Origin of the sequence: Dokdonia genika (assembly GCF_042652845.1) — a bacterium.
GTDB classification, from domain to species: domain Bacteria; phylum Bacteroidota; class Bacteroidia; order Flavobacteriales; family Flavobacteriaceae; genus Dokdonia; species Dokdonia donghaensis.
The window spans coordinates 1-57,671 of sequence record NZ_JBHSHB010000007.1 but is presented as its reverse complement, the minus strand read 5'-3'; the positions used below and the strand labels follow the sequence as shown (position 1 = coordinate 57,671).

54 protein-coding genes and 2 tRNA genes (1 of these 56 running past the window's edge) are annotated in these 57,671 nt (G+C 38.7%); 26 read left to right on the top strand and 30 right to left on the bottom strand.

The window, feature by feature from the left end:
- The 5 genes from ACFO5T_RS01125 to msrA form a co-directional block, all read left to right on the top strand.
- Positions 1–1,511: the 3' portion of a cryptochrome/photolyase family protein gene (locus tag ACFO5T_RS01125; protein WP_380031332.1), read on the top strand. It extends 25 nt beyond the left edge of the window; 1,511 of the gene's 1,536 nt are visible here — the last part of the coding sequence; the start codon falls outside the window, past its left edge; it ends in the stop codon at positions 1,509–1,511.
- Positions 1,508–2,992 carry a cryptochrome/deoxyribodipyrimidine photo-lyase family protein gene (locus tag ACFO5T_RS01120; protein WP_380031330.1) on the top strand — a complete coding sequence of 495 codons (1,485 nt, stop codon included), beginning with the start codon at positions 1,508–1,510 and terminating at the stop codon, positions 2,990–2,992. Before ACFO5T_RS01125 ends, ACFO5T_RS01120 begins: the two co-directional genes overlap by 4 nt.
- A gap of 24 nt (positions 2,993–3,016) precedes the next feature.
- Entirely contained in the window at positions 3,017–3,301 is a 285-nt protein-coding gene (locus ACFO5T_RS01115; RefSeq protein ID WP_038601158.1) for a TIGR03643 family protein, read from the top strand.
- Positions 3,302–3,458: 157 nt separating this feature from the next.
- Positions 3,459–3,881: a DUF2452 domain-containing protein gene (locus ACFO5T_RS01110; protein ID WP_375252187.1), complete on the top strand. Its 423-nt coding sequence runs from the start codon at positions 3,459–3,461 to the stop codon at positions 3,879–3,881.
- On the top strand, positions 3,868–4,410 hold the full coding sequence (msrA, locus tag ACFO5T_RS01105) for a peptide-methionine (S)-S-oxide reductase MsrA (RefSeq protein ID WP_380031327.1): 543 nt from the start codon (positions 3,868–3,870) through the stop codon (positions 4,408–4,410). Before ACFO5T_RS01110 ends, msrA begins: the two co-directional genes overlap by 14 nt.
- A gap of 106 nt (positions 4,411–4,516) precedes the next feature.
- Here msrA and ACFO5T_RS01100 read toward each other — a convergent pair whose 3' ends face one another.
- Complete coding sequence (locus ACFO5T_RS01100; RefSeq protein ID WP_380031325.1) at positions 4,517–5,845, bottom strand: M20/M25/M40 family metallo-hydrolase; 1,329 nt, start codon at positions 5,843–5,845, stop codon at positions 4,517–4,519.
- A 31-nt stretch (positions 5,846–5,876) separates the two neighbouring features.
- A complete protein-coding gene (locus tag ACFO5T_RS01095) occupies positions 5,877–7,751 on the bottom strand; it encodes a T9SS type B sorting domain-containing protein (protein ID WP_380031323.1) in 1,875 nt (624 codons plus the stop codon).
- A 506-nt stretch (positions 7,752–8,257) separates the two neighbouring features.
- Here ACFO5T_RS01095 and ACFO5T_RS01090 point away from each other — a divergent pair.
- From ACFO5T_RS01090 to ACFO5T_RS01080, 3 genes are all read left to right on the top strand, one after another.
- Positions 8,258–8,331: transfer RNA gene (locus ACFO5T_RS01090), tRNA-Asn, on the top strand.
- Between the two features lie 287 nt (positions 8,332–8,618).
- Entirely contained in the window at positions 8,619–10,283 is a 1,665-nt protein-coding gene (locus ACFO5T_RS01085; RefSeq protein WP_380031321.1) for a tetratricopeptide repeat-containing sensor histidine kinase, read from the top strand.
- Positions 10,283–10,948 (top strand): response regulator, encoded by a 666-nt coding sequence (locus ACFO5T_RS01080; RefSeq protein WP_380031319.1) that lies wholly within the window; start codon positions 10,283–10,285, stop codon positions 10,946–10,948. Before ACFO5T_RS01085 ends, ACFO5T_RS01080 begins: the two co-directional genes overlap by 1 nt.
- A gap of 285 nt (positions 10,949–11,233) precedes the next feature.
- On the opposite strand, the gene ACFO5T_RS01075 is transcribed toward ACFO5T_RS01080, so the two are convergent.
- The 9 genes from ACFO5T_RS01075 to ACFO5T_RS01035 all read right to left on the bottom strand — a co-directional run bounded on the left by ACFO5T_RS01075 (position 11,234) and on the right by ACFO5T_RS01035 (position 19,961).
- Positions 11,234–11,307 (bottom strand) — tRNA-Asp (locus ACFO5T_RS01075).
- 154 nt (positions 11,308–11,461) lie between these two features.
- Positions 11,462–12,403, bottom strand: a complete 942-nt coding sequence (locus tag ACFO5T_RS01070) for a DUF58 domain-containing protein (RefSeq protein ID WP_380031317.1) — start codon at positions 12,401–12,403, stop codon at positions 11,462–11,464.
- 95 nt (positions 12,404–12,498) lie between these two features.
- Complete coding sequence (locus tag ACFO5T_RS01065; protein WP_038598549.1) at positions 12,499–13,047, bottom strand: ClpP family protease; 549 nt, start codon at positions 13,045–13,047, stop codon at positions 12,499–12,501.
- Positions 13,048–13,249: 202 nt separating this feature from the next.
- Positions 13,250–13,567 carry a thioredoxin gene (gene trxA, locus ACFO5T_RS01060; protein ID WP_035326672.1) on the bottom strand — a complete coding sequence of 106 codons (318 nt, stop codon included), beginning with the start codon at positions 13,565–13,567 and terminating at the stop codon, positions 13,250–13,252.
- 143 nt (positions 13,568–13,710) lie between these two features.
- Complete coding sequence (locus ACFO5T_RS01055) at positions 13,711–14,412, bottom strand: zinc metallopeptidase (protein WP_236626648.1); 702 nt, start codon at positions 14,410–14,412, stop codon at positions 13,711–13,713.
- A 188-nt stretch (positions 14,413–14,600) separates the two neighbouring features.
- Complete coding sequence (gene ald / locus ACFO5T_RS01050) at positions 14,601–15,707, bottom strand: alanine dehydrogenase (protein ID WP_380031313.1); 1,107 nt, start codon at positions 15,705–15,707, stop codon at positions 14,601–14,603.
- A gap of 125 nt (positions 15,708–15,832) precedes the next feature.
- Positions 15,833–16,102, bottom strand: coding sequence for a SemiSWEET family sugar transporter (locus tag ACFO5T_RS01045; RefSeq protein WP_380031311.1), 270 nt, complete (start codon positions 16,100–16,102; stop codon positions 15,833–15,835).
- Between the two features lie 56 nt (positions 16,103–16,158).
- A complete protein-coding gene (locus ACFO5T_RS01040; protein WP_380032184.1) occupies positions 16,159–19,173 on the bottom strand; it encodes a leucine--tRNA ligase in 3,015 nt (1,004 codons plus the stop codon).
- A gap of 140 nt (positions 19,174–19,313) precedes the next feature.
- Positions 19,314–19,961: a 4'-phosphopantetheinyl transferase family protein gene (locus tag ACFO5T_RS01035; RefSeq protein WP_380031309.1), complete on the bottom strand. Its 648-nt coding sequence runs from the start codon at positions 19,959–19,961 to the stop codon at positions 19,314–19,316.
- Between the two features lie 72 nt (positions 19,962–20,033).
- On the opposite strand from ACFO5T_RS01035, the gene ahcY reads away from it, so the two are divergent.
- Both ahcY and ACFO5T_RS01025 read left to right on the top strand, forming a co-directional pair.
- A complete protein-coding gene (gene ahcY / locus ACFO5T_RS01030; RefSeq protein WP_038598563.1) occupies positions 20,034–21,350 on the top strand; it encodes an adenosylhomocysteinase in 1,317 nt (438 codons plus the stop codon).
- 141 nt (positions 21,351–21,491) lie between these two features.
- Positions 21,492–21,995: a DUF6252 domain-containing protein gene (locus ACFO5T_RS01025; protein WP_380031306.1), complete on the top strand. Its 504-nt coding sequence runs from the start codon at positions 21,492–21,494 to the stop codon at positions 21,993–21,995.
- Positions 21,996–22,070: 75 nt separating this feature from the next.
- Here the strand turns inward: ACFO5T_RS01025 and ACFO5T_RS01020 are convergent, their stop codons facing one another.
- Entirely contained in the window at positions 22,071–22,949 is an 879-nt protein-coding gene (locus ACFO5T_RS01020; protein WP_380031304.1) for a hypothetical protein, read from the bottom strand.
- Between the two features lie 186 nt (positions 22,950–23,135).
- On the opposite strand from ACFO5T_RS01020, the gene ACFO5T_RS01015 reads away from it, so the two are divergent.
- The gene (locus ACFO5T_RS01015) at positions 23,136–23,345 is read left to right on the top strand and encodes a TM2 domain-containing protein (RefSeq protein ID WP_380031302.1); all 210 of its coding nucleotides are present in this window, start codon (positions 23,136–23,138) and stop codon (positions 23,343–23,345) included.
- Positions 23,346–23,427: 82 nt separating this feature from the next.
- On the opposite strand, the gene ACFO5T_RS01010 is transcribed toward ACFO5T_RS01015, so the two are convergent.
- Both ACFO5T_RS01010 and ACFO5T_RS01005 read right to left on the bottom strand, forming a co-directional pair.
- Entirely contained in the window at positions 23,428–23,898 is a 471-nt protein-coding gene (locus ACFO5T_RS01010; protein WP_035326699.1) for an Lrp/AsnC ligand binding domain-containing protein, read from the bottom strand.
- Between the two features lie 97 nt (positions 23,899–23,995).
- Positions 23,996–25,366 carry a saccharopine dehydrogenase family protein gene (locus tag ACFO5T_RS01005; RefSeq protein WP_380031299.1) on the bottom strand — a complete coding sequence of 457 codons (1,371 nt, stop codon included), beginning with the start codon at positions 25,364–25,366 and terminating at the stop codon, positions 23,996–23,998.
- 80 nt (positions 25,367–25,446) lie between these two features.
- Here ACFO5T_RS01005 and ACFO5T_RS01000 point away from each other — a divergent pair, with 80 nt between their 5' ends.
- Both ACFO5T_RS01000 and pckA read left to right on the top strand, forming a co-directional pair.
- The gene (locus ACFO5T_RS01000; protein WP_380031296.1) at positions 25,447–25,827 is read left to right on the top strand and encodes a DUF423 domain-containing protein; all 381 of its coding nucleotides are present in this window, start codon (positions 25,447–25,449) and stop codon (positions 25,825–25,827) included.
- Between the two features lie 74 nt (positions 25,828–25,901).
- A complete protein-coding gene (pckA, locus tag ACFO5T_RS00995) occupies positions 25,902–27,515 on the top strand; it encodes a phosphoenolpyruvate carboxykinase (ATP) (protein ID WP_375252174.1) in 1,614 nt (537 codons plus the stop codon).
- 110 nt (positions 27,516–27,625) lie between these two features.
- Here the strand turns inward: pckA and ACFO5T_RS00990 are convergent, their stop codons facing one another.
- From ACFO5T_RS00990 to ACFO5T_RS00955, 8 genes are all read right to left on the bottom strand, one after another.
- Entirely contained in the window at positions 27,626–28,177 is a 552-nt protein-coding gene (locus ACFO5T_RS00990; protein WP_380031293.1) for a Riean_0653 family protein, read from the bottom strand.
- 22 nt (positions 28,178–28,199) lie between these two features.
- Positions 28,200–28,745: a Riean_0653 family protein gene (locus ACFO5T_RS00985; protein WP_380031291.1), complete on the bottom strand. Its 546-nt coding sequence runs from the start codon at positions 28,743–28,745 to the stop codon at positions 28,200–28,202.
- Between the two features lie 22 nt (positions 28,746–28,767).
- Entirely contained in the window at positions 28,768–29,313 is a 546-nt protein-coding gene (locus ACFO5T_RS00980; protein ID WP_380031289.1) for a Riean_0653 family protein, read from the bottom strand.
- 327 nt (positions 29,314–29,640) lie between these two features.
- Positions 29,641–30,525, bottom strand: a complete 885-nt coding sequence (locus ACFO5T_RS00975; protein ID WP_380031287.1) for a DMT family transporter — start codon at positions 30,523–30,525, stop codon at positions 29,641–29,643.
- 78 nt (positions 30,526–30,603) lie between these two features.
- Positions 30,604–31,167, bottom strand: coding sequence for a gliding motility lipoprotein GldD (gldD, locus tag ACFO5T_RS00970; RefSeq protein WP_380031285.1), 564 nt, complete (start codon positions 31,165–31,167; stop codon positions 30,604–30,606).
- Positions 31,164–32,486 (bottom strand): gliding motility-associated protein GldE, encoded by a 1,323-nt coding sequence (locus ACFO5T_RS00965; RefSeq protein ID WP_380031283.1) that lies wholly within the window; start codon positions 32,484–32,486, stop codon positions 31,164–31,166. Before ACFO5T_RS00965 ends, gldD begins: the two co-directional genes overlap by 4 nt.
- A gap of 22 nt (positions 32,487–32,508) precedes the next feature.
- Entirely contained in the window at positions 32,509–32,997 is a 489-nt protein-coding gene (locus tag ACFO5T_RS00960; RefSeq protein WP_038598589.1) for a single-stranded DNA-binding protein, read from the bottom strand.
- A gap of 213 nt (positions 32,998–33,210) precedes the next feature.
- Positions 33,211–33,549: a T9SS type A sorting domain-containing protein gene (locus tag ACFO5T_RS00955; protein WP_052084217.1), complete on the bottom strand. Its 339-nt coding sequence runs from the start codon at positions 33,547–33,549 to the stop codon at positions 33,211–33,213.
- Positions 33,550–33,769: 220 nt separating this feature from the next.
- Between ACFO5T_RS00955 and ACFO5T_RS00950 the strand changes: the two genes are divergently transcribed.
- A complete protein-coding gene (locus tag ACFO5T_RS00950; RefSeq protein ID WP_380031279.1) occupies positions 33,770–34,642 on the top strand; it encodes an AraC family transcriptional regulator in 873 nt (290 codons plus the stop codon).
- On the opposite strand, the gene mutY is transcribed toward ACFO5T_RS00950, so the two are convergent.
- Entirely contained in the window at positions 34,634–35,683 is a 1,050-nt protein-coding gene (gene mutY, locus ACFO5T_RS00945) for an A/G-specific adenine glycosylase (protein ID WP_380031277.1), read from the bottom strand. The two genes, ACFO5T_RS00950 and mutY, sit on opposite strands and share 9 nt — an antisense overlap.
- Positions 35,684–35,812: 129 nt before the next feature.
- Here mutY and ACFO5T_RS00940 point away from each other — a divergent pair, with 129 nt between their 5' ends.
- From ACFO5T_RS00940 to ACFO5T_RS00930, 3 genes are all read left to right on the top strand, one after another.
- Positions 35,813–36,103 carry an HU family DNA-binding protein gene (locus ACFO5T_RS00940; protein ID WP_013750876.1) on the top strand — a complete coding sequence of 97 codons (291 nt, stop codon included), beginning with the start codon at positions 35,813–35,815 and terminating at the stop codon, positions 36,101–36,103.
- 329 nt (positions 36,104–36,432) lie between these two features.
- A complete protein-coding gene (locus ACFO5T_RS00935; protein ID WP_380031274.1) occupies positions 36,433–37,983 on the top strand; it encodes an Rne/Rng family ribonuclease in 1,551 nt (516 codons plus the stop codon).
- An 86-nt stretch (positions 37,984–38,069) separates the two neighbouring features.
- The gene (locus tag ACFO5T_RS00930) at positions 38,070–38,549 is read left to right on the top strand and encodes a regulatory protein RecX (protein ID WP_380031272.1); all 480 of its coding nucleotides are present in this window, start codon (positions 38,070–38,072) and stop codon (positions 38,547–38,549) included.
- Here the strand turns inward: ACFO5T_RS00930 and ACFO5T_RS00925 are convergent, their stop codons facing one another.
- The 3 genes from ACFO5T_RS00925 to ACFO5T_RS00915 form a co-directional block, all read right to left on the bottom strand.
- The gene (locus ACFO5T_RS00925) at positions 38,550–39,359 is read right to left on the bottom strand and encodes a carboxypeptidase-like regulatory domain-containing protein (protein ID WP_038598603.1); all 810 of its coding nucleotides are present in this window, start codon (positions 39,357–39,359) and stop codon (positions 38,550–38,552) included.
- Positions 39,360–39,581: 222 nt separating this feature from the next.
- Positions 39,582–40,073: a PAS domain-containing protein gene (locus ACFO5T_RS00920; RefSeq protein ID WP_380031269.1), complete on the bottom strand. Its 492-nt coding sequence runs from the start codon at positions 40,071–40,073 to the stop codon at positions 39,582–39,584.
- A gap of 68 nt (positions 40,074–40,141) precedes the next feature.
- The gene (locus ACFO5T_RS00915) at positions 40,142–42,400 is read right to left on the bottom strand and encodes a TonB-dependent receptor (protein WP_380031268.1); all 2,259 of its coding nucleotides are present in this window, start codon (positions 42,398–42,400) and stop codon (positions 40,142–40,144) included.
- A 102-nt stretch (positions 42,401–42,502) separates the two neighbouring features.
- On the opposite strand from ACFO5T_RS00915, the gene ACFO5T_RS00910 reads away from it, so the two are divergent.
- From ACFO5T_RS00910 to ACFO5T_RS00880, 7 genes are all read left to right on the top strand, one after another.
- Positions 42,503–43,156 carry a metal-dependent transcriptional regulator gene (locus tag ACFO5T_RS00910; protein ID WP_038598613.1) on the top strand — a complete coding sequence of 218 codons (654 nt, stop codon included), beginning with the start codon at positions 42,503–42,505 and terminating at the stop codon, positions 43,154–43,156.
- A 15-nt stretch (positions 43,157–43,171) separates the two neighbouring features.
- Complete coding sequence (locus ACFO5T_RS00905) at positions 43,172–44,089, top strand: metal ABC transporter solute-binding protein, Zn/Mn family (RefSeq protein ID WP_380031266.1); 918 nt, start codon at positions 43,172–43,174, stop codon at positions 44,087–44,089.
- Positions 44,090–44,093: 4 nt separating this feature from the next.
- Positions 44,094–44,834: a metal ABC transporter ATP-binding protein gene (locus ACFO5T_RS00900; protein ID WP_038598619.1), complete on the top strand. Its 741-nt coding sequence runs from the start codon at positions 44,094–44,096 to the stop codon at positions 44,832–44,834.
- 40 nt (positions 44,835–44,874) lie between these two features.
- Positions 44,875–45,132: a four helix bundle protein gene (locus ACFO5T_RS00895; RefSeq protein WP_038598621.1), complete on the top strand. Its 258-nt coding sequence runs from the start codon at positions 44,875–44,877 to the stop codon at positions 45,130–45,132.
- Positions 45,133–45,152: 20 nt separating this feature from the next.
- Positions 45,153–46,265 carry a metal ABC transporter permease gene (locus ACFO5T_RS00890; RefSeq protein WP_038598624.1) on the top strand — a complete coding sequence of 371 codons (1,113 nt, stop codon included), beginning with the start codon at positions 45,153–45,155 and terminating at the stop codon, positions 46,263–46,265.
- Positions 46,265–47,422, top strand: a complete 1,158-nt coding sequence (locus tag ACFO5T_RS00885; RefSeq protein WP_380031261.1) for a metal ABC transporter permease — start codon at positions 46,265–46,267, stop codon at positions 47,420–47,422. Before ACFO5T_RS00890 ends, ACFO5T_RS00885 begins: the two co-directional genes overlap by 1 nt.
- Positions 47,423–47,501: 79 nt before the next feature.
- Positions 47,502–47,906 carry a hypothetical protein gene (locus tag ACFO5T_RS00880; RefSeq protein ID WP_380031259.1) on the top strand — a complete coding sequence of 135 codons (405 nt, stop codon included), beginning with the start codon at positions 47,502–47,504 and terminating at the stop codon, positions 47,904–47,906.
- On the opposite strand, the gene ACFO5T_RS15150 is transcribed toward ACFO5T_RS00880, so the two are convergent.
- From ACFO5T_RS15150 to ACFO5T_RS00865, 4 genes are all read right to left on the bottom strand, one after another.
- Entirely contained in the window at positions 47,903–48,022 is a 120-nt protein-coding gene (locus tag ACFO5T_RS15150; protein WP_465251690.1) for a hypothetical protein, read from the bottom strand. The two genes, ACFO5T_RS00880 and ACFO5T_RS15150, sit on opposite strands and share 4 nt — an antisense overlap.
- Before the next feature lie 57 nt (positions 48,023–48,079).
- Positions 48,080–50,206, bottom strand: a complete 2,127-nt coding sequence (gene feoB, locus ACFO5T_RS00875) for a ferrous iron transport protein B (RefSeq protein WP_380031257.1) — start codon at positions 50,204–50,206, stop codon at positions 48,080–48,082.
- Positions 50,207–50,210: 4 nt separating this feature from the next.
- Positions 50,211–50,441: a FeoA family protein gene (locus ACFO5T_RS00870; RefSeq protein WP_035326774.1), complete on the bottom strand. Its 231-nt coding sequence runs from the start codon at positions 50,439–50,441 to the stop codon at positions 50,211–50,213.
- A gap of 73 nt (positions 50,442–50,514) precedes the next feature.
- Positions 50,515–51,219, bottom strand: coding sequence for an SCO family protein (locus tag ACFO5T_RS00865; RefSeq protein ID WP_380031255.1), 705 nt, complete (start codon positions 51,217–51,219; stop codon positions 50,515–50,517).
- A 144-nt stretch (positions 51,220–51,363) separates the two neighbouring features.
- Between ACFO5T_RS00865 and rseP the strand changes: the two genes are divergently transcribed.
- Both rseP and ACFO5T_RS00855 read left to right on the top strand, forming a co-directional pair.
- Entirely contained in the window at positions 51,364–52,671 is a 1,308-nt protein-coding gene (gene rseP / locus ACFO5T_RS00860; RefSeq protein WP_380031253.1) for an RIP metalloprotease RseP, read from the top strand.
- Positions 52,672–53,383: 712 nt separating this feature from the next.
- Positions 53,384–57,671: beta strand repeat-containing protein (locus ACFO5T_RS00855; protein ID WP_380031251.1), on the top strand; the 4,288-nt coding region annotated here is incomplete at its 3' end.

Genomic DNA, 57,671 nt, shown 5'->3' with positions numbered 1-57,671 from the left:
GCGACCAGCTCAATCATAAACACTCTTGGTTTCAAGAGCAGGACGATGAGGTGGTGTACTTTATGGCAGAAATGCGCCAAGAAACAGACTATGTAAAACACCATATTCAAAAGGTAGTTGCCTTTTTTATGTCTATGCGCGAGTTTGCAAGCTGGCTACAAGAGCGAGGTCATACGGTCGTTTATTACCAGCTAGATGATGCTCCTAACACACAAAGTCTTACAGAAAATCTTGAACAGCTTATAGCCCAGTATGACATTGAGCAGTTTGAATATCAATTACCAGACGAGTATAGACTAGATGAGTTATTAGTACGCTTTCGCGAAAGCGTAAACATTCCCGTACAATCGTGCGATACAGAGCATTTTATGAGTTCGCGCACAGATTTGCAAGAGTTCTTCAAAGGGAAAAAGCAATTTACAATGGAATACTTCTACCGTATGATGCGCAAGAGGTACGACATTATGATGATAAATGACAAAGATCCAGAAGGTGGAAAGTGGAATTTTGACCACAGTAACCGCAATAAATGGAAGGGTGAGACCCTCATCCCACACGAGCGTGGTTTTAGAAAAGATGCACGAGAGATTGTTGAGCTACTAGAAAAAGAAGGAGTAAAAACCATAGGCCGCATTACCGAAAAACACTTTAACTGGCCCACTAGTAGAGCAGATGGACTTTCTGTGTTGAGATATTTTTGTGAGAACCTGTTGGTGCATTTTGGCGATTATCAAGACGCTATGGATCCAGATCAAGCATATCTGTATCATAGTAGATTGAGCTTTGCGATGAATAGTAAACTCCTAGATCCTCAAGAAGTAATTGAAACAGTTATAGACTACTGGAGAGATCATAGCGATGATATTTCTATAAGTCAAGTAGAGGGATTTGTAAGACAGATATTAGGCTGGCGAGAGTATATGAGAGGAATGTACTGGATGCAAATGCCAGAATTTGCAACCGTAAACAAGCTAGAAAATATTAATGATTTACCAGATTTTTACTGGACGGGTAAAACTAAGATGAACTGCTTGAGCTGCAGTATAAATAATAGTCTTGATAATGCCTACGCACACCATATACAGCGACTTATGGTGACTGGTAATTATGCACTGCTTACAATGTGTGATCCATCACAGGTAGATGAGTGGTATTTGGGTATTTATATAGACGCAATAGAGTGGGTAGAAATTACAAACACGAGAGGAATGTCACAATGGGCAGATGGCGGAAAGATTGCTACAAAACCCTATGTGTCAAGCGGTAGTTACATAAATAAAATGTCTAATTATTGTAAGGGTTGTCATTACAAAGTGAGTAAGAAAACAGGAGAAGATGCCTGCCCTTTCAACGCTTTGTATTGGAATTTCTTAAGTGAGAAGCGTGCACATTTTGAAAACAATAATAGAATGAATATGATGCTTAGCCTTCTTGATAAAATGGATAAGAAGACCTTGCAAGCACACCAAGAACGGGCGCAAGATATTATAGAACATCCAGAGAATTATTGAGTAATAGTAAACCACATATCACCGTACACTGGTTTAAAAGGGACCTAAGGCTACAAGATAATGAAAACTTGTGGCAGGCACTTCAACATAGTGAACCTGTAATATTGCTATATATCTTTGAACCTTCTTTACTAGACGATGAGCATTATAGTGAGCGACATTTTAATTTTATAAAAGAGTCACTTCGGGATTTACAAAGCAGATTAGAAAATTATGACACCAAGATACTTGTTGTTCAAGGAGAAGTGATACCTGTTTTTAAAAAATTACAGCAGCATTACACCATAAAACGGGTCTATTCTCACGTAGAAACTGGAATTCGAAAAACCTATGATAGAGATATTGCATTTAAGGTCTACCAGCAGTCTCAAGACATACGATGGATACAATTTATAAATAATGGAGTAAGGCGTAGCTTAAGTAACAGAGTAGGCTGGGTACAAGGCTGGGAATGGTGGATGACTGAGCCACAACGCATTTTTGTGCCGCAAAGCGGAGACCTTGTTACAAAGAAAGAAGTAGAGGTCTTTGAGCAGTATTTTGATTGTGTCTCTTTACAAACACCAGAAAATACAGCATTTCAAAAAGGAGGCACTACAATGGGACTGCGTTATTATGATAGCTTTTTGAGGGACAGAATCAAAAATTATAATGCTCATATCTCAAAACCTTTACTAGCCAGAAAGAGTTGTAGTCGCTTGTCTCCATATATAGCTTGGGGTAACCTGTCGGTGCGCGAAGTATGGCAGCGGGCAAAAAAGCTGCGACAAGCCTCACCTTACAAAAGACAGATAGATGGTTTTACCTCACGCCTTAGGTGGTCTGCTCATTTTATACAGAAGTTTGAGATGGAAGATACAATGGAGTTTGTAAGTGTAAATAGAGGCTTCCATAGCTTAAAGAAAGTGTCTAACCCAGTCTATGCAAAGGCTTGGCAAGAGGGTAAAACAGGTTACCCGCTAGTAGATGCTTGTATGCGATGCCTTGTAGAGACGGGTTATCTCAATTTTAGAATGAGAGCGCTTACGTTGTCATTTTTTACACACAACTTGTGGCAACCCTGGCAAGATGCATCAGCATTTCTTGCGAGGCAATTTTTAGATTTTGAGCCAGGTATACACTACCCGCAAATACAAATGCAAGCTGGAGAAACCGGTATTAATATGTTGCGTATTTATAACCCTGTAAAAAACAGTTATGAACACGACCCAGAAGGAGAGTTTATAAAAACGTGGATTCCAGAACTACGTGAAGTACCGCTGTCATACATACATGAACCGTGGACGATGAGCCTCCTCGAGCAGCAGTTTTGTAATACAACTATAGGTAAGGACTACCCAGCGCCTATTGTAAATATAAAAGAGACCCAAAAATATGCTACAGACACAATGTGGAAGTACAAAGAGCGTCCGGCCGTAAAGCAAGACGCCGTGCGCATTTTAAAACGACATACCTTAGTAGATAGACAGGTATGGGATTAATAATAGATTACAAAAAGAAGAAATATGAAAGAGTTTACAGATAGACAGTTAGATCGTATTATCGAGATGGCGTGGGAAGATCGCACTACTTTTGATGCGATTCAATTTCAGTTTGGGATAAGTGAGCGTGAGGTTATAGATATTATGCGCCGTGAGATGAAGCCTTCTAGTTTTAGAATGTGGCGAGCACGTGTGCAGGGTAGAAGTACAAAGCACGCCGCAAAGCGTAACTATGGAATAGATGATGCCCGTTTTAAGTGTAGTAGACAGAAACAGATTACACATAATAAAATATCTAAGAGAAGATAAGTGCAAACCGCAGTAGGTTAAACTGTGAAGACGCTGTTAAGCTTTTCGTTTTAAGATATTGTTTAATGATTGAGCATTATCTTTGTACAAAAAATGAGTTGTCACGCTTTCGCGAAAGCGTACTTATAACTCCGCTCACCAAGCACGATAATTTAAGATGACAAAGAAAAAACCAGATCAGGTTGTATATAATGAAGAAAAAGGGAAGTATGATGCTGCCTTAACTCCATATGCTACAAACCTAGGTGCTCCAGCCATTGTAACAGATGATGTTACTACCTGGAAAAACTCAAATATAAGTAAGGTTAACCATCAATTTAAGACAGAGTATCAAGAGCTTAAAGCGCAGTATGATAAAATGATGGAGCAGTTTGAGTATAATAACCTTATATACTCTGCAAAGTTTTCTTTTGAGCCTATAGTAGGCGCCGTTTATCATTTATACAAGAGAGGAGGAGGTGAGCCTTTTTTATCACTCATCTCGCCAGAGGAATGTAACTGGGACTTTGTAGGCACTTTTGAGCTCAAAGCAGATAAAATTTGGAACCGCATAGACACACCCCTAGATGAAGAAGAATAACTTACAACAAGCAACCGTAGGAGGTGGCTGTTTCTGGTGTACAGAGGCAGTAGTGCAACGTCTCAAAGGAGTTACAAATGTAGTTTCTGGTTATGCTGGAGGTACCGTGCCCGGTCACCCCACATATAGAGAGATTTGCTCTGGTCTCACAGGTCACGCAGAGGTAATACAATTTGATTATGATCCTACTGTGATTACTTATGCAGAGATTCTTACAGTATTTATGACTACGCACGACCCAACTACGTTAAACAGGCAAGGTGCAGACCGAGGTACACAATATAGATCTGTAATTTTTTATCACAATGAAGAGCAAAAAGAACAAGCCGAGCAAGTGATAAAAGTTGTACAAGAGTATTATGAAGACCCTATAGTTACAGAGGTGTCTGAGTTACCTACGTTTTATGAGGCTACGCAAGAGCATCAAGATTACTACAACGAAAACAGATTACAAGGCTATTGTAGAGTTGTGATTGATCCCAAAATTGCTAAACTCAAAAAGTACTACGAGCATTTAATAGCCTCATAGAATACTAGTTTTTACAATATTAAAAAGCCACATAACTTCTAGTAATATAGAGTGATGTGGCTTTTTTGAGTATGAAGTATTTATTTACGCTTTCGCGAAAGCGGACTTATCTTTTCTCATTTATGAGTCTGTAAATTAATAGTGCGGTACGTTTAGTAAGCATCTCTATGGTGTTTATGTATACCGTTTCATTTGGCGTGTGTGCTCCTGTTCCCATTGTGCCTAAACCGTCAAGACAAGCCACATATTCTGCGACAAAAGAGGTGTCTGCAGCGCCACGTTTTCCAGGGTCGTATGCTGCCACAGCTGGCCCTCCCATATCGAGGCTTACTTGACTTAATTTTTCTAAAAGCGCATAATTTTGAGGAGTAGGCTGCATTGCTGGGTAACTATCTTCAAACTCGACCACAGCGCTTGTTTGCGGTAAATTATTTGCAACAATGGCTCTCATTTTATCACGAGCTTCTTCTTTTTGCTCTTCAGATATAAAGCGTAGGCCACCTTGTACGTATGCAGTTTGTGCTACTACATTTCCTTTGCCAAAGATGCTTCCCTTACTTTGTTTTGCTTCAAGATCCATTTTTGTGCCTCCCAGCATCATACCAGGATTAAAGGATAGTAATTCTGGACCTCTTACTTCGTTATAAAAACCGTTGAGAATACGTGCAAGTTCAAAATTTGCTCCCGCACCTACACTTTCGCGAAAAATACCACTCGAGTGTGCTCTCTTTCCAGTAACGGTTACATTCCAGTTTGAAGAACCTCTTCGGGCTACGGTTGCATTATCAAAACCCGTTGAGGTTTCAAAACCAAGGGCAATATCTGAGCTCTTTGCTGCGTCTATAAGATCCTTACGGCTTATAGTGAGCGGTTTTCCTGTGCTTTCTTCATCACCAGTAAAGGCTACTGTGATTTGTGCATTGTCTAGCATCCCTGCTTGTCTTAGAGCTTTGAGCGCATAAAGTACGACGACGTTACCCCCTTTCATATCATTTGCTCCGGGACCTTTTGCTACGGTGTCGTTTACCATTTCAAATTTTTGAAACTCGCTGTCTTCTTCAAAAACCGTATCAAGATGACCTATAAGTAGTAATCTTTTACCTTTTGTACCCTCTGTAGTCGCAAAGAGATGTCCTGCACGGTCCATTTCGGTGGGCATATCAATCCACTTTGTGTTAAAGCCTATGTCTGTAAATGCGCTAGAGAAGCGATTACCTACTTCTTTTACTCCTTTTGTATTGAGCGTTCCGCTATTAATGTTTACTACATCTTCTAGAAATGCGATACCCTCTGCCGAGTTTTTTTCTACTAGGGTAAGTATACGCTGTTCTTGAGGTGAGAGTTTATTGCTGGTTTGAGCGGTTACTGTTTTTGCTTTCGCGAAAGCGATAATAATAAATAGGGCTAGAGTAGTCTTGAGAAGGTGATTTTTCATTGCTTAAACGATGTTATTTTAAGAGATAGTATTATAAAAGTAGTGATATGTGACCAGTTATACGTTTATTATCTATCTCGATTACGTACCAGTAGTCATCTGGCGGGAGTAACTTACCGTTAAATCGCCCATCCCAAGTAAAAGTGGTACCGTTACCACTAGCGATTAATTTACCATAACGATTAAAGACTTGTATAAAACTAGTGTTAAAGTATGTGGCGTCTGGTAATAAAAAGTAGTCATTGATTCCGTCATCATTTGGGGTGAAGTACGTGGGAATATTATAATGATAGTACGGTATAATAACAGGAAGGCAGCCCGATGTATTACGAACGAAAATAGTTTTAATGCCTCCAGGTTGATTTCTAAATATGGGCTGGGTGTAATAAATTGAGCCATTGAGTGAGTATTCCCAGTTGCCTTCATTTTCAACATCTATAATAATGTTTTCGCCTTGAGTTGTAATATTTGCTACGACGGGAGACGCTATGCCAGTTACTTGAAATGTTTTTGTGACACTACAGCCAGCAGTGTTTGTCATTGTCACGCTATATGTTCCGGCATTACTGATTGTTATATCTGGTGTGGTAGCTCCTGTACTCCATAAGTAGCTCACATTTGTAATACCTGCATTAAGATCGATACTCTCTTGGTTGATACAAATATTGCGTTGCTCTACTTGATTTGTCACAACTGGTGCTGGTAGTTGTGATAATGTAACTGGTGTGCGTGATAGACTCGCGCATTCTGTTCCCTGTACATAAGACTGCGCATAGTAGATCCCTGGTGATGTAGGTGTAAAAGAATTTCCAGTAGCTATTATTTCTGTACTTGTAGCTGAGGTGTACCATTGTACATCCTCACCTGTAGCTACAGTGACTGAGATAGGTAGTAAAGGTTGGTTTTCACACACATTTACATTACCATTGCTCAAAGGAGCTTGAGGGGCGTCTATGAAGTCTATTAAATATGCTTCAGATAAAAAGGAGCAAAGTGGGTTTCCTATACTTGCTATATCTGTTGCTGTGTTTACTCTGTAATAAGTAGTAGTGTTTAAAACAGGTGTAGTATACGAGCCGTTTGTAGCCCCAGCAATAGGGGTCCAGTTTATGGCATCATTACTCACTTCCCATTGCAAAAAAACGGCACTGCTTAGAGCTACAGAGAGTGTGGTGGTAAATGAATTCTGATTATTACATATTAGTATGTCTTCTTCTCCAGATATATCTGAGCTTATAGTGCTTACATCTCCACAGGCTCTAAAGACTATATCGTCTATAGCAAGATCATTACCACAGCCACCGTTGCCATTATTAATCATCCTTAAGATGATTTCGTTTTGTCCTGCTTGTGTTTCAAAGATGAGACCGTATTGGGTCCATATAGGATTTGCCGTTCCAGCAATATCGCCCGTATCTCCTGAGGCTAAAAGTACGGTATCAGAACTATCCCATATTTGAAACCTTACATCTACTGGTATGCCGTTTCCGCCGCATACTGCAGAGTTGATATTATAGAGGTTTTGTAAAAATGCAGAAAACTCATACGAAGTATTTTCACAAAGACCACTTATTGTTTTTTGATAAAATTGATCTGCAGTAAAGCTCGCATTTACTATAAACGCCTTTCCATTAGTATCACCAGGAGTATGATCTGGCCCTATATGAAATGCGCCTAGTTGTTGCATTTGTGAAGAGATTGTATAAAAGCCATCTTCTGGACCGCTATCTACATATGTATAAGAAGTTATATCTGTACTTAAAGCAGGCCCATTACTAGTGCCCGTGCCAAAATCTTCTACAAAGATGGGAGCACCAAGATCTCCAGAACAAAACCCTAATTGCCCAAAACTAATACTAGTAGTAAGTGATAATAGGGTAAAAAAGATATAAAATGATTTGTTCATAGGGATTATAACAAAGATATAGGAAACAAATTATATCTATAATATTGATTTCTAGCTCCATATGTTATTTTGATATAAGAGGTAGGAGTTTTACAGAGTAGACTGTTTCATAAGCAAAGCATTTAATCCTACTAAATGATAGTTGATACCAGGTGTTGGTATATTGTTTTTATTTAAAACTACTCATTTATGACTTCCCCGAATTCATAAATGAAAACAGTACTTCTCCTACTTGAAGCATTGTAAATAGAAACATTTTTGAAGAATCCCAAGAAATTTTTGTACTTGGGATTTTTTCATTTTAAAAGTTACGCTTTCGCGAAATTTATAATGTAAACACGTAAAAAGCTGTATAAAAAGTAGTTGTAAGTTACTTTTGCTAGGTTCAGTTTTGGCTTGAGTTATAGGGTTAAAATAAATCACTAAAAAAAGTCGAAAAAACGTCAATTTTTTTTTGATGATTGTAAAAAAGCTTTATATTTGCATCCGCTTACAAAAAGTAACACTCCTCAATAGCTCAGTTGGTTAGAGCATCTGACTGTTAATCAGAGGGTCCTAAGTTCGAGTCTTAGTTGAGGAGCTAGTAAGTAAAAGCCACACAGTCCGTGTGGCTTTTTTTATGCTCAATAGTTTGTGCAAGTTTGGGTTATAACAAGTTCTTTTTCGCTTATCTTTTTTAGAATGTGCTCTAAACAAAAAAAGCCTCTCCTACAGGAAAAGCTCTTCACCGGATTCAACTACAAATCCTACCACGTGTGACGTGGCCAACACAACGATGTTAAAAGTACTAAAAAAATAGAAACTTCTATTTTATCTCTCTCAGTGTAAGGTGTAAATCAGATACATAAATTATAATATATTTGAGAGATGAAGAAATATGATCTAAGCTTCCCTATTTTTTTTCTTACCCTGTTTTATCTTTTAATTTTTGCTTCTCACGCCCATAGCCAGACTAAGAAGGTTGATAGCACAACCTTCTACTATAATTCTATTATGGGCACAACTAGTAAAGAAGCTATACAAAAGGGTGTGGTTTTCTTTGAAAACGAATTAAAAACTAATATTAAAAAAGAGGATCCACATTATAGAGCACAGATTCTTGATCTTATCTCGCTAGGATACTTTAATATGGGTGAGTTTTTTAAAAGCGAAATCTCTGCTATAGAAAGTTATAAGGCTCTTGATCTAGCATCACAAACTACAGATAGAGAGGATATCAAAATAAGATTAGGAAACCGCCTAGGTAGACTTTATAGAAGGCTAGGAGATGATGATAATGCACTAAAGTATTATAAAAATACACTCCCTTTACTTTCAAAAAACAGAGATAGTTTAATCCTTTCAAATAATATAGCTTCAATCCATATGGATCGTGAAGACTATCAAAAAGCAGTAGACTTGCTTGCTCCTTTTGTAATTGATTCAACTTCTATATTAGAAAAAAAATATCTGGCTACTATTTTTGATAATTACGGTTATAGTTTGTCTCATTTGCATCCTCTTGAAGGGCTCTCTTTTATGAAGCGCGCAGAAGATATAAATAAGACAACAGGTTATGTGCGCGGACTCTTTTCTGTTAAAAGACATCTTTCTCAATATTATCGAAATAATGAAAACCTTCTTAAAGCATCTGAGTACGCATTGGGAGCAAATGAAATTGCAAACTCATTAGGAAGTCTCACTTATAAAAAAGAATCTTTAGGACTTCTCATTGAGGCGGGTATAACAACAGACGCCTTAGCCTATAAGCAATTGTCAGATAGTTTGCAGAGTGTGCAAGAACAGATGGCAAATAAATATGTTGCTCAAAAATATGACTACAGTGTCTTTCAAAATCAAGCTCAGGAGAGTGAGCTAGTTGCTCAAAAGGAAAAAACTAAGAATAGATTTTACCAGTTTTTAGTCATTTTCTTAATACTTCTTGCTGTTGCTGTATTTATTATTTCTAGGCTGTTAAACAAGAAAAAAAGGATGGAGGAGATGTTCAAAACGGAGGCTCGTTTTTCTAAAAAAATACACGACGAGGTATCAAATGATATTTATAAAGTAATGGCACATATGCAGAGCAGTAAGGAGCTGGATCCTAGTCTTATGGATAACCTAGAAAGTATTTATAATAGAACACGAGATATCTCTAGAGAAACAAGTCCAATAGATGCTGGTAAAAATTTTCAGACTACATTAAGTGATCTTTTACTGGGGTATCAAAGTGACTCACTAAATATTGTTACTAGAAATAGTGATGGCGTGAGATGGGCACAAATATCTAACGAAAAGAAGAATGCTATTTATAGAGTTTTGCAAGAGCTTATTACAAATACAGTAAAACACGGCAGGGCAAGTTTGGTACTCATTGAGTTTAATCAAGATTATAAAAAAATTGCAATCAGATATAAGGATAATGGCATAGGATCAGAATTATCTAATAAAAATGGCTTGCAGAATGTGGAAAACCGTATAAAAGCCTTTAAGGGAACTGTTACATTTGAAAGTGAAAAGAATAAAGGTTTTCAGGCAAATATCCAGATGTAATGTTTAAAAAAGTTCTAATTGCAGATGACTTAGTCAGTATTAATGAAGGTGTGTCGCATACACTTAGTGGTTTAAATATAAATGGAGCAAAACAGGTCACATATTGTGATGAGGCTTATTTACAAATTAAGAAGGCAGACAGAGATAATTTACCTTATGACTTATTAATAACCGACTTGTCTTTTACAGCAGATCATAGAAGGCAGCGATTTTCTTCTGGAGACGCGCTTGCAGAGGTTGTCAAAAAAGAACACCCCGAGATTAAAGTTATAGTCTACTCTGTAGAAGACCGCTTTCAAAGAGTGTGTCAACTCTATAATGATGTCCATATAGATGCCTTTGTGTGTAAAGGTAGGGATGGTATTTCAGAGCTTAAGGACGCAATTAAAACCGTGTCTGAGGGTAATCGCTATATCTCCCCTAAAGTCGCAATGGCGTTATCTAATAATGCAAATCTAGAAATAAATGAGTACGACATTACACTTATGAGATTACTCTCATATGGCTACTCTCAAGAAGAAATAAGTAAAGATCTTAAAGAAAAGAATGTATCACCTTCTAGCGTAAGTGCTATTGAAAAGAAGCTAAATAAGTTGAAAATTCAATTTAGAGCAAATAATGCAATACATCTCGTGGCTTTAGTGAAGGATATGGGCCTCATTTAAAAGAAAAAATGTTCTAATTGTGGATTCCCGTAAAGTATAGAAAGTACAATCTTATATACTTGTAATGCTTTAAGTTTTTGGGGGGCTTAAAGCATTTGTTTGTTAAAGAGCATCTTCGGGTGCTCTTTTTTTATGCTTTATTATATCCAGAACTTACCGAAAACAAAAAAAGCCTCTCCAATCAGGAAAAGCTCTTCATCGGATTCAACTACAAACCCTTACCACGTGTGACGTGGCCAACACAACACTGTAAAAAAAAAGCCCACAAATGTGGGCTTAATTATGCGGTCTGGACGAGACTCGAACTCGCGACCCCCTGCGTGACAGGCAGATATTCTAACCAACTGAACTACCAGACCGTTCCCTTATGTTATAGACTTGGAGGTTGTCTTAATTCTTCAATATTTTACTTGCTACATTTCCTTTTTCAAGAACTAACAACTCATCGTTGCTCTGTTGCGGGTGCAAATATAGAATACCTTTTTAATTGCACCAAATAATTTTTTAAAATTTTTATAAAAATTTCTGACGCTCTACTAAAAACGTCGTCAGTATGGGGCTAAAGCCGTTTTCTATAATCGCAGGAATGTACTTAATCCTATATTGTGCACACTTGATTTGCAGTGTTTTAAAATAAGTTTCTATAGAGCTTTTGTAAATATCACGTATACTATCTGCATATAAATTAATAGATGCTCCACTTTCTACATCAACAAACTTTTTTGGGCTATTGTCAAAATCAAAGTTATATTCCTTCTCTTTGCTGTAGGTGTGAAACAAAATTACTTCGTGCTTGTTGTATTTAAGATGCTGTAAGGCTTCAAAAAGTTGCTCTTGCTCCACATCGTCTTGTAGCATATCAGAAAAAAGAAAAACCAGAGACCTACGTTTTAACTTCTCTGCAATAAGATGAAGGTGTTTATAAGTGTCTGTGCCTTTAGGTTGTTCCTTATGTGAGCGAGTAGTGTTTATAATACCATTAAGTTGGTCTAGTAGCATATGGTGGTGCCTGTCGCTACCTTTTTCTCCTGTATAAAAATCATAAGTATTACTATAGATACTCATTCCTACAGCATCACGCTGCTTCTTCATAAGATTCATAATAGCTGCGCTCGCCAGCGCAGAGAAGCTTATCTTGTTAAGCTCTGTTATGCTAGGCTCTTTTACAGTAGGATAGTGCATAGAGCTACTATTATCTACAATAAGGTGACAGCGCAGGTTAGTTTCTTCTTCATATCGTTTTGTATAAAGCCTGTCTGTCTTTGCATAGAGTTTCCAGTCTATGTGTTTTGTACTCTCGCCGGGGTTGTAAATCTTATGCTCTGCAAACTCTGCCGAGAAGCCGTGAAAAGGACTCTTATGCATACCAGATATAAATCCCTCTACCACCTGGCGAGCTAGTAGCTCTAAATTGCCAAAACCTGAGGTTTTATGAAGTTCTGATTTTATATCCATCGTTATGCGAGTGTAGCGGTTAGAAATGCTCTTAAATGAATCGGAACTTGCCCTAAAAGAAGAACAAGTTCCGATGTGTGATTAGAGTAGCGGGTTTATCCTTCGTAAACGCCGTCTACGATACCGTAGTCTACAGACTCATCTGCACCCATCCAGTGATCACGCTGGAAGTCTTTCATTATTTTATCAAAAGTTTGCCCACAGTTATCTGCAAGAATCTGTGCGCTAAGCTCTTTTGTTTTTACAATTTCTTGTGCGGTAATTTCTATATCAGATGCTTGACCTCTAGCTCCTCCAGAAGGCTGGTGTATCATAACACGAGCGTGTGGCTGTATAAAGCGGCGTCCTTTTTCTCCTACAGAGAGTAATAGTGACCCCATACTCGCAGCTAGACCTGTACAGATGGTTGAGACTGGGCTCTTAATCATCTTTATAGTGTCATACATCGCAAACCCAGAAGTTACATAACCACCAGGGCTATTTATAAATAACTGAATCTCATCGTGCCCTTGTGCGTCAAGATATAGTAATCTATCTATAACGTGCTTTGCGCTCTTATCATCTACCATTCCCCAAAGGAATATCTTTCTATCATTGAGCAACTGGTTGTCAATAGCGTCTTGTACTTTTATTTTCTTTTCCATAAATATCGCTGCTCTGGCAGCTATTAGTCATTTTCGCTTGCGCAAAAATCTATTGGTGTTAGACAATATAAATCTCATAAATAGTAAAGTGTGCATTTTACGCTTTCGCGAAAGCGTACACCTTCTATCTAATGCTTTAAAAATACAAAAAGGCTCGGCACTGTGCCAAACCTTTCTGATAATCTTATTAAAATAGGGGAGACTATAAAAGTCCGTCTATTGCTTCTGTATAAGTAGCCTTTGGAGCAACACCTACTTGACGTCCTACTACTTCACCGTCTTTAAACATAAGTACTGTAGGGATGTTACGTACACCATATTTTGCAGCAAATTCTTGGTTTGCATCTACGTCTACTTTACCTACGATAGCTTTACCTTCGTACTCTCCAGCAATCTCTTCGATAACTGGTCCTACCATACGACAAGGTCCACACCAAGCAGCCCAAAAGTCTACTAATACTGGCTTATCGCTTTTTAATACTTGTTCTTCAAATGTTGCATCTGTGATTTCTAATGCCATAACTATATCGTGTTAAATTGTTATTCTAATTTGTAATACAAAGTTAGTCAATAATAATTCCAAACCTTACAATGCGCATATCAGGATTGACTATCGCGTCATTGTGGCAGGTTATAGTAAGTAATTAACTACTATATAGTCTTTTATCTTCTACTTCCAAAAACTTGTAGTGCAAAGTATAAGAGAGTGGCAAGTGATCCTAAAGCGGCAACAAGATAGGTACGTGCTGCCCATTTTAAGGCATCCTCTGCACCATCATACTCTTCTGGTGTCACCATATTTTCGGCTTTGAGCCAGGCAAGTGCTCTGTTACTTGCATCATACTCTACAGGCAGTGTGATAAGGCTAAAGAGTGTTCCCATTGCATAAAGTGCAAGACCTATAATGGCAACAGTACCACCTATCTTAGTAGTAGCCATAAGTGCAACACCACCCATAATTACCCACATACTCATCTTAGAAGCAATATTTACTACAGGGACAAGCTTAGATCTCATTTGTAAAAAACTGTATGCTGTAGCGTGCTGTATAGCGTGACCTACCTCGTGGGCAGACACGGCAGCTGCTGCGGCATTGCGCTGGCTGTAAACAACCTCACTTAAGTTTACCGTTTTATCTCTAGGGTTATAGTGGTCTGTAAGCTGGCCAGCAACAGAGATTACTTTTACATCTGTAATTCCATTATCTGCGAGCATCTTTTCGGCAATCTCTGCGCCAGACATCCCGTTGCGTAGTTGTAGGTTAGAATAATGTTTGAATTTGCTCTTAAGCTTAGAACTTACAAGTCCGCTTATGAGTGCAATGGCTCCTACTATAATGTAGTAACCCATAGATCCTGCTAGCATAGTCGTTTATTTTTTTAGTTGTTTTACGTTTCTAAAGTTACAAAAGTATAAAGCACAAACTACGCCAAAATATAAAACGACATTTTCTCACCTCTTTCGTGTCAATAGTCGGTAGATCTATTGCTTTAGTGGAGGGATAGGTCTATAAAAAATTTTACGCTTTCGCGAAAGCGTACTCAACCTCCTCTTTAAATCGCTAGTGGTGTGTATGGGATATCAAAAACCTCAGATATTTCTTCATAAACCACGTCCCCTGAAACAATATTCACCCCTTTTTTAAGAACCTCATCTTGTGCACAGGCTGTTTCCCAGCCTTTGTCTGCTAGTTTGAGCACATAGGGTAATGTAACATTTGTGAGAGCTACCGTAGAGGTGTAAGGTACTGCTCCAGGCATATTTGCAACACAATAGTGCACCACATCATCTATGATAAAAACTGGATCTTGGTGTGTGGTAGGTTTTGAGGTTTCTACACAGCCACCTTGATCTACCGCTACATCTACTATTACGGTGCCAGGTCGCATCTCCTTGAGCATATCACGTGTGATTAACTTAGGTGCTTTTGCACCAGGTATCAATACACCTCCTATGATTAAATCGTGTGTTTTGATATGTTTCCTTATGTTGAATTCATTTGAGAATTCTGTAACTACGTGTGGTGGCATTATATCATTTACATAGCGTAGTCGCTTCATACTTATGTCAAGTATAGTAACGTGTGCGCCTAGACCTGCGGCCATTTTGGCCGCCTGTATACCTACTACTCCTGCGCCCAGAACGAGTACTTTACCAGGACTCACTCCTGGTACACCACCTAGTAGTACACCGCGCCCTTTTACGGGTTTCTCAAGATATCTTGCTCCTTGTTGTATAGACATACGCCCAGCGACCTCGCTCATAGGGGTAAGAAGTGGTAGAGACCTATCTGCTTCTTCTACCGTTTCATATGCGATACAAGTAGCGCCGCTAGCTATCATTGCTTTTGTGAGTGGCTCGCTAGAGGCAAAATGAAAATAGGTAAAGACAATCTGGTCTTTTTTAATAAGCGTGTATTCTGGAGCTATGGGCTCCTTAACCTTTACAATCATTTGAGCGATTGCATATACCTCTTCTATGGTGTCTAGTATGTTTGCTCCAGCATCTATGTATTGCTGGTTTACAAAACCACTGTTTATGCCAGCATCCTTTTGAATATATACTGTATGACCGCGTTTTGTGAGTTCATATACACCTCCTGGGGTGATGCCCACTCGGTTTTCATTGTTTTTAATCTCAGTGGGTACCCCTATAACCATCGCTTAAATTTTTGCGGCAAGGTAGCAGAAATGTAAAAAATGAAAGCTGATAAAATATTAAAAATCAGGGGTATAAAAAGTGATATTATTAAAAATAGACAGCCATTTTTAACAATATGTAAATGCTATTTTTTACCGTATTTGATTTTAAAATACAATAGTAAAAATGAGGAGATAACGGTAATAGCATTTGCCAGTATGATGGATAGACTTTCTTTAAGCACTCCATAAATAAGCCAGAACACAATGCCTACAAAAAACATTGTAAACATAGGTAAGCTCAAGCCTGAGACATCCCTAGTTTTCCAAGTTTGATATACTTGGGGTAAAAAGGCTGCAGTGGTCAGTGTAGCAGCAATGAGACCTATGATCTCTATATCATCTATTCCAGACATTAGTATGTAATTAAATCTTGCCCATAATATGACTTACGGGCAAGAGTATATGTTTGTTAACCCACGATGTTTACAATCTTACCAGGTACAACAATCACCTTTTTTGGTGTGCGGCCATCAAGATACATTTGTGTTTTTTCGTGTGCCATCACGGTTTTTTCTATCTCATCCTTACTCATATCTAATGGTAGCTCAAGGGTGAATTTCATTTTACCATTAAAAGAGATAGGATAGTTTTTTGCACTTTCTACAAGGTGCTTTTCTTCAAAAACCGGGAAGCCAGCTTCAGAAATACTTTCGGTGTGACCCAGCTTACTCCATAGCTCCTCTGCAATGTGTGGTGCATAAGGTGCAATAAGAATAGCAAGTGGCTCAAGAACTTCACGCGAAGTACATTTTTGAGCACTTAGCTCATTTGCTGCAATCATAAATGTAGATACAGAGGTGTTAAAAGAGAAATTCTCAATATCCTCTTGTACCTTTTTTATGGTTTTATGTAGCGTTTTTAAGCTGTCCTTACTTGCTGGTGTATCTGTAACATTAAAAGCAGCCTCTGCACCATTATGGTATAACTTCCAGAATTTCTTTAAGAAGTTGTGTACGCCTGTAATACCTGCCGTGTTCCAAGGTTTTGCTTGCTCAAGCGGCCCTAAAAACATCTCGTACATACGTAAGGTGTCTGCTCCATACTGCTCACAAATCTCATCTGGATTTACGACATTGTACTTAGACTTAGACATTTTTTCAACCTCGCGGCCTACTTTGTAAACGCCATCTTCAAGAATAAACTCTGCATCTTTAAATTCTGGCCTCCATTTTTTGAAAGCTTCTACATCTAGCTCATCAGATGCATTTACAAATGCTACTGGAGCGTGAATTAAAGTGAAATTTGAAATTTTAGCTTCACCAGAGTTAAGCTTTTTGTGCTTTTTGATTAGGACCTCGAATATATCCTTAAATTCATCTAATTCGTTTATAAATGATTTTTCTTTAATTGCCTTTTGTATCAAATTATGAGATACAAAAATACTTTTTCGTTTTTCGTCTGCATTTGGCGTAAATCCATATTCCCAGCGATACACAAAAGCACTCGTCCCCAAGATCATCCCTTGGTTAATCATCTTTTGGAAAGGCTCATCTACAGATACGTGTCCTCTATCTTTTAAGAATTTCACCCAAAAACGAGAGTATAGTAAGTGACCGGTGCCGTGCTCAGATCCTCCTATGTATAAATCTACATTACCCCAGTAATCCATCGCTTCTTTTGAGGCAAAGACAGCATCACGCTGTGCTTTTTCCATATACCTAAAGAAGTACCAGCTACTGCCTGCCCAGCCTGGCATCGTGTTTAATTCTAATGGGTAAATTCCATTATCTTCGGAGTTCTCGACTGCGCTCGAACGAACAAGGTCATTTGAAACAACTTTGTTAGTCTTAGTATCCCACGCCCATACATCTGCACGGCCTAGTGGTGGTTCTCCATCTTCTGTAGGGAGGTATTTTTCTATTTCTGGTAGCTCCAGTGGTAGGTGTTCCACATCAATCATATGTGGCATCCCGTCTTTGTAATATACTGGGAAAGGTTCTCCCCAATAACGCTGGCGGCTAAAAACTGCGTCACGTAATCTGTAATTTGTTTTACCAGAACCTGCACCTATTTTTTCTAACTCATAGATGGCCAGCTTTACTGCTTTCTTATACTTTAATCCGTTTAAGAAATCAGAATTTGCAATAACGGTAGCTGCCTTATCTGCAAAGGCTTCTTCAGAAATATCTACTCCTTCAAAAACATTAGGAATAGCAATCCCAAAATGCTTTGCAAAGTCATAATCACGCTGGTCACCACAAGGTACTGCCATTACCGCACCTGTACCATAACCGGCAAGTACATAGTCACCTATCCAGATAGGTATAGGCTCTTTTGTAAATGGGTGCTCTGCATAGGCTCCTGTAAATGCTCCCGTGATTGTTTTTACATCTGCCATACGCTCGCGCTCAGAACGCTTTGCCGTAGAGGCGATGTATGCATCTACTTCTTCTTTTTGCTCTGGAGTAGTAATCTCTTGTACAAGATCTAGTTCAGGAGCAAGTGTCATAAAACTTACACCAAAAATAGTGTCAGGGCGTGTGGTAAATACTTCTATCTTTTTGTCGTGATCTTTTAAGTTAAAAGATACAGTAGCTCCTACAGATTTACCTATCCAGTTGCGTTGTGTTTCTTTTATAGACTCACTCCAGTCTAAGCTGTCAAGCCCTTGTAGTAAGCGCTCTGCATAGGCAGAGATGCGCATAGACCACTGTGTCATTTTCTTGCGCACTACGGTATGCCCTCCACGTTCTGAAACGCCGTTTACAATCTCATCATTTGCCAGTACAGTACCTAGTGCTGGACACCAGTTTACTTCTGTTTCGGCGAGGTAGGTGAGGCGGTATTGTAGGAGTATGGCTTGTTTTTCGTTTTCAGAAAAGTTATTCCATTGTGCTGCGGTAAATGGCTCAATGTTATCATCACAAGCAGCGTTTATATTTCCATTTCCTTCTTTCGCGAAAGCGGAAACTAAAGTCTCTATACCTTCTGCTTTATTTGTGTCGTTATTATACCACGAGTTAAATAGCTCTGTAAAAATCCACTGGGTCCATTTGTAATACTCAGGATTTGAGGTGCGTACCTCGCGACTCCAGTCAAAAGAGAAACCTATTTTATCAAGCTGGTTACGATACCCGGCAATCTCATTACCTTGGTTATCTACACCGCCTTCTATATTAACCTTTGTAGTTACGGCAGGGTGCTGTCCCGTTTGTATTGCATATTGCTCTGCTGGAAGTCCAAAAGAGTCATACCCCTGCGGGTGCAATACATTAAAGCCTTTAAGGCGCTTGTAACGCGCATACACATCACTGGCAATATACCCTAGCGGGTGCCCCACGTGCAGTCCAGCTCCAGATGGATAAGGAAACATATCTAGCACATAATATTTAGGCTTGTCACTGCTGTTTGAGGCGTTAAAGGTGCCCTTATCTGCCCAGTATTTTTGCCATTTGGCCTCTATCTCGTTAAAGTGATATTTCATTGTAAGTGTATTATATATGCGCTTTCGCGAAAGCGTACTCATCCCTATTAAAGGGGGCAAATTTACAATTAATTATGTGGATTAATAAGTGCTTGCTGTGAGAGTTGCTACAACACCTTTGAGTTATCAATAAATAGACTTTATAAACCGTACACGCAGGTAAAACCTTCAAACTCCATAAGATAAATTGCATAGGTTGAAGATGCTCCATTGTACACCACTCTTGCTGTAGTTTGTGAGGCGTCCATCTCAAAGTCTTGCACGTCTATATGCTTTAAGAAACTCAACCCCTCTTGATTATATAGTTTATATAGCGATTCTTTTGCTCCCCAGACATAGGTGAGTTTACGTATGCGAGCCTCAGAGCTGGTGAGAGTGTAGTACTCCTCAATAGGTGTAAACTTATGAGCTATGCGTAAAATCTTATCGCGCTGCTTCTCTATATCTATTCCTACTGGGTTATCACTTATAATAATAGCGGTAAATGTGTAGCTATGTGTTATAGAAATGTGTTTGCCATCGTGCAGGTGGGGCTTGCCAGATGGAGAGTAGTATAAGTCAAAATCTGTATAACCTGCCTCTGCGAGTAGGTGGCGTATGCTCATAAAGCCACGCTGGTGCAGGTCAGACTTCATACTGTCAAGTCTTTTTTGGCAATGCGGTGTAAGGATGTGGGTTTGTCCTTCGCCTAAGGGTAGGGTAGATTTAAGCGTTTCTAGACTTTCCTCAATCTTCCAGATATATACTTTTATAGTAGGGGAAACTGTTATCGTTTTGTAAAGAGGCATTAGAGTGTCTAAGTTATTGCGTAAATTTGCACCGCCTTAACGGGTCTATGAATTTAAGATAAAGATAAGAAAATGAGCAATAAGACAGTACCGTACGTACCGTACAAAGTAAAAGATATTTCCCTTGCAGCTTGGGGACGTAAAGAGATAGAACTAGCAGAGGCAGAGATGCCTGGGCTTATGTCTTTACGTGAGGAGTATGGAGATGAGCAGCCTCTTAAAGGTGCTCGTATCGCAGGATGTCTGCATATGACAATACAGACAGCTGTATTGATTGAAACTTTAAAAGCACTAGGAGCAGAGGTAACTTGGTCTTCTTGTAACATCTTCTCTACGCAAGATCAAGCAGCTGCAGCAATTGCAGATGCTGGTATCCCAGTTTATGCTTGGAAAGGAATGAATGAAGAAGAATTTGACTGGTGTATCGAGCAAACACTTTTCTTTGGAGAAGATCGCAAGCCACTTAATATGATTCTTGATGACGGTGGTGATCTTACAAATATGGTACTTGACCGTTACCCAGAACTAGCAGGAGACATAAAAGGACTTTCTGAAGAAACTACAACGGGTGTACACCGTCTTTACGAGCGTGTAAAGAATGGAACGTTACCTATGCCAGCTATAAATGTAAACGATTCTGTAACTAAGTCTAAGTTTGATAACAAATACGGATGTCGTGAGAGTGCGGTAGATGCTATACGTCGTGCTACAGATACTATGCTTGCTGGAAAGCGCGTAGTAGTATGTGGATACGGAGATGTAGGTAAAGGAACTGCAGCTTCTTTTAAAGGAGCTGGATCTATCGTTACAGTAACAGAAATCGATCCTATCTGTGCACTTCAAGCAGCAATGGATGGTTTTGAAGTTAAGAAACTAGAAAACGTAGTAGGTAATGCAGATATCGTTATCACAACTACAGGAAACAAAGACATCATACGCGGTGAGCACTTTGAGGCAATGCGTGATAAAGTAATCGTTTGTAACATAGGTCACTTTGATAATGAGATCGATATGGCTTGGTTAAACGGTAACCACGGCGCTACAAAAGATGAAATCAAACCTCAAGTAGATAAGTATACTATAGATGGTAAAGATATTATCGTTCTTGCAGAAGGTCGTCTTGTAAACTTAGGTTGTGCAACTGGTCACCCTAGTTTTGTAATGAGTAACTCATTTACAAACCAGACACTAGCACAAATCGAGCTTTGGAACAATAGCGAGAAGTATAATAACGAAGTTTATATGCTACCTAAGCACCTAGATGAGAAAGTAGCAGCATTGCACTTATCAAGACTAGGAGCAGAGCTAGAAACACTTTCTAAAGATCAAGCAGATTACATCGGTGTGACGGTAGAAGGACCATTTAAGCCTGAGTATTACAGATACTAGGTGCGAGTTGCACAGGCAGAACATTTTTTTCGCTTTCGCGAAAATATGAAATAGAAAAACCCACGTTTATAGCGTGGGTTTTTTATTGTCGTAGATTTATTTGAAACTGATTACTTTTGCTGTTCACTCAAAAAACATATAATGAATTTAAGATTTTTAAAGATTGCGGTACTATTACTAACATTTGGCTTCATAACAAGCTGTGGTGATGATGAAGGACCAGCAGAAGCGCCTAGTGTAAAATTTAGAGCCTCTGTAGGTGGAGCTACATTTATCTCAGACACCCCGACGGCAGTACTAAGTAATGATGGGAGACTCTTTGTAGTAACCGCTACAAACGACATAGGAAGCGAGACATTTACCCTCACAGTAGGTTCTTCAAATCCAGATGCGCCCTTAGTGATGGAACAATCATATAACACAGCAAGTGAAACATTACCAGCTTCTATACAATTTGAAACAGGAGGGGTAACTTATAAAACAAATCTAGAAACTGTAGGTGCAATAAATCTTAACAGTTTTGACCTAGACCTTAATTTTGTTTTTGGATCATTTAATGGAGATTTAGAAAACGTCGCCGTGCCAGATGAGTTACTATTTGTAACAAGCGGAAATATGACAGGCATAGAGATAAGCGTGCAGTAAAAACACGTAACTCTCTTAAAGTTTAAAGCCCTTATGTTATAAAACATAAGGGCTTTATTAATTTTGGAAGTGTGCTTATTGCTTTACAAGTGTAAGCGCTGCTTTTTCACCAGTTTTGAGGCTCGTCCTTGTGGTTATAAGACTTGGCCCGTCTTTTACTTCTACCTTTACGGTGTTAGGTGATGAGGTTCCTTCATTTACAGCCTCTACACGCACGACAGCGGTATTATTTATAATAGTTACGGGTATGTTTTTCTTCTCACGAGTGATAGCGTAGTTCTCAAGTATAAGCTTGTCGTCTACGTATAGATTAATACGGTCATTATCTACTTTTCCAGAGTCGTAAATAGAAATTGTTAACTCCTTACTCTTTGCAAATATGTTGAGGTTTTCGTCTTTTCTTACTACGCTCATAGTAAGTGTGTCTACAGATCGCTTTGCAGAAATTTTATCCTTTACTTCTTGACTTAGTTTTTTAGACTTTTGTATTCTTTCGTCTAGTTTTGCAATACGCTCTTGTACTCTTTCTGATGCGGCCATTATAAGCATCCCGTCTAGGCAAGCTGTTTTGTCTGGATACAACCCTTTAAAATCACCGCTAAATGCTTTGTTTTTTTCTAGATTGCGCATTCTAGTAGAAAAATTAACTAGACACATATCAATTTCTCCTAGCGGAGATTTTGTGTAGATGATATCATATTCGGCAAAAGAGAATTCTTTTTTATCACTGTCATAAGTACCTTTTATATTAGACTTAGTCTCGTGCTTACCACCTAGGTCAGACATCGAGTAACCTTGTATCTTCCCATCTAACTCTTCAAAGGCTAGCTTGTATGATATAAAAGCAGAGTCATTAAGCTTAATGACTCCTGTGTACTCATAATCATCGAGTTGACTAAAAACTGTAAAGCTAGAAAACGATAAAATAAAAAGTAATGTAGCTTTTAAAGTCATATAATTATTTTGAGTACATTTATTCATAGATAATCAATTCACATCCAAATTATGAGACTCAAAATTACATTATTATTTGCGTTTGTACTGCTTTCAGTTACAAATACCTATGCTGGATTTCCAGTATAGAGAACAGCTGTTGCAGCTGTAGAAGGTGTAACCCTCACAGAAGATGACACCGCAGAGGTGCTTACATCTCCTGCTGCTGTAGAGGCAGACCGCCAGCTTATAGCTATACTTCTATGGTTATTTTTAGGAGGTTTTGCAGGACACAGATGGTACCTAGGAAGCCCTATAGGGTGGAACATTTTATTTATCCTTACAGCAGGTTTCTTTGTTGTAGGATGGGTAATAGATGGTATTGAGATACTATCTGGTACATACCCAGGGCTATAATTTATAGTTTCTTTTTTATAAAAAGTAAAGCCTCTCCATATGGAGAGGCTTTACTTTTTATGAAATATATATAAGCTCTAGCTTATATTTTTATCTGTCTGTCTATTTGCTGGTCTAGGGAGATAAAGGTTTCTGTACGGGAAACCCCGTCTATAGCTTGTATTTTCTTGTTAAGTAAGTTCATAAGATCCTCATTGTTTTTACAAAGAATCTTGATCAAAACAGACCAGTTACCTGTAGTGTAGTGACACTCTATAACCTCTGGTATATCCTTAAGCTGTCTTACTGCTCTTGCGTTATTTGCCGCACGCTCTAGATAAACACCTATAAAAGCCTGTGTACGATAACCCAGTACTTTTGGGTCTATAATAAATTTTGAACCGGCAATGAGACCAGATTTTTCTAGCTTACGTAAACGCTGGTGTATTGCAGCACCAGAGATACCCACTTTACGAGCAATCTCAAGTATAGGTTTACGAGCATCTTCCATAAGTTGGCGCAAGATAATTTTATCTATACCATCTATAACTAGTTCGTCTTTAACTATTTTCATCGCTTGTGATTGTAAATTGAAAGAGAAAGATACGTAATAACTTGTAATGTGTAATTGAGTTGCGTGTTTTTTGTGACGCTTTCGCGAAAGCGTAAAACTATCCCCCTACATTATCTGGGTTGTAACCTAGGTAGTCTACCTCGTACTCTTTAAAGGTGATGCCATACTCTTCTAGCTCTTTGAGAATAGGCTCATACACCTCGCGATTAATAGGTAGCTGAACGCCCGGTGTGGTAATCTCACCATTAAGTATGCGTAGTGTGGCCATTGCTACTGGGAGTCCTACGGTTCTTGCCATTGCAGTTTCTACTTGATCTTCTCCTATGTTTACCATAGTCGCATCTATTTGCTTGCGAGTACCATTGAGCTCGTAGCCAAATTTATGATACATTACAATCATATCTTTATCTTCTGGAGCGAGTGTCCACTTGTCTTCTAGTATGCGTTGTAGTGCTTGAGCTGGAGTGGCGTTTGTAAGTCCTAATTTTTTTGAAGGATTAAAAAGGTCTAGTTCTAGTAATTTATCCCAGAGCAAGTCATCTTGGTCAATTTTAAGGTAGTGACGTAGCTTGAGCTCTACAGAGTCTGTAGGTGAGTAAGGTAAGAAAAGGTTTGTATAATCACGATAGCTCATCGTCTCTGTGTCTTGTAGCGTATAACTATCATCTGTCATACCTAGTAACACAAATAACTGCCAGGCACGTGAGAAACCTACTCGACGTATGGTACCTCGGTAAAGCGTAGGGATGTCATCAAGGCCATATATAGAGCGATACTTAAGGGAGTTGCGGTTTGCGTATCCTTCAAATCTTCCGTGGCCTTCTATTTCTAAAAATTCTGTACGTCTAAAGAGTCTTTGGTAAGGGATGTATTTATAAGTACCTTCTTGTATAAACTCTGCCGCACCGCCTTGACCGGCAAGTACCACATTGCGAGGGTTCCAAGTAAATTTATAGTTCCAGAGGTTTGTGTCACTCTCTGGCGCAACAAGTCCACCCGTAAAAGATTCAAAAAGTATCACCTTACCGCCTTTATCTCGTATGCGATCTAGCACCTGCATAGCACTCATATGGTCTATACCTGGGTCGAGCCCTATCTCATTCATAAAGACAAGCCCTTTTTCCTTAACAGCGGTATCTAGCGCTTCCATTTCTTTTGAAATATAAGATGCGGTCACCATAGACTTATTAAAAGTCACACAGTCTTTTGCCACCTCTATGTGAAAACGTGCGGGTAGCATTGAGATAACGATGGTTGCTTCTTGTATGGCTTGCTTTCGTTGTGTTTTGTCAAAAACATCTAGTGAGATGGCTGTCCCGTTATCGTGATTATTTATAAGCTTTTGTGCATTTTCAAGAGAGATGTCACCTACGGTAATGTGCAAATTTTCTGCTGCAGATTTATTGAGTAAATAGTTTACGAGTTGGCTAGTAGATTTACCGGCTCCTATGACTAGAATCTTTCGCATTGATGGTGTATTTTGTAGTTTTGTGTTTGATTTATGCAGGTTTAAATGTACACTTTTGCAAAGCATATAATAGTAAGATTATGGATAAAAAGTTACGTATAGCGGGTGCGATATTTGGGTTAACGGCTGTAGTTATTGGTGCCTTTGGAGCTCACGGGCTAGAAAAAGTTCTTGATACAGATGCACTTTCTACATTTGAGACAGGTGTAAAATACCAGATGTATCACGCCTTTTTGCTATTGCTCATATCTGTTTTCGCTTTAAGCGAAAAGTCAAAGAGGATACTTCTCATACTTACGGTTATAGGTATACTATTCTTTTCTGGCTCTATTTATGGGCTTGCTACTAATGATTTGACCAGTTTTAACTTCACAAAAATTGCTCTTATCACCCCTCTAGGAGGTACTTTGCTCATTGTGAGCTGGGTAATACTCCTAGTACAATTCATAAAATCTAAATAAAACAGCGAAAACGTTATAGTACCTAGATTAGACTTCTTACTTTTGTGTCATAAAACAACACAAAACTCATTGGTATGGTCGCAGATAGCTTAGCATCGAAGACACTCTCATTAGAAAAAATTGGCATAAAAAATGCCAAAATCAACTACCAACTTTCTCCCGAAAAACTACATCAAATTGCTGTAGAAAATGATATGGGTAAAACCGCATCATCTGGCGCTCTCGCTGTAAACACAGGTAAGTTTACAGGTAGATCTCCTATGGATCGTTTTATCGTAAGGGACGCAAAAACAGAAGATAAAGTCTGGTGGGGAGATATAAACCTCCCCTTTGAAGAAGAGGCGTTTGCAAAACTTAAAACAAAAGTTGCAAACTATCTCTCAGAAAAAGAAATCTACGTGCGTGATAGTTATGCGTGTGCAGATAAAGATTACAAACTCAACATACGCGTTGTAAACGAGTACCCTTGGTCTAATATGTTTGCATATAATATGTTTCTTAGACCTACAGAAGAGGAGCTTAAAGGATTTGACCCAGAGTGGACTATCTTAAACGCACCGGGCTTTCTAGCAGATCCAGCTGTAGATGGTACACGCCAGAGCAACTTTGCGATATTATCTTTTACAGAAAAAACCATCATTATAGGGGGTACAGGTTACACAGGTGAGATTAAGAAAGGAATCTTCTCTGCACTTAACTTTATACTTCCTGTAGAGAAAGAGACATTACCTATGCACTGTAGTGCAAACGTAGGTGATAACGGTGAGACCGCTATCTTTTTTGGACTTTCTGGAACAGGTAAAACCACACTCTCTGCAGATCCTGAGCGCAAGCTTATAGGTGATGATGAGCACGGGTGGACTAAAGATAACACCATCTTTAACTTTGAGGGTGGCTGTTATGCAAAAGTGATTAACCTCTCTGCCGAAAATGAACCAGATATCTACAATGCTATAAAACCAGGAGCCATTCTAGAGAATGTCATACTAGATGAGCAAGGTAATGTAGCTTTTGAAGATACATCTATCACACAAAACACACGTGTAAGTTACCCTATAGATCACATTGAGAACATACAGGTACCATCACTAGGTAAAAACCCAAAAAACATCTTCTTCCTTACGGCAGATGCCTTTGGAGTACTGCCTCCTATCTCTAAGCTTACACCAGGTCAAGCCGCATACCACTTTATAAGTGGGTATACTGCAAAGGTTGCTGGTACAGAAGCAGGAGTAAATGAGCCTGTACCATCATTTTCAGCGTGTTTTGGAGCGCCATTTATGCCGCTTCACCCTACAAAATATGCAGAGATGCTTAGTAAGAAAATGACAGAGGCTGGAGTAAATGTATGGCTTATCAATACAGGATGGACCGGCGGACCTTACGGAGTAGGATCGCGTATGAAGTTAAAGTATACGCGCGCAATGATTAAAGCTGCGATGGAAGGGAAGTTACCACAAGAAACTACGCACGATGACTATCACATACACTCAGTTTTTGGACTAGCACAACCACGTACGTGTCCAGGAGTGCCTACAGAAGTATTGAGCCCACGCGCAACGTGGAATAATGACAAAGGTTATTATGAAACAGCAAACAAGCTCGCAAGATCTTTTAAAGAAAACTTCAAGCAGTTTGAAGCATATGCAAGTGAAGAGATTATGAATGGACAGCCACCATTAGGCTAGATTAAAGACAGTTTAGTTGGTGAAAGGCGGTTTACTTCGGTAGACCGCTTTTCTTTTTTTACGCTTTCGCGAAAGCGTGAATCTATATAGTAAAAGTTGGTTTAAAAATGTTAGTTGGTATAATTAAGGTCAAAACGACCGTCTGTAATGGTAATCTCATTGCCATCATTGTCTAAGACCGTAAACGCAAAGGTTCCAGAGATGATTGAGTCATCAAAACGGGTAATCGTCAACACGCCAGGACTACTATTTTGTGAGTTGACTGCTATTAATTCATCAGGAAATGAAGTAAGTTCTCCGCAATAATTTGGGATATCGCAATTCAAAAGAGGGTAGGCATCACCTGTCTCAATAAGTATTGGGTTGTCAATAGATTGTATTCTAATTGAAGTCAAAGAATTACCCCCTCCTGATGATGCATAAATAGAAAGTGTATAGGCCCCATCTACAAATTGATAGAAAGCATTTGGAGCACTATTTCCAAAATTAGAAGGGATAAATGGCTCTCCATTTATAAGGCATCCCAGTGTCTGGGCTCCTGTTTGTGTTGCAGCGGGGAGCTCATCTAGGGGGTCTGTAGGGCCGTCATTGCCATTGTCATCATTATTGCAGTTAATCAAGAACAGTGATGCTAGTAGTAAAAGAAAGAATGTTTTTTTCATATGTATGTGTGTTTTAAAAATGTTAGTTGGTATAATTAAGGTCAAAACGACCGTCTGTAATGTTAATCTCATTACCATCATTGTCTAAGACGGTAAACTCAAAAGTTCCAGAGATGATCGAGTCATCAAAACGGGTAATTGTCAATACGCCAGGATTATCATCAGAAGGACTGCCTTCGATAACTGCTGATGCAGTATATTCAGCGAAATAATTTCCTGATGCGAAATCTAAGAGATTATACGAAGAACCTTCAATTATGATTTCTGGCACATCAACACAGCCCACTATAATCTGTTGGGATTCACTACCCCCTCCGGTTACACCAGAAATACTTAGTGTATAGGCCCCATCTACAAATTGATAAAAGGCATTGGGCCTATTAGCCCCTATGCTAGGAGGTACCCAAGGTTCCCCATTTATAAGGCATCCTAGAGTTTGCGCCCCCGTCTGGGTGGCAGCGGGGAGCTCATCTAGTGGGTCTGTAGGGCCGTCATCACCATTGTCATCATTATTACAGTTAACTAAGAATAATGATGCTAGTAGTAAAAAAAAGAATGTTCTTTTCATACATATATGTGTTTTAAAAATGTTAGTTGGTATAATTTAGGTCAAAGCGACCGTCTGTAATGTTAATCTCATTACCATCGTTGTCTAAGACGGTAAACTCAAAGGTTCCAGAGATGATGGAGTCGTCGAAACGCGTAATTGTTAGTAAACCAGGGTTTCCATCTGTAGTAGAGGTATTAAGTTGAAACTCCTCAAGCGTGACAGCGCCAAAATAATTATCAGGGTCATCATTTTGAAGGATATACGTGCCCGTTGTTATTTCTTCAACAACATCTATACCGCCGAATCGAATAGCTCTCGAAAATTGACCTTCTTCGGAGGTTCCAGAGATACCCAAAGTATAGGCACCATCTACAAATTGATAAAAGGCATTAGGTCTATTGGGTCCTATGCTAGGAGGCACCCAAGGCTCCCCATTTATGAGGCATCCTAGCGTTTGTGCCCCAGTTTGTGTTGCAGCAGGGAGCTCATCTAGGGGGTCTGTAGGGCCGTCATCTCCATTGTCATCATTATTACAGTTAACTAAGAATAATGATGCTAGTAGTAAAAGAAAGAGTGTTCTTTTCATACGTATGTGTGTTTTTATAATTTGTGTCTCTTAAGCTCATTGTAGAGAAGGAGTGTAACGCCTTTTAAAGACGCTGCTGTATCTCTAGTGACAATTTTCTTTAGAACTCTTTCAATTCTTTCTAAGCTATTTATTATCCTGCTAAAATATCTTAAGGTTTTCTTAATGAGGCTGTTTCTTAATGTTTAGATAACATTGTGAGGAGATTTTAATAAAGTGTTTCTCCCTTATAAATAGGGTAGCGACTCACTATTGAGAATGTAAACGTGGGGTAATATGCTTTCGCGAAAGCGTGAATCTACATAGTAAAAGTTGTTTTTACAGCGCTTATGCTTTTTTTCTGGCGCTATTACCTATATAAACGCCTACAAGAATGATAAGGGTGGCAATAAACTGAAGCATTGTAAAGGCCTCGCCATCTAGCAGTCCCCACATTACAGATATAATAGGCATCAAGTAGGTAACAGAAGAAGCAAAGACGGGATTGCTCATTTGCACAAGTTTGTTAAACATCACTTTTGCTAGTGCGGTGCCAAATATAGAGAGGATCACGATGTACCCTATAGACTGCTGTAGCGTAGCATCTGTAGTAACGGGTAAATCAAAAAACCCAGAAATAGCGAGTATAATTGCCGCAGGTATAATTAGAAAGACAAAGTTACCAGCCGCAATAGCGATTGCAGGCACTTCTTGTAGGTGTCTTTTTATAATATTTACATTAAGTGCATAAAAGGAGGCTGCTATAATGACCAGTGAGGCATACCAATAATTTTGACCTTCATTAATTTGAGCGCCTATATAAATAAGAGCCCCAGCACCCACAAGCCCTAAAAGTACGCCTATAAACTGCCGTTGTATAAATTGTGCTCCAAAGAGTAGTATCCCAAAAATAAATGCCAGTAAGGGTACGCTAGAGTTTAAAATACCTACTACAGCACTATCTATCTCTGTCTCTGCAAAGGCAAATAAAAATACGGGCAGCCCTGTGCCTAGTATACCGGTAATACCTATCCACTTCCAGTCTTGTTTTTTTATCTTTTTGAGACTTTTCCATCCAAAAAGCAATAACACCGTTGCCGAAAATAAAATACGTAAAGCCCCTAGTTGCAAAGGATCTAGACCTACAAGTCCTTTTTTAATAAGGATAAAAGAACTACCCCAGATAATGGATAAAACAAAGAGGTATATCCATTTTAAAGACTTGTTTGGCATTGCTTTGATTTAAGAATGCAAAGGTCGGCGTTTTTAAGGTAAAAATCTAAAAGGTTTGTGAGGTAAAGTAGGGCGATGTTATTTACGCCATTCTATACTTTCCATAAGGTGGCGTATGTCATTTTTGAGATATATGGCAGCAGGATAGATGCTATCATAATTAGGCCTTGCATTAAAATAAATAGACCCCGTAAGAAAGTGATTTGTACTATCTGTAATATAAAATTGAGATTGTGAGGCGGCATCTCCTTTTATATCATAAAACATCCCGTAGGCGTTTTGAGTCTCGTTTACATACTTTTCTTCAATAATATTATCTGCTTTACGCACGTGCTCATAGGTGAGTTTTTGAGCGTCATTAAGTAACGCATTTATGTTTTCATTTGCCCTTCGGTAGGTTAAAAAGATGCTACCATTTATAGTTGGGTAATCAATTACTGCAGAGCAGTCATTCTTATAGCGTACAATCCCTAGTTTGTTGAGGTCAAAATTATAATCACAGTCGCTAGCAGTAGCCTTGTAGCTAGGCTCAGGGTATGATAAACTAAGCTGGCTTTTAGGCTTTGGCAAGGTGTCGCCTCCACAAGAAATAAGTGATATGCTTACAATGATTAAGATGAGTATGGCTGCTTTGTTTTTCAAGATGTAATGGTAAATTTAATTTGCTTGATGCGCTTTTTATCTATAGCCTCCACAGTAAACGCATAGGTGTCATAATTTATTACCTCATTTTTACGAGGAAAGCCGCCAGATACTTCTAGTACAAAGCCAGCGATGGTTTCGGCCTCACCTTTCTTGTTTTCAAAGGTAGTGGTGTCTTCTAGTTTTATGATGCGATAAAAATCCTTGAGTGATGTCTTCCCATCAAAGATCCAGTTATAATCATCAAGTTTAGAATAGATAATATTTTCATCATCAAACTCGTCTGAGATGTCTCCCACAATCTCTTCTATAATATCTTCTAGAGAGATAAGCCCACTAGTACCACCATACTCATCTACTACGATGGCTAGGTGGTTTTTCTTTTCTTTAAACTCTGCGAGTAAGTCATCTAGCTTTTTATTTTCTGGCACAAAGTAAGGCTCGCGTATAAGTTTTGTCCAGTCAAAGTCTTTTCTAGTAAGATGTGGTAGTAAATCTTTTACATAGAGAATACCTACTATAGTATCTACACTCTCAGAAAACACGGGGATGCGGGAGAAACCATTTTCTGTAATCTCTTGAAGTACTTTTTGATAATCATCATCTTTATTAAGGGCAAAGACATCCATACGTGGTCGCATTACCTGTTTTGTATCTGTATTACCAAAAGATACAATGCCTTTTAAAATTTTTTGTTCCTCCTTTGTTGTGTCTTCTTCACTAGTAAGCTCTAGTGCCTGTGATAATTGATCTACATTAAAACTAGATTTTTGTTCACCTAGCTTGTTTTGTATCCATATGGTCGCGAGTCGCATAGGACTGCTTAATGGTGTGAAGATCATATCTAAAAAACGCAGCGGGTATGCCATTAGTGCTGCAAATTTCTTGTTGTTTCTGTTTGCATATACCTTAGGTAAAATCTCTCCAAAAAGTAATATCAAAAACGTGATAAGGACCACTTCCAGTAAGAAGCGCACGGGGATGGTAAGAATCTCTGCTGTAATATTTGCAAATATGACTTTACCCAGGCTGGCAAATAAGAGAACAATAGCAATATTTATAGCATTATTTGCTACAAGTATGGTTGCTAGTAGTTTTTTTGGTTTGGTGAGTAATTTTTTTACCACCATCATCTTGCGATCTGCAACGAGCTCTTCGGTTTCTAGTAAGTCACTAGGTGATAAAGAAAAAAAAGCTACTTCTGCACCACTTATAAGCGCAGAGCACGTGAGCAGTATAACAAGTGCCATAAGACTCAAAATACTTGAGGTGTCAAGGGCGAGTAAAAGTATAAGTAAGGGTTCGGGATCGGGATCCAAAGGTTCAAAAATTTAAATTAACTTAAAATGGCAAATCATCTACATCACTGGTGTCTGTAGTAGGTTGCGCAGGTTGAGAAGGTTGATTTGTATTATAAGGTTGCGCTTTAGGCTGTGCTGGTTGAGCAGCTTGTCTAGGTTGCTGGGCTTGCTGCCCTTGCCCTTGACTTTCACCTTTAGGTGTTAAGAAGGTAAACTCTTGACACTGTATCTCTGTAGAGTAGCGGTCCATACCTTTATCATCTGTCCACTTGCGAGTTTTAAGGCGACCTTCTACATATACTTTATCACCTTTTTTTAGGTATTTCTCGCAAATTTCGGCAGCTTTATTACGCACAACAATGTTGTGCCACTCAGTGTTACTTACGCGCTCTCCCGTGGTACGGTTTACATACTCTTCGTTAGTCGCTAAAGGAAATCTTCCTATACAATTACCTCCTTCAAAGTAATTCATCTTTACGTCATCTCCGGTGTGTCCTATAAGGATCACTTTATTTACTGTTCCTGCCATAGTATCAAATGTAATAAATATTGCGATGCAAGGCTGTTATGCTTTCGCGAAAGTTTACCAAAACACACTTGTATCACATAAAGAGATATAGAGTTCTAATCTCCCAAACTAACAGTGATACCTCACAATAAGACATAAAAAATCCCTAAAAGAACCACCTTTTAGGGATTAAACTAAGCATACTAATTTTTACACAAAATAAACTAGTCTTGTTTATCCGATAACCACCTCTTTGGTGTAACTCTTGTCACCGTCTTTTACTTTTACATAATACGTACCCTTGAAAGCTTTAGTAAAGTTAAAAGCCTTGTGTACCGTTTTTGTCTCTTCAATAGTTTCTGTAAAAACAATGCGTCCCATTGCGTCACGTACTACTACGTTTATAGGGCTTTGGTCAAGGTTAAGTAGGTTAAGATAAACTACCTCTCCGTCTGTTTTTAAAACTAAGCTCTCTGCAGATGTCTTAGGAGGATTGTTTAATCCTGTAGCATTAACTTGAATGCTTGTTACTAAAATCGCAAAGGCTGCTAGTAATTTGATTGCATTTTTCATAATATTTCAATTTAAAAGATTGATTTCTAATTTTTTACACTGCAAACATACGGTCGATTATAAGTTTCTACTACACGCATATTTTCAAATATATGTGTGAAATTAACACGGTAATGTGTTAATAAATCTTAAAATGTTAATTTAGTACATAATTGAGGTAAATCTCTAGTGATGTAAGGATTTAAACCTATTTAATTTTGCCTCGTAAAGCAGCTCTACTATGATTTTGCAAAAACCTACTTTTGAGTCTATTTCTCCAGATTTTGGAACCTCGTTTGCATATCAGAAGTTTGATGAGCGCACTACAAACGTTAATAATGTCTGGCATTATCATCCCGAGATAGAGCTCGTTTTTGTAAACGGAGGTACAGGGAGAAGGCAGGTAGGGAGTAACGTCTCTTATTATACTTGGGGAACACTTATAATAGTAGGGAGCAATTTACCTCACTGTGGTTTTACAAATGAGGATACGGGTAACAGCTGTGAGACCGTCATACATATGAAACCCGATTTTTTAGGAGCAGACTTCTTTAATATACCAGAGATGGCCAGTATTAAAAGATTATTGCACGTTGCAAATCGTGGGATTGTATTTTCTGGCGAGACAAAGGCTAGAGTAGGAGCGATGATGGAAGCAATGGAGCATCAAACAGATTTTGAACGTCTAGTATCACAACTCAACATCCTAAGTGATCTTGCTCAGACAGAAGAATATAGAATTCTCAATGCAGATGGATTCTCATTACTGTCTGATGTAAAAGATAATGACCGTATTAACCTAGTCTTTAATTATGTAAAAAATCATTTTAAAGAAGAAATACCGCTAGAAGATATGGCAGATCTTACAAGTCTTACCATCCCTAGCTTTTGTCGTTTCTTTAAAAAGATTACTCATAAGACCTTTACACAGTTTGTAAACGAGTACCGCCTCGTACACGCTTCAAAGTTACTTGCAGAGCAGCCCCTTAGTATCACAGAGGTATGTTTTGCCAGTGGGTTTAATAATTTCTCTCACTTTAATAAAAAATTTAAGGCCTTTGTGGGTCAAAATCCTTCAGAGTATAGAAAAGAGCTTAGAACCGTACTAGAGTAACTTCTCTATAAAATTCCCTATCAGCACTGGTACGGGTAGTTCGGTAATCCTATTTATAGGTGTGGCATTATCAGTAATTTTATCTACTGTTACTATCCAGAATGTGGTGTGTAGATGCTGGTGTGACAGTTTGTGTACAATAGGGGTGTTATTATATCTATCAATATCATTTATAACCAGATCTTGTAGTAAGGGGTGATTTTTTACGCTTTCGCGAAAGCGGGCTCCTTCTCCCTCTTGCAGTGCCGCAAGTTCTTCTATAACCGGAAACTCATACAGTCCCTGCCAGATGCCTTTGCCTGTGCGTTGCTTTATGATAGTTTGCTCTTGCTTATCTTTAATATATAGGTAGTGGAAATATTTGTGCTTCACCTTAGTCTTCTTGAGCTTTACGGGAAGCTCAGATACTTTATTTTGTTGTAGCGCCACACAATTGTCATTATATATACAGTGCAAGCAGTAAGGGTTTTGAGGTTTGCATTGTATCGCCCCAAACTCCATTATAGCCTGATTAAAATCTGCAGGGCGGTTTTCATCTATAAGCTCCTGCGCCAGTGCTTTAAACTCTTTTACTCCGGCAGTACTATTTATAGGAGTGTCTATGCCGTATACTCTAGATAGCACTCTATACACATTGCCATCTACTACGGCAGTAGGCTCATTAAAGCATATGCTTGCAATGGCACTAGCGGTATAATCTCCCACACCTTTAAGTTTTTTAATCTCCTCATAGGTGTTAGGAAAAACTCCGTCCATCTCTTCTACAATCATTTTTGCACTTGCGTGTAGGTTACGACCACGAGAATAGTAGCCTAGACCTTGCCATAATTTAAGCACTTCTTCTTCTGTAGCTTGAGCAAGATCTTGCACTGTAGGAAAGGCCTCTGTAAAGGCAATATAATACGGTAATCCTTGCGCTACGCGCGTTTGCTGAAGAATAATTTCTGAGAGCCAGATGTGGTAAGGATGGGTGGTATTGCGCCAAGGCATATCGCGCTTGTGTTCTAAATACCAAGTAATGAGTTTGTTAGAAAAAGACAATATAAAATAGGGTTTTATACAAAGCTAGATGTTATGTGTCTATTTTTTAAAAGATTATGTTTGATTCTTTGATATTTTAATTCCTATATTTGCAATCTTGAATTTTAACCCCCTAATATATTTGACATTATGACTAAAGCTGATATCGTAGCGAAAGTTTCTGAGAAACTGGGTATCGAAAAGAATGACGTACAAGCGACTATTGAATCTTTTATGGAGGAAGTAAAAACTTCATTAGAAGGAGGAGATAACGTGTACTTAAGAGGATTCGGTAGCTTTATAATCAAAACTAGAGCCGAGAAGACTGGTAGAAACATTTCAAAAAATACAACTATCAAGATTCCAGCACATAATATTCCAGCGTTCAAGCCTGCTAAAGTATTTGTAGAAGGTGTAAAAACGAACGTTAGTGTAGACTAATAAGTAATATTTTAAACTATCATTTTTATGCCAAGCGGTAAAAAAAGAAAAAGACACAAGGTAGCGACTCACAAACGTAAGAAAAGACGTAGAGCAAATCGCCACAAAAAGAAAAAGTAGTCTTAAGACTACTTTTTCTTTTATTACACCCTAAGGGTGCAATAACGCGTTCTTTGACATCGCAATAACAGCACTATCTTTTACCTAAGATACGTCATTATTGCAACGGTATTTATTACACACAGTATGTAAACACATACACTATACACCTGTGATAAATTAAAAGTATCAACCATCCCGATTTATATTGGGATAAAAATTACTACAACGTGAATAAAGAATTGATCATAAGATCTAGTTCCTCCGTAGTTGATTTTGCCTTACTAAAAGATGGAAAACTTATAGAACTTCATAAAGATGAAGATGAAAATAAGTTTAACGTAGGTGATATTTATATCGCAAACGTGAGAAAGGCCGTATCTGGTCTCAATGCTGCATTTGTAAATGTAGGTTACGAGAAAGATGCATTTTTGCATTACCACGATCTGGGCCCAAAACTGCCTACCTTACTTAAGTACATCAAAAGTATAAGCACAGGTAAATTAAAAGACTATTCCTTACAAAACTTCACCTTTGAAAAAGACATAGACAAAAATGGCAAAATAGCCGATGTTCTAAAGTCTAAACAAAGTGTACTTGTACAGATCGCAAAAGAACCTATCTCGACTAAGGGACCTCGCATAAGTAGCGAGTTGTCTATAGCTGGTCGTTATATTGTTCTCGTGCCATTTTCAGACCGCATCTCTATCTCACAAAAGATTGAGAGCAAAGAAGAAAAGGCACGTCTTAAAAGACTGGTAACAAGTATCAGACCCAAAGGGTTTGGCGTTATTGTGCGCACTGTTGCACAAGGTGTAAAAGTTGCAGAACTAGATAAGGACCTGCAAAATCTAGTGGACAAATGGACCACTATGAGCAAAAAAATTAAAGGTGCTCACCACCCTAGTAAAGTACTAGGTGAGATGAATAGGGCATCGTCTATCCTGCGGGATATATTTAACGATAGCTTTACGAGCATCACTGTTGATGATGAGACACTTTATTATCAAATTAAAGAATACCTAAGCGAGATCGCTCCTCATAAAGAGAGCATTGTAAAATTATACAATAGCCAAGTGCCTATTTTTGAGAAATTTGGAATCGAGAGACAAATTAAAACCTCTTTTGGACAAACAGTATCAATGAGCCGTGGTGCTTATCTCGTGATCGAACACACAGAAGCCCTACACGTCGTAGACGTAAACAGTGGTAACAGATCAAACAAGGCCAAGAGTCAAGAAGACACTGCACTCGAGGTAAATTTGATTGCTGCCTCAGAAGTAGCAAGACAGCTTAGCCTCCGTGATATGGGAGGTATCATTGTAGTCGATTTTATCGATATGGCAAAGGCTGAAAATCGTCGCAAATTATTCAATCACCTCAAAGACGAGATGAAAGAAGACCGCGCAAAACACAAAATATTACCTCCTAGTAAATTTGGACTTATCCAGATCACTAGGCAGCGAGTACGTCCAGAGATGAACATTAAGACCCGTGAGGAAAACCCGAACGGCGGAACTAATGAGATAGAAGCACCTATTGTAATAGTAGAGAAGCTTCAAGGACAACTCAACCGTATTTTAAAATCTGGTGCAAAAAAGGTGACGCTACACGCGCATCCATTTGTTGCAGCCTATTTAACAAAAGGCTTTCCTTCTATACGTTCTAAATGGTTTTTAGAACATAAAAAGTGGGTAAAGGTAATGCCACGAGATGCATACACGTATCTCGAGTATAACTTTACAGACGCTTCTGGCAAGGACATCAAGATTGTAAACTAGTAAAAACCCCATTCTCAATAGAGGATGGGGTTTTTTTATGCCCTGTTGTAAAAATGATATCGTGCTAAAACAAGTACATTTGCCCAGTGCAACAATCCGTAAAAACATATACACTAGAAGAGGCAAAACGCAAACTAGAAGCCTACTGTGCTTATCAAGACCGCTGTCATAAAGAGGTGGCACAAAAGCTTAGAGATATGCGTATGATACCAGAAGCTATAGATGTAGTGATAGGTCACCTACTTGAGCACAACTTTTTAAATGAGGAGCGATTTGCAAAAGCCTTTGCAAGGGGTAAATTTCGTCATAAAAGCTGGGGAAGGGTACGTATCACCCGTGAGTTAAAACAACGCGGCATAAGCGCTTATAATCTCAAAACAGCCCTGCTTGAGATAGAAGACGAGGAGTATGATAGGGTTTTTAATACGCTTTCGCGAAAGCGTTATGGACAACTCTCCTCAGAAACCGATAAATACCGCAAGCGCAAAAAACTTGCAGACTATCTCACCTACAGAGGATGGGAAGGTGATCTTGTGTATGAAAGGGTGAAGGAGCTGGTGCCTTAATTAATAAACCTCTACGCCAAAAGATGCTCTGAGGTAAGAACCACTTACTTGTGATTGCAACCAGATTTTATTTTTGAGCTTGGCAAGCGTTACAAATGCATTTATAGATGAGTCGTTGCCGGCTGTAAATCCGTATGCAGCATCATTATTTTCTCCTAGCCATTCTAAGCCTATAAACAGTCCTTCGCTAGGCATCTCTATGTATTGATCTTGAATATCTATACTAAGTGTGCCTTTTTTTCTACGTACGGGATAGATAATTGATTTTGACAATAACTCTTTGTTAGGCTTTTTAGTTATGGGGTCAACGCTATAAATGTGGGCTCTTACTAAAAGGCTATCTTTTTTCTTTGCGCGTATTTTATAATGAAGCGATTTAAGGGTATGCGCAGCGCCTGTTTTATTGGGGATGTGTTGTGCTAGAATAATATTTTCACCATAGGTTGTGATATAATGAGTTTTCTTAAGATTTGTATATCCTAAGGTTTGCACTTTTTTATTCTGTACTATAACCTCTGTTAGGTTTGTGTTCTTTTCTTTTAGAAAGATAGTATCATTATATACTTCTTTTTTTAAGGTTTTTGTGTGGTAGCCTAGATGTGTTATTGTAATTACTTCCTTCTTATATCCTTGTTTTAAAATTACTTCTCCAGTTGCATTGCTAGTAAGACCTTCATTATTGTTACCCGTAAAAATGTGAGCAAATGCAAGAGGCTTTTTTGATAAACTGTCAACTATTATAAGTTTTCGTTCTTGGCAGAATACTTGACTAGATACAAGTAATGCAAGTATGAATATTTTTAGTTTCATCAGGTGTATTTTTCAATTTTAAGCAGTGGTAAGATAGAAATTTCTTATGCACACCCTTTACGGATTTCCTTTATATAGAGCATTTTATGGTTTTTTACGCTTTCGCGAAAGCGCAAAAATATCCACCTACAATTTGCGTGGAGTGCAAGTAGTTTAAAAAAGTGTGCTGTACTAATGAGTCAAAAAAAAAGAGGAGGACTCAATATTTAATAGAAAAAAATATTAGGCTACCCTAGCAGGTTTCTCTAGTGCCATAAAATGAGTGATTTCACTTTTTGAGTTGCGTAGCGGTATAATTTTTATATCACAAAGGTAGGGTGTGCCGTCTTTTTTATAATTGAGAAGTTGTCGCTCTACTACGGCTCCTTTACTAAGGTGTGTTTTAATCTCTTTACGTATTTGTGGTGAAGTTTTTGCTCCTTGTAAAAAGCGAGGGTGCTTCCCTATAGCATAACTCTTAGGGTAGCCCGTCATATCGCTAAAGCCTGCATTTACCCACTGTATGTGCTGTGTGTGATCTGTAACAACTATGGTGGTGTAGTCTTGGTCTGTGATAGAAGCTACGTCAATTGTCCACTTATATTTTTTCTTAAAAACGGCAAGTTGCTCTCGTTCGGCTTTTTTTCTCGCTTTAATGCTATTTTGAGCAAGACCTTCAGAAAAAATATCCCAAGATTGTAATGGGGCAATGGCACGTATGGTTTTCTTCTTCATCTTCTCAATTTTTGTGAAAAGTACACAAGTTTATATCCATAGGTGTTAAATTAATGAGGATTAACACTTTAGTTTAAGGTGTAGCGTATCCCAAAGAAGCCGCGTATTCCTTGGTTAGGAGCAAATATATAGTTGGGGTCAAAGGTGAGTGCATTTGGGTTATCTGCTGTAGACACTACTTGCCCTTGATTATCAAAGACTACATTTTCGTCAAAAGGATCGTCTGCTCTTGCGATGATAAAAGGGTTATTGCGGTTAGGAGTGTAGTTCAACAAGTTTTTGACCCCGCCATAAAGTTCTAGGCTTGTAATGCCGTCATAGGTGAGCTGTAAGTTTTGTGTGCTCCAGGTGGGGCTGTATTCTTCTCTAGGGTCTAGTTCTCCCAGTATAGGTAATCGCATAGGGCCGTATAGGCTGCCTGTATAATCTATATTGAGATTAAGGTCTTCTATTTTATAACTTAGTAACCAGTTTGCGCTATAGCTCTCGGTAAGAATTTGACGCTCACGCACGCCGTCTTCGGTTTGTGATACATCTTGATATGTAACTCCTAGACTTCCTTTTATACCGCTTGTGAGTTTGGCGTCTAGATTAATACTAGCACCGTAAGTTTGTGAGTAGCCATTAAGGTTGCTGTATATAATCTGGTTTGGGTTTGTGTCATAATCTGGGAGTATTTGATTTGTAAAATGTGTAAACCAAGTAGAAGTATCCAATGTTAAGATGGCATTGCGATTATAAACTTTCTTTAAGTAGTTGAGATTTACATTATACGATTGCTCTGGGTCTAGCTCTTCTGTGATAATGACATCTCTTGCACCTGTAAGCGCGGCGTGATCTTCGGCAAAGAGGCTTACAATTCTAAAACCTGTACCAGCATTAATTCTTAAAATATTGTCTTCATTAAATTTATGTCTATAAGCTAGGCGCGGGGTAAATATGCTGCCGTGTCGTGAGTCATAATCGTAACGGGCACCTACTAAGAGGGTATTTTTATCTGTAAACTTGATCTCATCTTGAATTAAAAATGAAGGAATCACTACCTCTTCTTCGGCATTTGCTCCTGCATTAAAGGTTGCTGTGGTATTGTCATCATAATAGTTATAACGTACACCACCAGCGAGCAGTAGGTCGTGTCTGTTTATTTTTTTATTCCAAGTGAGTTGGGTAAAGCCTATACGTTGCTGCGCGATGTAAGCTTCGTTACCATACACGCTATTTTGATCGTGGTCTGTGTATGAAAAGCGTAGTAAAAAATCTTCGGTAGTGGGTAGTTGGTAATTTCCTAAAATTTCAAAACGACGTGTGTAAATGCTCTCTCCGTATATCTCATCGCCTCCGCGAAAAGCGGGTGTCCACTGTAGTTCTCCACCCCATCTGTCTTCATAAAAAAACCGTCCAGCGAGATCAAAGACTTTATCATCCTTACGGTCAAAACTCCATTTATTAAACACCGAAATACGGTTCTGCAGCGTTACATCTGTAAAGTTGTCGTTGTTGTTATCTATGGGATTGCTATAGTTGTAATAGTTTACACCCAGTAGACTGTTTGCTTTTCCAGCCTTAAAAGAAGCGCCTATGTCTAAGTTGTTTTCTCCCCAGCTTGTAAGTTGGTTTTCTATAAAAAAGCGTGGTGCTTGTTCGGGTATTTTTGTAATCACATTTATTAATCCTCCTACTGCCTCGCTTCCATAGAGCGATGAGGCTGGTCCTTTTACAACCTCCACACGTTCTATAAGCGAAGTAGGAATCCCAGAAAGACCATATACAGTAGAAAGGCCACTTACAATAGGCATCCCGTCTATGAGAACAAGCGTGTATGGTCCTTCAAGACCATTAATATGTATGTCGCCTGTATTACACACACTACAGTTGAGTTGTGGGCGCACGCCATTCACATTTTGCAACGCCTCAAAAACCGAGGGTACAGGATTCTTTTTTAAAAATGCTTGAGAGTACACCTCTACAGGTACGGGGCTTTCTTTACGCACCACGGGTTTAAGAGTTCCAGAAATTACGACTTCCTCGAGAGATGTGTTTTGTTTTAGAAAGAAGTTTGCCGTAATAGTTCCACCGTTTACAGTGGTGTTTTTCTTTACAGATTCATAACCTGTAAAAGAGGCAATAAGGGTATAAGTTCCATCTGGCACATTTAAAATCTCAAAGCTACCATCATTATTTGAAGATGCACCTAGAGTTGTATTTGCGAGGTATACGTTTACAAAGGGGAGAGGACCATTGCTATCTGACACCCTACCTGTGATAGTGGTTTGAGCGCACATTAATAGCGAAAATAGCAGCATCAATGATGTACATACTTTAAGCATAACGTATTTTAAATTTTTGTAAAGCTATTTAAAATATTAGTCTTATCTAAAAATAATTATAATAGGTGCAAAAATCCGTATATTTGATATTATTAATTGAGTATGTACAGCAAGTCAGAAGAAAATTATTTAAAAGCAATCTACCATCTTGAGGCGATTGCAAAGCACGGGGTGAGTACTAACGCCATAGCAGGAGAGATGGAGACCAAGCCATCTTCTGTTACAGATATGGTAAAGAAGCTTGCAGATAAAGGTCTGGTAAATTATGTGAAATATAAGGGCACCACACTTACAGAAAAGGGAAGAAAAGCGGCGCTAGGTGTCGTGAGAAAACATCGTATTTGGGAAGTTTTTCTTTTAGAAACGCTCGATTTTCAATGGGACGAGGTGCACGATATAGCAGAGCAATTGGAGCACATAAAATCACAAGAGCTCATAAACAGGCTCGATAAGTTTTTAGATTATCCAGATTACGATCCGCACGGTGATCCTATTCCAGATAAAAACGGAAATATCAAAAGTGCCGAAAAGAAACTACTCGCCGAACTTAAGAAAGGAAACCAAGGTCAGCTAGTAGGTGTGCGTGAGACAAGTCCAGATTTTCTTCAGTTTTTAGACAAGCGTAGCATAGCGATAGGTTCAAAAATCAAAGTACTTGGTAAAGAGTTTTTTGATGGATCAATGGTCATTCAGGTGCAGGGAGAGCAGTTTTTTATCTCAAAAAAAATAGCCGAAAATCTTTACATCCACATTTAATTTAAAGCAGCATTAATGAAGCAGAGTTTTTATATCGCAATTGTATTTTTCGCTTTAAGCGTGATAAGTTGTAAAGAAAATAAAGAGGATAATGGTAGGTTAAAAGTTGTTACCACTACCTCTATGATTACAGACCTCGTAAAAAACATAGGTGGTGAGCACATCAACTTGCAAGGGCTTATGGGTGCCGGAGTAGATCCACACTTATATAAAGCAAGTGCTGGCGATGTGACAAAATTATCTCGTGCAGATGTTATTTTTTATAACGGACTACACCTAGAAGGTAAACTGGTAGAGGTGTTTGAAAAGATGAACGCCACCCAAGTCACGCAAGTGGCTCTAGGAGAAGCGCTAGATAAAAGTACGCTCATAGGGTCAGACTATTTTGCGTCTAATTATGATCCTCACGTGTGGTTTAATATTAGTTACTTTAAGCAGTTTGTAGCAGAGGTGACAAGTACGCTTTCGCGAAAGGACCCTCAGAACGCACAACACTATCAAACAAATGCCAAGTCTTACCTCGCAAAATTAGAAACCCTAGAAGCCGAAATAAAGGCCAAAGTAGCCACCCTCGCCCCCGAAAAAAGGATACTCGTCACGGCACACGATGCCTTTAATTATTTTGGGAAGAGTTATGGCTTTGAGGTAGTAGGGTTGCAAGGTCTATCTACAGCAACAGAGGCTGGTGTTCAAGATGTACAACGTCTATCAAAATTTATAATAGAGAATAAGGTAAAAGCCATCTTTGTAGAGAGCTCTGTGCCTAGACGCACGATAGAGGCATTACAAGCTGCAGTTCAGTCTAAAGGAAACGAAGTAACCATAGGGGGATCTTTATATAGCGATGCGCTGGGTAATGCTGGTACAGAAGAGGGAACCTACATAGGGATGTTTACTTATAATGTGACTACAATCGTAGAAGCTTTAAAATAAAACAATGTCAGAATCAAAAATAGCTATACGCGTAGATGATCTCACCGTTGCTTATAACTATAAGCCAGTGCTTTGGGATATAGATCTTGAAGTGCCTGAAGGTGTGCTTATGGCAATAGTAGGTCCTAATGGTGCTGGTAAATCAACACTTATAAAATCCATTTTGGGTATTATAGACCCCATAGCGGGTAGTGTTTCCATTTATGGAAAACCATACGATAAGCAGCGTAAGCTTGTCGCCTACGTACCTCAAAAGGGGAGTGTAGACTGGGATTTTCCCACTACGGCGCTAGATGTAGTGATGATGGGAACGTATGGAAAGCTAGGGTGGATAAAGCGACCAGGAGCAAAGCAAAAAAAGGCAGCGCTAGAAGCACTTGAAAAAGTAGGGATGCTACCTTTTAAAAGTAGGCAAATAAGTCAACTGTCTGGCGGGCAACAGCAACGTGTCTTTCTTGCCAGAGCACTTGTGCAAAATGCTGCTATTTATTTTATGGATGAACCTTTTCAAGGGGTAGATGCTACGACAGAAATTGCTATTATCAATATCTTAAAGGAACTTCGTAAAGCAGGTAAAACCGTAGTGGTTGTGCATCACGATTTACAAACGGTCCCAGAGTATTTTGACTGGGTAACATTCTTAAATGTAAAGAAGATTGCTACCGGTCCAGTAAAGGATATTTTTAATGATGATAATCTCACCAAAACTTATGGGATTAATTATAAAGTAGCGGTAAATCAGTAGTTGGTAATTTTTAGAGTTTAGCTTTTAGAATATTTTGAGAATGAGTAAAGAAGTTGTATTTAATTTTGAAAAACTAAAAGTGTATCAAAAATCACTAGACTTTGTTGACTTTGTCTATGAAATAATTCAGAAGTTCCCAGTTGATGAGAGGTTTGCTTTAAGCTCTCAATATCGCAGGGCAGCATTATCTATTTCACTCAACATTGGTGAAGGTCAAGGGAGTTCTGATGCGCAATTTAATAGATATTTAGATATTGCTCTCAATTCATTAAGTCTAAATCCCAAAGCTAAAGGTTAAGAACTAATAGCTATTAATTTATGGAACTCTCAGATTACTTCTCGCAATTATTTTCAGATTATACCCTAAGGACTATCACCTTGGGTACAGCTATTCTTGGAGCAATCTGTGGGATGTTAGGGAGTTTTGCGGTATTGAGAAAACAGAGCCTTCTAGGTGATGCAATCTCACACGCAGCACTACCAGGTATTGCAATAGCTTTTTTAATTACCGGTACAAAGGATAGTAATATCTTATTGCTTGGAGCACTCGTAAGTGGTTTGATAGGTACTTTCTGGATACGAGGTATGATTACAAAAACGCACCTCAAGAGTGATACAGCACTTGGTCTTGTGTTGTCATTATTTTTTGGTTTTGGAATGCTGTTGCTAACATTTATACAGAAGCAGCCCAATGCAAATCAAGCTGGACTTGATAAATACTTATTTGGTCAAGCCGCAACCCTCGTAGAGAGCGATGTAATTTTGATGGCGATTGTAACTGGGATTTGTCTGGTGATTATGTTACTCTTCTGGAAAGAGTTTAAAATTCTTCTCTTTGATGCAGATTATACAAAGACATTGGGTTTTAATACTAGATTTATAGATGTGCTTATCACCTTTTTTATTGTTCTTGCTATTGTTTTAGGATTGCAAACGGTAGGTGTAGTACTTATGAGTGCTATGCTTCTTGCGCCTGCCGCAGCTGCAAGACAGTGGACAAATAAGCTAAGTGTAATGATAGTGCTTGCGGCGATTTTTGGTGCCTTTTCTGGTGTATTTGGGACAGCTATAAGTGCGAGTCAAAACAACTTATCTACAGGGCCAGTTATTGTGCTGGTAGCTGGTGTGTTTGTGGTGGTTTCTTTTGTGTTTTCTCCTGGTCGCGGAATTTTGTTTAAACAGCTGCGCAAGTATCAGAATAGACGAGATCTCAAATTGCAAAAGACTTTGCAATTTATGTTTGATATTGCAAAAACACACGAGAATATATCACACCCACACGCAATAAGGATTCTTAATAATTTCCAAGGATATACCCGCGCTTCTCTTAAAGAGATGGAAGAGAAAGAATGGGTGAAAGTGCGAGGTCAGAAATGGGCAATGACAGAAAAAGGCTATGATGCCGCAGTAAACCTTTATAAGAATAACTAATGGATGCTCAGGTAGAAATACAACTTATTGCCGCAGTAGTCGCTATAGCGTGTGCTATACCAGGAGTTTTTCTTGTATTGCGCAAGATGGCGCTCATAAGTGACGCCATAAGTCACTCTATCTTACCAGGTATTGTGATAGGCTTCTTTATAACAGAAGACCTTAACTCTCCACTTTTAATACTTCTTGCGGCTCTTATGGGAGTGATTACAGTTGTACTAGTAGAGGCAATACAAATAACAGGACTTGTAAAAGAAGACACGGCAATAGGCTTAGTCTTCCCAGCCTTATTTAGCATAGGTGTTATTCTCATTGCAAAAAACGCAAACGATGTGCACCTAGATGTAGATGCCGTTTTGCTAGGTGAGCTCGCATTTGCTCCTTTTGACAGACTCATTGTGTCTGGTACAGATATCGGTCCAAAATCTTTATGGGTTATGGGTACAATTCTATTAATAACCATAGGTATGCTATTTGCCTTCTTTAAGGAACTTAAAGTAAGCACCTTTGATGCAGGACTATCAGCCGCATTAGGATTTTCACCTGTTGTTTTGCATTATGGGTTAATGACAGTTTCTTCGGTTACTGTGGTGGGGGCTTTTGAGGCAGTAGGTGCAGTGCTAGTTGTAGCGCTTATGATTGCCCCAGCGGCCACAGCATATTTACTCACTTCAGATTTAAAAAAGATGCTAGTGCTCTCTGTTATTTTTGGAGTCTTTTCGGCAATAGCGGGGTATTGGGTGGCTCATTTTCTTGATGCCTCTATCGCTGGATCTATGACAACCGTTTTAGGTTTAGTCTTTCTAATAGTCTATCTATTTGCGCCAAACAAAGGTCTCATTGCAGTGATGTATCGCCAGAGGCAACAGCGCACGGAGGTGTCACTCCTTACATTTTTATTACACCTAAACAACCACGAAGAAGAGAGTGAGCGCCACGTAAAACATCTTAATGAGCATATAAACTGGCAAAAGGTACGCTCTAAAACAGTACTTGACCTTGCCGAAAAAAATAATCTCGTACGCATAGATAAGAACATTGTCTCTCTTACTACAAAAGGAAAAGAGTTTACAGACCTCGCTCTAGAATACATCATCACAAATAAGGATGAAAAAATAGAGCATATGAAGGATGACTTCTTCCTCTTTAGAGGCTAATTAATAGTTATTTTGCAACGTGGCATTAGTTTTGGAGTATTTAAGTAACTAATCATAAGATTTAAAATAACCGCTGTTTATGAAAACATACCTTACACTCATTTGTTTGCTTTTATTTTCCGCTTTCGCGAAAGCGCAAGACACCACAAAAGTAGAAGTCCCAAAAATATATGTAAAGGCATATCAAGGCACTGCTACGCCTATAAGTCATACGTCATTACGACTTGTGCAAGTGTTACAAGATAGTAGGTGTCCAAAAGGAGTAGAATGTATTTGGGCAGGAAATGCAAAAGTTGAGGTAGAAATCACAAATGATAAAGGTGATAAAATCACCAAGCAAGTCACACTTAGCGGAAAGCAATTACCTGCTATCTACACAGAAGACGGTCTTGAAATTTTTATAAGAGGCTTAGCACCTTACCCTACAGCGGCTTCAAAGATTAAGTCAAGCGACTACTATTTACGATTAGAGATAAGAAACTAGCAGCCACAGTTACCGTTACCACATCCTTTGTCGTCCTTCTTCTTTAAAAAAGACGGGGTGTAGATAAATTTTGTTATTAAGTAACCTACAGCTGCAAGAAAAATGAGCAGCACCATAATTTTTTGAAAAATCTCCATATTACTTAGTAGTTCTTAATGGTTAATCCTTACAGTTTATTTGAGCATCTGGTAGGCTATTAGCGCAGCCATATATGCAATCACTGTCATTGCCCCTAGTTGTATCATAGGCCACTTCCAGGTATTAGTTTCCCTCTTTACAATGGCAAGTGTACTCATACATTGCATTGCAAAGGCATAAAATAATAAGAGCGATATACCACTTGCAAAGTTAAATCTAGGCGTACCTAGTACTGGGTTGATCTCGCCTGCCATTCTATTTTTTATCGTTTCTTCTTCGGCGTCACCTACGCTATAAATAGTTGCTAGTGTACCTACAAAGACCTCACGAGCGGCAAACGAAGTGATAAGGGCAATCCCTATTTTCCAGTCATAACCTAGTGGTTCTACTATAGGCTCAATGGCTTTACCCATATAACCTATATAGCTGTGTTCTAGCTTCTGGCTTGCAACGAGTTTGTCTATTTCTGCTTGGTAAGCCTGCGCATCTGTAAATGCGTTGATACCTCCTTCTGCTTCTAGGTTTGTGGTTACAATATCTTCTGCCTGATTAAACTTTTCATTAGGCCCAAAAGAAGCGAGTACCCATAACACAATACTTATGGCGAGTATGATTTTACCAGCATCTACTACAAAAGATTTTGTCTTTTCAAGTACATTGATTCCCACGTTTTTAAGAAGAGGGAGTTTGTAGTTAGGCATTTCTACTACAAAGAAAGACTTACTTTTTATTTTAAGAATCTTATTGAGAATCCACGCAGAGCCTATGGCAGCACCAAAGCCTATGAGGTACATAAGCATAAGCGTGAGCGCCTGCAGATTAAAAAATAAGAACTTCTCATCTGGAATTACCAGTGATATAATAATGAGATATACTGGTAACCGTGCAGAGCAGGTGGTAAATGGCGTTACTAGTATGGTGATTAATCGCTCTTTCCAGCTTTCTATATTACGAGTAGCCATTACAGCCGGTATGGCACAGGCCGTTCCAGATATAAGCGGCACTACAGATTTACCACTTAATCCAAAACGGCGCATCACCCTATCCATCAAGAAGACTACGCGACTCATATAGCCACTCTCTTCTAGCACAGAAATAAATAAAAATAAAAAGGCAATTTGTGGTATGAAAATCACGATACCACCTAGTCCCGCGATTATACCTTCGGCAAGTAGGTCTGTGAGCTTTCCTTCTGGTAGCGTGGCTTGTACCCACTCACTCATATGAGCAAATGCAGCATCTATAGCATCCATTGGGTATTGTGACCAGTCATATATCACTTGGAAAATAAGTAATAATATCGCAAAGAAAATCACATAACCCCATACCTTGTGTGTGAGTATGCGATCAAGACGTGCTCTTAGGTCTTTTGCATTTTCTACGTCTATAGTTTGCGTCTCGTTGAGCGTCTCATTTATAAACTTATAGCGTATGATGGTTTCCTTTTGCTGTAGTCTTTTTAGGTTACTCTCAGACTCGGTCTTAAATGATGAGATACTCTTCATCTCCCCACGCTCAAGCTTACCAAAATTTACATCTTGAGTAATTACTAGCCATAACTTATATAAATCTTGGTTAGGAAAGGCTTTGCGTAGTCTATCAAAATATTCTGGAGCAATGACAGATGCATTTACACAAGGCTCTGTGTTAAGCGTGCGATACTCAGATATAAGCTCTTTGAGTTCTGTAATTCCCGTATTTTTTCTTGAGCTTATAAGAGCTATGCGTGTTTTAAGACGCTTCTCCATCTCTGGTATATCTAGAGAGATGGCTTTGCGCTCCATACGGTCTGCCATATTTATGGCGAGTATGGTGGGTATACCTAAGTCTTTAATCTGTGTAAAGAGGAGTAGGTTACGCTTTAGGTTTTCTACGTCAGATACTACAACGGCTACATCTGGGTAGTCTTTATCATTCTTGTTAAGTAGTAACTCTATTACAACATTCTCATCTAGTGAAGAAGCATTAAGGCTATACGTACCTGGTAGGTCTAATATGTGTGCTTTTACACCGCGAGGGAGTTTACATACACCTTCCTTTTTTTCTACCGTAATACCTGGATAGTTACCCACCTGCTGGTTAAGGCCTGTAAGGTGATTAAAAACCGAAGTCTTTCCGGTGTTCGGGTTACCGATGAGTGCAACGTTGAGCTGTTTTGCCATAGGGTTATGCTGGCGTTTCTATTAGAATGTGTAATGCAGTCTCACGACGTATCGCCATATGACAACCATTTACATCTATGTACATAGGGTCTGCAAAGGGCGCAAGTTGTAATAAACGCACTTCGTTACCTGGTAGACAGCCCATTTCTAGTAGTTTAAGAGGCACCTCGTCTGTCATTACATCTGTAATGATTGCGCGTTCTCCTTTTAGTAAGTGGGCTACTGTTTTTTTCAATGTTTATTTAGATTGAATTTAGATAACAAAAGTAATGCATTTTACGCTTTCGCGAAAGCGTACGCATTCCAAACTAAAAAATCTTTTGATACCAAGCTTTACGCGGCTCGTACTCTTGTTTTAGAATCTCGATGTCTTCTAGCAGTTGATCTATGGCTTCGCGATCTGTACCGTCATAGTATCCTCTTATTTGACTTTTTTTGTCAATGAGCATAAAGTTTTCGGTATGTACCATATCTAGGTCATCTTCTGTACCTGGTATATCTTTTACCGCGAGATAACTCTTTCGCGCAAGCGTAAAGATTTCTTCTTTTGTGCCTGTTACAAGATTCCATCTACTATCATCTACTCCTTTCTTTATGGCGTATGCTTTTAAAATTTCTGGCGTGTCATACTCAGGGATAACGGAGTGTGAGAGAAGTTTTACGAGTGTGTCACCTTTAAGCTCTTCCTGTATGTCTACCATATGGTCTGTCATAATAGGACATATAGTCTGGCAGGTGGTAAAGAAAAAATCTGCCACATAGATGTGATCTTTATAATCTTCTTGAGTTACTAGATTGCCGTTTTGATTAGTAAGAGCAAAGTCGCTTATTTTGTGGTATTTCTTGACATATTGTAGGGTGCTGTCTACGAGTTCTTTACTAACCATATCTGGCTGATATATAGGTAGTGTAGGTGTAACTTTAAGCTGACTATATATTAAGGTAAGTATAATTACAGATAGTACAAACAGTGTAATGAGCAGTATTTTATAGCGATTAAAAATCTGTCGCATAGCATTATTTTTTTACAAAGTTACAATGCGCGTAGCATTTACTTTAAGTATGGCTTGAAAAATGCTATCATACGGCTCTAGAACTTTACTATGCGCATCGAAAAGCCTATTTTTGTGCGTTTTAAAAATTGATTTTTATCCTTTATGGAGACATTTATACAGATTGCCCAGTTTACGCTTGCTATATCTATTCTTGTGGTTTTACACGAGTTTGGTCACTTTGCTCCTGCCAGATGGTTTGGAATTAAGGTGGAGAAGTTTTTCTTGTTTTTTGATGTGAAGTTTGCACTTTTTAAAAAGAAGATAGGTGATACCGTTTATGGCATAGGGTGGCTACCTCTAGGTGGTTATGTTAAGATTGCTGGTATGATAGATGAATCTATGGATAAGGAGCAGATGGCAAAAGATCCAGAACCTTGGGAGTTTAGGTCTAAGCCAGCGTGGCAACGTCTTATTGTAATGATAGGTGGTGTAACGGTTAATGTACTGCTTGCGTGGTTTATCTATAGTGCTATGCTTGTGTATTATGGTGATGAGTATGTGCCTGCAGACCGATTAAAATATGGTATTGCAGTAGGTGAGATAGGTGAGGAGATAGGCCTTCGTAATGGAGACCAGGTTATAAAAATAGATGATAAGACGGTCACACGTTTTGATGATGTCCAGATAGATATTTTACTAGGTGACAATGTAACTGTTGTACGTGATGGAAATGAGATGACCTTTGTCATACCAGATGAGGCAAAAAAATCTGTGCTTGACGCAGAGGAGCGTTTTATAAGACCAAGATTTAGTAATATAATAGGTATTGTTGCAAAGGACTCAATAGGGTATGTAAATGGGGTGCTTGCTGGAGACCGTATTATGAATATAAATGGTACACCTATAAGCGAGTGGTCAGAGTTTCAGTCTGTCTTTGATGCCGCAAAGGGTGGTGAGGTTGTGATGCAACTAGATAGAGATGGCGAGCAGATTGAGAAAAGATTTATGGTAGCTCAAGATAGAGCGCTAGGTGTAGCAGCAAATGTAAATGAACTTCTGGTTAAAGATGAGTATAGCGTTGCTGCGGCAATACCAGCAGGTCTCACAAAAACTTGGGATGTACTTACAAAGCAAGTAAGACAATTTAAACTCATATTTAATCGAAAAGTACAAGGGTATAAAAAAGTAAAAGGTCCTATAGGTATTGTTGAGATGATGGCGCCACAATGGGACTGGTATAAATTCTGGGGCTTTACGGCAATGTTTTCTGTATGGCTAGCTTTTGTAAATATTCTTCCTATCCCAGCGCTAGATGGTGGACACGTTATGTTTTTACTTTATGAGATGATTTCTGGTAAAGCACCTTCAGAAAAAACATTAGAAAGAGGACAGATAATAGGTTTTGTTATCGTGATGGGTCTAATGGTGATCATTTTTGGCAACGATATTTGGAACCTAATAAAGGGATAGTCCTTACGCTTTCGCGAAATATAAAAATTGATTAAAACTATTGCAGAAAATCGATTTATAGTTTTTCCTTATTTAAATTCTAAAAAGCGCTCTGAAAGAGCGCTTTTTTTATGCTTTTAAAAATCATAAATGGATTTTATTGTAAAATTATTTTACAGGCCTTAAATCTTCTTAAAATGGATGTCAATAACAAATAAACCAATTTTAGCAGTTGGCAACAAATTGTCAAATAAATAAAACACAATAAAACGTAGGATTAAACTTGTTAACATAATTTACTATGGCTGATAAAATACTGTTAAAAATAGCTTAAAAACAGAAAATTTTTCTAATTCGTTGACAGCTAGTTACTTGTAAAAAATTGATTTAAATTCATTTTTTTGTTAATTGTATTTAGAAATTAATTTGATCAGTTTCTGTTAATGCCTTTGTTTGCGTATCTTTCGGGGCGTTAAGAATTTTTTTTGACCTTTTTTAAAATGTTAAATTTTGTTAAATAAAATACGCTGTATTTTTAGTGTAATTTTATTTTAACAAAAATTTTACTTGTGTAGTATGTCGATATAATTTTTCGGTTTATCGGATAATCTGCTAGTTGTTTGTCTGGTAAAATTCATTATATCTCCGTAATCTACATTTGTTTTGGTTTTTAGATTACACCCTCTTAATTGATAATCAAACCCGAAAGCTTGTCTTTCACTTTTAATAGTTTATGAGAACAACTACATTCAGTCAGAAGGCAATTCTTAGTCTTCTTTTATTTCTTGTTTCTTCTTCGTTAATCTATGGGCAAAATGCAGTAAATAATGCAACATTTACCGCTCAAGGAGCTACTCCATTAGTTTATTCTGAGACAAACCCTACTAATGGCTTGGTAGAGACTTATTCTTGGGGACAGGGAAGTGATTTTCGTCTTGCAACTGTAACTTTAGGAACAGAAACCTATTTTTTAGATAACGATTTTACGCAAATAAACTACAATATTGTCCGTGTAAGTGGTAATGGTGGTGTTACAGGTGATAGGTGTAGCTTTTTTGTTCTGGAAGACACTGATAATTTTAATTATCAATCCAGCTTTCCTGGAGCTTTGAATGATTGCTCTATGCAGGAGGTGCTAAGAGATCCAATCGTTACGAGAGGGGCAAATGATGTATTTAAAAACGCAACAGCTACCGCTCAAAATATTGAAAGAATAGATGTTCTCTATGAGGCATTTGAGGTTCCTTCGACAGCTAGTTTAAATCAAGTAGGCTTTATAGCTCCAGAAAAAAATGGTAATAGTAGTTATAGAGCTGCCCCAATTTTGGCAGTAGATGCTACTACTGGAGAGCCTACCGTTTTTGGTCCAGTTATAGAAATAAATGGAGCAACAGATTTTGGGATTGTAACAAACGCTGTTGAGTGGAGTTTTTTAGCAAATAACATTGATGGAACGGCAAACCCTTATAGAATAGGTGGAAGTAATGAGCCTGTTGGAATTTCTCTTATTACACTCGCAGATTTGGGTTACAGTGCAGGAGATACAGTTTATGGCATATCTTTCTTTGATAATAACGTACCATTTAATGCAGATCTATTAGACGTAACAGATCCTAGTGATTTTCCAAATGCCAATGGAGGAGGGGCGGATATTAATGGAGGTTTAGGAGCTATTGTTACATCTTTAGCCACTATAAGTGGACATATTTATGATGATTCTAATGCAAATGGTATACAAGATGCTGGAGAGCCAGATCTAGTAGGGGTTAGTGTAACGGTTACAGATTCTAATGGGGTTGATCAAATTCTTTTAAGCGACTCCTCTGGAGATTTTTCTGCTTTTGTAAGTGGCGGAAATACTACAGTAAATATTGATGAGAATGACCCTAATGTTCCTAATGGCGCTGTTCTCTTTGAAGGGTCTTCTAATGATGGCGATGTATTTAATGTGACAGAAGGTCAAAACACATCTGTTGGTAATTTTGGTTTTGCCATTTTGGATAGTGATAATGATGGTGTGCCAGATTCTGAAGATGTATGTAATGGCTATGATGACTCAGCCGATTTTGACGGTGACGGGGTGCCAGATGGTTGTGATCTCGATGATGATAATGATGGGATATTAGATGAGGTTGAATGTGAAATACAACCGGTACAGTTTCAATATAGCCAAAGCCTTTCAAGTTCAAATGAAATTGTTTGGTCAGCCGTTGTTAATGGAAACGTGGAAACAGTTACAGTTACAGTAGCGACTAATCCTGTGTATTTTATAGGTAGTAATGGTACTGTTGAACCAGAAGGGGTTACTCTTACGGCTGGTCCTGATTTTCCTACTATTGATGCAGTAGATGGTGTTGGCCTAGCGGGTGGTGAAGTGGTAGCTGAGAGTGCTATTACTTTTACTTCTACAATCCCTTTGGAATCAATTCGTTTACCAAACCTTGATAATTACGATAGAGATAATAATGGCGCAGGAATAGGTGATCCCACTGATGCAATTTGTTTTACAATTCCAGGCAACTGGAATAACATAGTTGGTGATATGGCAGCCTATGATATTACTACAGGGGCGCTTACTTCAAATAATCAAGCAGGAAATGCAGCTGCAAATGTTTCAGTAGGTGGTGCCTCCACTCAAGAATTTGTTTTTCGTGGTGGTTTTGGAAGTGCGTTGTTGAGGGGTACGCCTGGAGGTGAAACAAATGATGCAGATGCAACTTTTGTAGCAGAAGCTCCTTTTACTGTTGCCTCGCTACTGTATGAAGATTTAACACAAAACGGCGTTAGAGATAATATTATTAACTCTTTTAGTGCTGCGGTATTAATCACTACAGCTGTTATTTGTCCAAATTCAGATGGTGATACTTTTCCAGACTATAATGATTTAGATAGTGATAACGATGGTTGCCCAGATGCGCTAGAAGGTGGAGCGACAAATATTGAATTAGAAGATGTAAACGAAAACGGTAGTATCAACGTAGGTACTGTTTCATCTCCAATAAATGGTGGGGTTGATGCAAATGGTGTTCCAGTACTTGCAGATTCTGGTAACGGTCAGACAGTAGGTTCTTCTCAAGATGATACAGTCATTGCGGCTGAATGTTCTGTAAACGCAATAAATGATGATTACAGTTCAACACCAATAGATGGTGTTCTTGGAGGATCTGTTGGAAATGTTTTTGATAATGATGAGTATTTAGGAGATATTTTAACTCCTTCAGACTTTACTATAACACCCAGCACAAATGGACCACTTACTGTAAATAGCGATGGTACCGTAGATGTGTTGCCAGGAACTCCATCGGGAACGTATACGGTTGATTATACAATTTGCCAAAATAGTACGACCATAACTCCGCCAAATTGTGATACTGCCACAGTAACGGTTGTTGTTGAAGACCCAGTAATAGGTTCAATAACTAGCGATTCTCAAAATGAAGGAGATGATTTAGTTCATAACGTGGTGCTTAGTAATGGAAGTGTAAATACAGAAATGTATCCATTTTCGCTTGTAAATAATACTACAGAAGATAACGATTATGTGACTACCCCTATTTTTAGTAATGGTGTTACTTTAAACGCGGCAGGAGATATGATTATCGTACCTCCTGGAGTAACTTCTTTTACAATTACAACGCCTACAATTTCAGATTCAACGCTAGAAGATGATGAGTTTTATGATATATCTGTTGGGGGTATGAACGCTACCGGAACTATAAGGAATGACGATGCTACTGTCGTAAGCATTGGTGATGTAACAGTAACAGAAGGAGATGATGGAACTACGGTGGTAGCTGAATTCCCAGTAACCTTAAGTGCTCCTTCCGATACAGATACAGTAGTAACCTTCACCGTTGCTGATGGAACAGGAACGGTTGGTGATGCAGATTATGTGGCACCAACAGAGTTAACCGTAACAATCCCTGCTGGCGAGACGAGTGCTGTATTCCCAGTAACGGTAAATGGCGATGATGTTGTAGAATCAGATGAAGAATTTGAAGTAACGATTACTAATACTACCAATGGTACGATTGATCCTGCTGCCACAACAGGAACTGGAACAATTACCAATGACGATGCTACTGTCGTAAGCATTGGCGATGTAACAGTAACAGAAGGAGATGATGGAACTACGGTGGTAGCTGAATTCCCAGTAACCTTAAGTGCTCCTTCCGATACAGATACAGTAGTAACCTTCACCGTTGCTGATGGAACAGGAACGCTTGGTGATGCAGATTATGTAGCACCAACGGAGTTAACTATAACAATCCCTGCTGGCGAGACGAGTGCTGTATTCCCAGTAACGGTAAATGGCGATGATGTTGTGGAATCAGATGAAGAATTTGAAGTAACGATTACTAATACTACCAATGGTACGATTGATCCTGCTGCCACAACAGGAACTGGAACTATAAGAAATGACGATGCTACTGTCGTAAGCATTGGTGATGTAACAGTAACAGAAGGAAATGATGGAACTACGGTGGTAGCTGAATTCCCAGTAACCTTAAGTGCTCCTGCCGATACAGATACAGTAGTAACTTTCACCGTTGCTGATGGAACAGGAACGCTTGGTGATGCAGATTATGTAGCACCAACGGAGTTAACTATAACAATCCCTGCTGGCGAGACGAGTGCTGTATTCCCAGTAACGGTAAATGGCGATGATGTTGTAGAATCAGATGAAGAATTTGAAGTAACGATTACTAATACTACCAATGGAACCNTTGGTGATGTAACAGTAACAGAAGGAGATGATGGAACTACGGTGGTAGCTGAATTCCCAGTAACCTTAAGTGCTCCTTCCGATACAGATACAGTAGTAACCTTCACCGTTGCTGATGGAACAGGAACGCTTGGTGACGCAGATTATGTAGCACCAACAGAGTTAACTGTAACAATCCCTGCTGGCGAGACGAGTGCTGTATTCCCAGTAACGGTAAATGGTGATGATGTTGTAGAATCAGATGAAGAATTTGAAGTAACAATTACTAATACTACCAACGGTACGATTGATCCTG

Coding starts and splice junctions, on each gene's coding strand:
- ACFO5T_RS01115 (WP_038601158.1), top strand. CDS start 3,017: ATGAAAGAGTTTACAGATAGACAGTTAGATCGTATTATCGAGATGGCG.
- ACFO5T_RS01110 (WP_375252187.1), top strand. CDS start 3,459: ATGACAAAGAAAAAACCAGATCAGGTTGTATATAATGAAGAAAAAGGG.
- msrA (WP_380031327.1), top strand. CDS start 3,868: ATGAAGAAGAATAACTTACAACAAGCAACCGTAGGAGGTGGCTGTTTC.
- ACFO5T_RS01100 (WP_380031325.1), bottom strand. CDS start 5,845: ATGAAAAATCACCTTCTCAAGACTACTCTAGCCCTATTTATTATTATC.
- ACFO5T_RS01095 (WP_380031323.1), bottom strand. CDS start 7,751: ATGAACAAATCATTTTATATCTTTTTTACCCTATTATCACTTACTACT.
- ACFO5T_RS01085 (WP_380031321.1), top strand. CDS start 8,619: ATGAAGAAATATGATCTAAGCTTCCCTATTTTTTTTCTTACCCTGTTT.
- ACFO5T_RS01080 (WP_380031319.1), top strand. CDS start 10,283: ATGTTTAAAAAAGTTCTAATTGCAGATGACTTAGTCAGTATTAATGAA.
- ACFO5T_RS01070 (WP_380031317.1), bottom strand. CDS start 12,403: ATGGATATAAAATCAGAACTTCATAAAACCTCAGGTTTTGGCAATTTA.
- ACFO5T_RS01065 (WP_038598549.1), bottom strand. CDS start 13,047: ATGGAAAAGAAAATAAAAGTACAAGACGCTATTGACAACCAGTTGCTC.
- trxA (WP_035326672.1), bottom strand. CDS start 13,567: ATGGCATTAGAAATCACAGATGCAACATTTGAAGAACAAGTATTAAAA.
- ACFO5T_RS01055 (WP_236626648.1), bottom strand. CDS start 14,412: ATGCTAGCAGGATCTATGGGTTACTACATTATAGTAGGAGCCATTGCA.
- ald (WP_380031313.1), bottom strand. CDS start 15,707: ATGGTTATAGGGGTACCCACTGAGATTAAAAACAATGAAAACCGAGTG.
- ACFO5T_RS01045 (WP_380031311.1), bottom strand. CDS start 16,102: ATGTCTGGAATAGATGATATAGAGATCATAGGTCTCATTGCTGCTACA.
- ACFO5T_RS01040 (WP_380032184.1), bottom strand. CDS start 19,173: ATGAAATATCACTTTAACGAGATAGAGGCCAAATGGCAAAAATACTGG.
- ACFO5T_RS01035 (WP_380031309.1), bottom strand. CDS start 19,961: ATGCCTCTTTACAAAACGATAACAGTTTCCCCTACTATAAAAGTATAT.
- ahcY (WP_038598563.1), top strand. CDS start 20,034: ATGAGCAATAAGACAGTACCGTACGTACCGTACAAAGTAAAAGATATT.
- ACFO5T_RS01025 (WP_380031306.1), top strand. CDS start 21,492: ATGAATTTAAGATTTTTAAAGATTGCGGTACTATTACTAACATTTGGC.
- ACFO5T_RS01020 (WP_380031304.1), bottom strand. CDS start 22,949: ATGACTTTAAAAGCTACATTACTTTTTATTTTATCGTTTTCTAGCTTT.
- ACFO5T_RS01010 (WP_035326699.1), bottom strand. CDS start 23,898: ATGAAAATAGTTAAAGACGAACTAGTTATAGATGGTATAGATAAAATT.
- ACFO5T_RS01005 (WP_380031299.1), bottom strand. CDS start 25,366: ATGCGAAAGATTCTAGTCATAGGAGCCGGTAAATCTACTAGCCAACTC.
- ACFO5T_RS01000 (WP_380031296.1), top strand. CDS start 25,447: ATGGATAAAAAGTTACGTATAGCGGGTGCGATATTTGGGTTAACGGCT.
- pckA (WP_375252174.1), top strand. CDS start 25,902: ATGGTCGCAGATAGCTTAGCATCGAAGACACTCTCATTAGAAAAAATT.
- ACFO5T_RS00990 (WP_380031293.1), bottom strand. CDS start 28,177: ATGAAAAAAACATTCTTTCTTTTACTACTAGCATCACTGTTCTTGATT.
- ACFO5T_RS00985 (WP_380031291.1), bottom strand. CDS start 28,745: ATGAAAAGAACATTCTTTTTTTTACTACTAGCATCATTATTCTTAGTT.
- ACFO5T_RS00980 (WP_380031289.1), bottom strand. CDS start 29,313: ATGAAAAGAACACTCTTTCTTTTACTACTAGCATCATTATTCTTAGTT.
- ACFO5T_RS00975 (WP_380031287.1), bottom strand. CDS start 30,525: ATGCCAAACAAGTCTTTAAAATGGATATACCTCTTTGTTTTATCCATT.
- ACFO5T_RS00960 (WP_038598589.1), bottom strand. CDS start 32,997: ATGGCAGGAACAGTAAATAAAGTGATCCTTATAGGACACACCGGAGAT.
- ACFO5T_RS00955 (WP_052084217.1), bottom strand. CDS start 33,549: ATGAAAAATGCAATCAAATTACTAGCAGCCTTTGCGATTTTAGTAACA.
- ACFO5T_RS00950 (WP_380031279.1), top strand. CDS start 33,770: ATGATTTTGCAAAAACCTACTTTTGAGTCTATTTCTCCAGATTTTGGA.
- ACFO5T_RS00940 (WP_013750876.1), top strand. CDS start 35,813: ATGACTAAAGCTGATATCGTAGCGAAAGTTTCTGAGAAACTGGGTATC.
- ACFO5T_RS00925 (WP_038598603.1), bottom strand. CDS start 39,359: ATGAAACTAAAAATATTCATACTTGCATTACTTGTATCTAGTCAAGTA.
- ACFO5T_RS00920 (WP_380031269.1), bottom strand. CDS start 40,073: ATGAAGAAGAAAACCATACGTGCCATTGCCCCATTACAATCTTGGGAT.
- ACFO5T_RS00915 (WP_380031268.1), bottom strand. CDS start 42,400: ATGCTTAAAGTATGTACATCATTGATGCTGCTATTTTCGCTATTAATG.
- ACFO5T_RS00910 (WP_038598613.1), top strand. CDS start 42,503: ATGTACAGCAAGTCAGAAGAAAATTATTTAAAAGCAATCTACCATCTT.
- ACFO5T_RS00905 (WP_380031266.1), top strand. CDS start 43,172: ATGAAGCAGAGTTTTTATATCGCAATTGTATTTTTCGCTTTAAGCGTG.
- ACFO5T_RS00900 (WP_038598619.1), top strand. CDS start 44,094: ATGTCAGAATCAAAAATAGCTATACGCGTAGATGATCTCACCGTTGCT.
- ACFO5T_RS00895 (WP_038598621.1), top strand. CDS start 44,875: ATGAGTAAAGAAGTTGTATTTAATTTTGAAAAACTAAAAGTGTATCAA.
- ACFO5T_RS00890 (WP_038598624.1), top strand. CDS start 45,153: ATGGAACTCTCAGATTACTTCTCGCAATTATTTTCAGATTATACCCTA.
- ACFO5T_RS00885 (WP_380031261.1), top strand. CDS start 46,265: ATGGATGCTCAGGTAGAAATACAACTTATTGCCGCAGTAGTCGCTATA.
- ACFO5T_RS00880 (WP_380031259.1), top strand. CDS start 47,502: ATGAAAACATACCTTACACTCATTTGTTTGCTTTTATTTTCCGCTTTC.
- ACFO5T_RS15150 (WP_465251690.1), bottom strand. CDS start 48,022: ATGGTGCTGCTCATTTTTCTTGCAGCTGTAGGTTACTTAATAACAAAA.
- feoB (WP_380031257.1), bottom strand. CDS start 50,206: ATGGCAAAACAGCTCAACGTTGCACTCATCGGTAACCCGAACACCGGA.
- ACFO5T_RS00865 (WP_380031255.1), bottom strand. CDS start 51,219: ATGCGACAGATTTTTAATCGCTATAAAATACTGCTCATTACACTGTTT.
- rseP (WP_380031253.1), top strand. CDS start 51,364: ATGGAGACATTTATACAGATTGCCCAGTTTACGCTTGCTATATCTATT.